Raw genomic sequence first — 57,671 nt, forward strand, 5'->3', positions numbered from 1 at the left:
TTTTCAAGGTGCAAAGATGCCCTGAAGGCCGTTTGGGAAAGCCCAAAAACCGCCCAAAACACCCAAAAACGGATTAGCCCATGAAAAAAGGAGCGGATCCGGGGATTAAAAAGCATACCTATTATATATATAAAGGAGCTAATGGGGAACATACCTAATATATATAAAGAAGGAGCGGATTAAAAAACACACCTATATATAAGGAGAAGGAAATTGGCTTTCTAAAAATACATACCTATTATAGAGTATACCCGCGTGAGGGATCGAAGAGAAAATCCTTTTGGGAGGAACGAAACAAAAGATTGCAACGAAGAGCCCGGCCCCATACATCCAAAATAACTTTTTAGCAAATGACGCGAGAAGGGACACGCACAAAAAAACAAGGATAGCATAAGAATGAGATAAAATCAAAAAACATACTCTATATATATTGTGTGTGTTTTGCGAATGGATTATATTTGCGTTCATAAATTTATAATAATGATTAAGATTACATTACCTGATGGTTCGGTTAAGGAGTTTGCGAAAGGCACTACTCCTATGGATGTTGCGAAAAGTATAAGCGAAGGATTGGCGCGAAACGTGATTTCGGCTTCCTTTAATGGCACAACGATTGAAACCGCGACTGAACTAACCACCGACGGTTCTCTTATATTATATACCTGGAACGACAAAGACGGCAAGAAAGCGTTCTGGCATTCTACTTCGCACGTGATGGCGCAGGCGCTTGAGGAATTATTCCCGGGCATTAAGCTGACACTTGGGCCGGCGATTGACAACGGTTTTTATTATGATGTCGATTTTGGCGACAAGAAAATTACCGAAGCAGAATTCAAAGCTATAGAAGACCGTGTCCTGGAAATCGCGCGCGAAAAACATGAATTCAAGATGCGCCCGGTTTCGAAAGCCGATGCATTGGCCATGTATATTGGAAACGAATACAAAACAGAGCTGATTTCAAACCTGGAAGACGGTACGATCACTTTCTGCGACCATTCGACTTTTACCGATTTGTGCCGTGGCGGACATATCCCGAATACAGGGATTATCAAAGCGATGAAAATCATGAGCGTGGCCGGAGCTTATTGGAGAGGTGATGAAAAGAACAAGCAATTGACGCGTGTATATGGAATTTCGTTCCCTAAACAGAAAGACCTAACGGATTACCTGGAATTGCTGGAAGAGGCAAAAAGACGTGACCATAGAAAACTAGGAAAAGAACTGGACTTGTTCGCTTTTTCACAAAAAGTGGGACAAGGTTTGCCATTATGGCTGCCGAAAGGAGCTGCCTTGCGCGATCGTTTGGAACAATTCCTGAAAAAGGCACAGAAAAAAGCCGGGTACGAACAAGTGGTAACTCCACATATCGGGCAGAAAGAATTATATGTGACATCGGGGCATTATGCCAAATACGGAGCCGATAGCTTCCAGCCGATACACACGCCTGCCGAAGGTGAAGAGTTCCTGCTAAAACCGATGAACTGTCCGCACCATTGCGAAATTTACAATACAAAACCATGGTCCTACAAAGACCTGCCAAAACGTTATGCTGAATTCGGTACCGTTTATCGTTACGAACAAAGTGGCGAGCTTCACGGCTTGACACGCGTTAGAGGGTTTACTCAGGATGACGCCCATATATTCTGTACACCAGACCAGCTGGATTCGGAATTCAAGAAAGTGATTGACCTTGTATTGTATGTATTCGGTTCGTTAGGGTTTGAAAATTTTACAGCCCAGGTTTCGGTAAGGGACCTTGACAATCCTGATAAATATATAGGTAATGTCGAGAATTGGGAAAAAGCGGAAAATGCCATCATCAGTGCCGCCAGGGACAAAGGCCTGAATTATGTGATCGAAAGCGGAGAAGCGGCTTTTTACGGCCCGAAACTGGATTTCATGGTGAAGGATGCCTTGGGCAGAAGCTGGCAGCTTGGGACAATCCAGGTAGATTACAACCTTCCGGAGCGTTTCGACCTGACGTACAAAGGTTCTGACAATGAGTTGCACAGGCCGGTAATGATCCACCGTGCACCGTTTGGTTCGATGGAACGTTTTATTGCCATTTTACTGGAGCATACAGCAGGAAATTTCCCTCTTTGGCTGATGCCTGAACAGGCTATTATCCTTTCTTTGAGTGAGAAATATGAAAATTATGCAAAAAAAGTTTTAGAATTGCTAGAAAATCACGAAATTCGCGCCCTAATTGACAACCGAAACGAAACAATCGGGAAGAAAATCAGGGAAGCCGAAGTTCAGAAAATGCCGTTTATGCTGATCGTAGGGGAAGAAGAAGAGAAAAACGGAACGATTTCCGTAAGGCGTCACGGCCAGGAAGGAAAAGGCAATATCACCGTAACAATTGAGGAATTTGCCAAAATTGTTACCGAAGAAATAAGCAAAACGCTAAAAACATTTGAAGTCTAACTAAAAAATAAGAGCCATAGCAATTAGAAACAACAGAGGTTACCAGCCTCGAGTAGAAAAAAAAGACGAGCACAGAATAAACAATTTTATCCGTGTTCCAGAAGTACGCCTTGTAGGAGATAATGTAGAACCTGGAGTTATCAAAACTTCGGAAGCATTGAAATTAGCTGACCAATTGGAATTGGATTTAGTTGAGATTTCTCCAAACGCTGAACCGCCGGTATGTAAGATAATGGACTATAAAAAGTTTGTTTACATGCAGAAAAAGCGTGAAAAAGAACTTAAAGCGAAATCTACTCAAATTGTAGTAAAAGAGATTCGTTTTGGCCCTCAGACCGATGAGCACGATTACGACTTTAAAAGAAAGAATGCCGAGAAGTTCCTTAAAGAAGGTTCCAAACTGAAAGCGTTCGTATTCTTTAAAGGAAGGTCTATCATCTACAAAGAGCAAGGACAGATCTTATTATTGCGTTTGGCGCAGGATCTTGAAGAATACGGAAAAGTGGAAGCGATGCCGGTTCTGGAAGGAAAAAGAATGATTATGTTTATTTCTCCAAAAAAGAAAGCAAGCAAATAAAGATAAATAAGTAAGTTGAATTAAATAAATTAGGGAAATTATGCCTAAAATGAAAACCAAATCTAGTGCCAAGAAACGTTTTAAAGTGACTGGTTCTGGAAAGATTAAAAGAAAGCACGCTTTCAAAAGTCACATCCTGACTAAAAAATCTAAAAAACGTAAATTAGCGTTGACACATTCAGCATTGGTACACAGTACTGATATGAAAAGTGTAAAAGAACAATTAAGAATTATCTAATAATAATTCTTTAGGTTTAAAACAATTTAATAACCTTGGAGTATGGCCAATAAGTGTCCTTGATTAAATTCGGACCGCCTGCTACAAAAAAAATGTAAAAATTATGCCAAGATCAGTAAATTCAGTTGCTAAGAGAGCAAGAAGAAAAAAGATAATGAAGCAAGCCAAAGGTTTCTTTGGTCGTCGTAAAAACGTTTGGACAGTTGCGAAAAACGCGGTTGAGAAAGCTATGAGCTATGCTTACCGTGACAGAAAAGTAAATAAGAGAAATTTCCGTGCTTTATGGATTCAGCGTATCAACGCCGGAGCCAGATTGGAAGGAATGAGCTATTCTCAGTTTATGGGTAAAATCAAAGCTAACAACATCGAATTGAACCGTAAAGTTCTTGCCGATCTAGCAATGAACCACCCGGAAGCTTTCAAGACAATACTTAAAAAAGTAAAATAACGTTTAACAAACAATTTTAACTTACTTACTATAGGAAATCCCATCTGCTAACGCACGATGGGATTTTTTATATCCAGTCGACAATTAGAAACAGGGCGCTCTTAACGCAAGGACCGGATCACTTTAACAAAATTTTAAAGGATAGTCTTTTTTGTTTCTTTATTTTTATTCAAAATTTTTTAAACCAATGAAAAAAACTATTTTACCCCTTATTGCATTGCTGGGTTTTACCGCAGTCAATGCACAAACAGCTATAACAGAAAAGATGAAAGACTCACAAGGGTACACTTACGAAACCGTTAAGAATGACAAGACCGGAGTTCGTGTTTACACGTTGAAAAACGGCTTGAAAGTATATTTGGCACAAAACCGCGACGAACCGAGAATCCAGACCTATATCCCGGTAAGGACCGGTTCCAATAACGACCCTGCCGACAACACAGGATTGGCGCATTATTTAGAGCACATGGTTTTTAAGGGAACCAGTAAAATCGGAACACAGGACTGGCCAACGGAACAGAAATTAATTGCCCAGATTTCCGACTTGTACGAACAGCACAAAGCCGAAACCGATCCTGAAAAGAAAAAAGCGATTTACAAAAAAATTGACGAAGTTTCCCAAGAGGCTTCCAAATATTCGGTAGCGAACGAATACGACAAACTCATTTCTTCTTTGGGTGCCAAAGGAACAAATGCCCATACTTCGCTAAACGAAACCGTATACAAAAACAACATTCCGGCCAACGAACTGGAAAAATGGATGGTAGTCGAAAAAGAACGTTTTTCAGAATTGGTACTTCGCCTTTTCCATACGGAACTGGAAGCGGTATATGAAGAATTCAACCGTTCTCAGGACAATGACGGCCGTTTGGTAAATTATGAATTGATGAACGCTTTGTTCCCAATCACACCATACGGGCAGCAAACTACCATAGGAAAATCGGAGCATTTGAAAAACCCGTCAATGGTGGCGATCCACAATTATTTCAATACTTATTATGTGCCGAACAATATGGCGGTGGTTTTAGTAGGTGACCTGGATTTTGACAAAACCATAAAAATGGTAGACCAGTATTTTGGCGCTTTCCAATACAAAGAATTGCCAATGAAAAAAATGGTTGTAGAGCAACCGATGACTTCTATCGTGAGAAGAGATGTGAAAAGCCCTACCGCAGAAAGGCTAATGATGGCCTGGAGGACTTCTGGAGTGGGAACAAAAGAAGCTTTATTGGCCGATATTACATCCAATATCTTATCAAATTCAGGTGACGTCGGCTTAATCGATATCGACATCAATCAAAAACAATTGGCTTTGAGTGCCGGTTCTTTTGCCTCAACTTTTAATGATTATGGATACCATGGCCTGACTTTATCTACCAAAGAAGGACAAACACTTGAAGAAGGAGAAGGTTTGCTTTTGGCTGAAATGGCTAAAATCAAAAAAGGGGATTTTGACCAATGGATGATCCAGGCGATTATCAACAATATGAAACTGGACCGAATGAAAACTTTCGAATCTGCAGATGGCCTGGCTACCACTTTATACAATACATTCATTGAAAAAAGAAGCTGGGAACAAGTGCTGTCTGAAATCAACGAACTTTCAAAAATCACTAAAGAAGACGTTGTAAAATTTGCCAATGAGTTCTACAAGGACAATTATGTAATCATCTACAAGAGAAAAGGAGTTAATGACAAATTGGTTCGTGTGTCCAATCCGGGCATCACTCCTATCCAGCTTAACAGGGATGCGCAATCTGAATTTTACAAAACATTCTCAAAATTGACCACTACCGAACTGGCTCCTGTTTTTGTGGATTTCAAAAAAGAGATCCAAACTAAAAAAATCAAAAACACGACTGTAAGTTTCGTAAAAAACAATACGAACGAGATCGCGAACCTGTATTACATTTTCAATATGGGATCAGACCATAACAAGAAATTGTCATTGGCTATCGGAATGCTGGATTATTTGGGAACAGATCAATTGAGTTCTGAAGATGTTAAAAAAGAATTCTATAAAATCGGGATTTCCTATTCGGTTAATGCCGGAAATGATTTAAGTTACATCACCCTTACAGGTTTGGAAAGCAACCTTCCAAAAGGAATCGAATTGCTGGAAAACCTTCTTAAAAACGTAAAACCGGACCAGGATGTGTACAACACGCGTGTTTCCACTATCCTGAACAGCCGCGCCAATGCTAAAAAACGTAAGGAAAATATCGTAACTGCATTATCGAATTATGCGAAATACGGAAAAGAGTCCCGCTTTAGGGATATCCTTTCGGAGAAAGAGTTACGCGACATGAAAGCATCCGAACTGACAGACATCCTAAAAGGGCTTAACCAATACCAGCACCAGGTTTTCTTTTACGGAAACGACCTTAAGCCAATCGAAGCCGCTTTAGGAAAATACCATAACTTAAACGCTGATAAAGCCATTCCGGCACCTAAAAAATATGAGGAACCTGTAACCGAAAACAAAGTGTATTTTGCCAATTACGACATGGTGCAAGCTGAAATGAGCAGGATTGCCAAAGGGGAAAAATACAATTTCAATACCGTTGGAACAGTAAACGTATTCAATTCGTACTTTGGTTCAGGATTGTCTTCTATCGTATTCCAGGAAATCAGGGAATCGAAATCCCTGGCTTACTCTGCGAACGCTACCTACAGAACGGCTCCTGAAAAAGACCTGAGCGATTACATGCAGGTTTCCATCGGAACACAGGCCAACAAGCTTCCGCAAGCAGTAGATGCCCTTTCGGTATTGTTGAATGATATGCCAAAAATCGAAAAACAGTTTAACAATGCTAAAGATTCCTCTCTAAAACAGATTGCATCTTCCAGGATTATCAAAACAAATATCTTTTTCAATCAGTTAAATCTGAAAAAATTAGGTTTCGATTATGACATCCGTAAAGATATTTACAAAAATATCCAGGCGCTTACGCTGAATAATGTAAATGATTTCTTCAATAAAGAAGTGAAAACCAAAAAATACAATACCGCAATTATCGGTAAAAAAGAAAATTTGGATTTTGAAGCTTTGAAAAAATTAGGGACCGTAGAAGAAGTTTCTTTGGAAGAACTTTTCAACTACTAATTTATTTTCGATACCAACCGAAAAGCCATCCATTGATTTGGGTGGCTTTTTTTATGCTTTCGGTTTTTAAAATAGATTCCTATCTTTACTTTATGAATTCAATCCTGATAGCGCATATACGAAAATCCATTGATTTGAATGATTCCGAAGCCGAAATGGTCCTGTCTTATTTCGATCAGCAAACCATCCGCAAAAAAACGCTCTTACTCGAAGAAGGCCATATCTGCAACAAGCAGTATTTCATCCTCAAAGGCTGCCTTCGTTCTTATATTATCAATGCCAAAGGAAACGAGCAAACACTCCAGTTCGGGATAGAAAGCTGGTGGGTAACCGATTATATGAGTTTCCAGAACCAGAACGCTTCCCATTTCTTTATCCAGGCCATCGAAAACTCGGAAGTACTCTCGATTAGCAAAACCGCCCTCGAAGAATTATTGTCCCAGCTCCCTAAACTGGAACGTTATTTCAAACTGACGCTGCAAAAATCGTTCGGGGCCGCGCAAATGCGGATCAAATACCTCTTTACGATGACCGCAGAGGAAAGGTACCATCATTTTAATGATTCTTTCCCTGATTTCGTCCAGCGGGTGCCACAATACATGCTGGCTTCCTACCTGGATTTTTCGCCTGAATTCATGAGTAAAATAAGAGCCGGGAAAATCTAGCCTGATTTTCTTGAAGTAGATTAAGTTTTTTGAAACATATCTTGCTGAAATTTGTATCAAATCTTAAAAAAGAAATGAAAATGGAAACAAGAATCGACATGTCTAAAGTAGCACCTGAAGGATATAAAGCCATCATGGGATTAGAAAAATATATTGCTTCAACTGCTTTGGACCCTATCCACAAAGAATTAATAAAAATCAGGGCTTCCCAAATTAACGGCTGTGCTTTTTGCATTAACATGCACACCAAAGATGCCCGCAAACTAGGTTTATCAGAACAGCGTATCTACCTGCTCAATGCCTGGAGAGACACTAATTTGTATTCTGAAGAAGAAAAAGCAATCTTGGCCCTGACCGAAGAAGTAACCCTGATCAGTCACCATGTTTCGGATGCGACTTATCAAAATGCGGCCAAAGTTTTAGGCGAAGAATACCTGGGAGTCGTGATCATGATGATCATCACCATCAATGCCTGGAACAGGATCGCCATCACCACAGGAATGCAACCGGAATAACCCAAATTTTAAATACATAAAAAATGATCGCAGTAAAAGTATCGTACACCGTACCATCTAGTTTCGTAGCCCGGAATAAAGAGAACATAGCCCAATTCCTAAAAGATTTTCAACAATTGGACACAGCCCTTTTCAGTTATTCTGTGTTTCTTTGCGAAGATGGAAAAACATTTTTGCATATGTCAACCTATAAGAATGAAGAAATCCAAACCCGGGTTTTAAATGTTCCTTCTTTCAAAAAATTCCAGGAAGAACGGGATCAAAGCGGATTGGACGATTCCCACAAAGTGGAAATGCTGCATCCTGTCGGATCTTCTTTTAATGTATAAATAAAAACTGGAAATCAGTCGTAAAGCCATTCTTCGGAATGGTTTTTTTATTTTCCGCCAATTTTGACCACTTTCGCCTTTTCCTTCGCTACGGAAGATCCCCATTCTGCAATCAATTCCAACAGCGGGATGAGGGTTTTGCCAAAATCGGTCAAGGAATATTCTACTTTCAGCGGAGGTTTTGTTGTATGTACTTCACGTTTTACAATCCCGTCTTCTTCCATCTGTTTTAATTGGAGGCTCAGCGTACGTTCGGTAACCATTGGCATTATTTTCCGCAATTCGTTATAGCGTCGCACGCCGTCTTTCAAATGGTACAAAATCACCATTTTCCATTTACCTCCAATATATTCCATGGTAATGCTTGTGGTGCACGGATAGGTTTTTTCTTCTATCTGGTATAACTCGCTTTCAAAATGTAGGCCCATAATCTTCTCCTATCCTTTTGGATAGTTATTGCAAAGATAAATAACTATACTTAATTTTGTAACTATAAATTGTATAGTTTAAATATAAATCAAAAAAATTGCATTATGAGTAAAGCATTTGAATTAAAAGAAGCCGGTTCCATAGATCAGCTCCAGCTAATAGAAGTAGCCAAACTTATACCTTCGGCTAATGAAGTTATAATCGAAGTCAAAGCGATATCGATCAATCCTGTGGATGTCAAAACACGCTTGGGAAAAAGTTTTTACAACGATTTCAAAGAACAATACCACCCGATTATCTTGGGTTGGGATGTTTCAGGAATTGTAGAAAGTGTCGGGGAAAACGTAACGGATTTTAAAATTGGTGATGCCGTATTTGGCATGGTCAATTTCCCTGGCCATGGTAAGGCTTACGCCGAATATGTGGCAGCTCCGGCAAGCCATTTGGCCAGAAAACCGGAACAGGTTTCCCATGAAGAAGCGGCGGCAGCTACACTTGCTGCGCTTACCGCTTACCAAGTTTTAAAAAGGCATGTACATTCCGGAGATTCGGTGCTTATCCACGCGGCGGCCGGTGGTGTCGGGCATTTTGCCGTACAGATAGCCAAAATCCTCGGGGCTCACGTTACCGGGACCACTTCTGGAAAAAATATTGATTTTGTCAAATCTTTAGGCGCTGATATTGTGATCGATTATACAGAACAACCTTTTGAAAACAGTGTAAAAAACCTGGATTTTGCCCTTGATGCACTTTCCGGAGAAACCCTGGAGCGCACCATACAAACTGTACGCAAAGGCGGGACAATCATCACATTGCCCTCAGCCGGATTTAATGAAGCTGTGGTCGAAAAAGGAAAAGAAAACAACATTACCATAGCCTTTGAAATGGTGGAAAGCAATGGAGATGACATGCGCCAAATTGCAGATTGGTTACAATCAGGGAAACTCAAAGCAACTGTCGGGCATACCTTCCCTTTCGAAAAATTATCGCAGGCCCATGCCCAGGTAGAAACAGGCAAAACCCGTGGTAAAGTTATCGTAACGGTTCCATAATTTCCTAAATAAATAGGAATCGCTTGATTCTGACTCGGTAAAGACACAAAGGATAATGTTAATAGACTCTTAAAGTCTTAAAACATTGTCCTTTTTTTATACATTTGACACCATCAAAAAAACCACATTATGAATAAAAGGATATGGGTGGCATTAGGTATTTTCTTTACTCTTTTTGCTTCTGCTCAAAACAAAAAACTTACGCTGGACGAATCGGTCCTGCAACAAAACAGGCAATTTAAGGCGGACAAGCTCGATGGGTTCCAATGGATTCCAAACACCAGCAAATATGTCTATTACACAGACAATTGGAGCAAAATGGTTTCTGCCAGTGCTGCAGATTCGAAAGCGGCAGAATTAGTCACTTTAGCAGAAATGAATTCGGCTTTAGGGACAAAACTGAAAAATTTTGCCGGGATCACCTGGATTGACACCAATACCCTCCTTGCGTCGGAAGGCGGGAAATTCTATACGTATTCGCTGGCCACGAAATCCGGGAAAAACATACAGAATACTTCTGGCAGCGCAGAAAACATCACTTTCGATGCTTCAAAACAAAATGTGGCTTTTACAGAAAAAAACAATCTATTCTTTTTCAATGCCAATAAGGAAAAAATCGCGGTAACATCGGAAACAAACGAAGCTATCGTATCCGGTCAGTTTATTGCCAGAAATGAATTTGGGATCAAAAACGGAATTTTCTGGTCGCCGAAATCACGTTTTCTGGCTTTTTATCAAAAAGACCAAAGTGACGTAGCCGATTATCCTCTACTGGACATCAATGAAACTCCAGGCAAGTTAGTGAACATCAAATACCCAATGATCGGCCAGGCATCCGAAAAACCAAAAGTGGGGATTTACAATCTGGCAACGGGCAAAACCGTTTTCATTTCGCCGAAAGGCAACCAGGACGATTACCTTACAAACCTTTCCTGGACACCAGACGAGAAATATGTCATAATTGCTGAACTGAACCGCGGGCAAAACGACATGTCCCTGAACCTTTACGATGCCGCCACCGGAGCTTTTGTAAGAACCTTATTGAATGAAAAAAATTCAAAATGGGTAGAGCCGGAACATGATGCTTTCTTCCCAAATGCCAAGTCTGACAATTTTATCTGGATCTCTGAAAAAGACGGTTTCAATAATTTGTATTATTATTCTATTGAAGGGAAATTGATCAAACAGCTTACAGCCAATACGTTTCCTGTCCGTGAAATTATCGGGTCAAATGCTGCCGGAACTGAAATTTATTACAAGGCGACAGGTCCAAATGCCACAAATATGCTGGTTTACAAAGTTGATTTGAAAGGCAAGCAGGCTTTGATTACCCAAGACCAGGGAGTCCATACTGTGACTATCAGTACCGATGGAAATTATTTCTTTGACGAATATTCCAATCATGCTACTCCTTCTAAATCTGTGTTGTACGACAAAAGCCTAAAAGCAAAAATCTTGTTGGAAAGCCCAAATAAATATACCGGTTACGAGATGGGAACTGCAGACATAAAGACCATCAAAGCCGCTGACGGCACTACTGATTTGTATACCAGGCTGATCAAACCGAGTACTTTCGACCCTGCCAAAAAATACCCGGTTTTAGTCTATGTTTATGGTGGTCCCCATGCCCAGCTGATTACCAATTCCTTCCTTGATGGTGCCAATCTTTGGATGTACTGGATGGCCGAACAAGGCTATTTGGTCTTTACTGTAGACAACCGTGGTTCGGACAATAGAGGATTTGCTTTTGAAAGCACGGTACACGGACGATTGGGTGTAAACGAAATGGAAGACCAGTTAAAAGGTGTTGAGTATTTAAAATCTTTGCCTTATGTAGATGCCAACCGCCTTGCCGTACACGGATGGAGTTTTGGAGGTTTCATGACAACTTCGCTAATGCTTCGCAAACCGGATGTATTCAAAGTAGGTGTTGCCGGCGGGCCTGTGACCGACTGGAAATTTTATGAAATTATGTATGGTGAACGTTATATGGACACTCCGGCGGAAAACCCAAAAGGATTTGACGAATCCAGCACGTTGAATTATGTAAAAAACCTAAAGGGGAAATTCCTTCTTATTCACGGTACAAGCGATGATGTTGTAGTCATGCAGCAAAATTTTGCCCTGATCAAAAAATTTGTAGAGGCGGAAAAACAGGTTGATTTCTTTCCTTATCCGATGCACAAACACAATGTTCAAGGCAAAGACCGTGTGCATTTGATGCGAAAAGTCCTCGATTATGTAATCGAAAACAACAAATAAATACAAAAGCTGCAGCAGCTTTAAAACAAAAGCCAATCATAACGATTGGCTTTTTTATTTGGCCGAAAATGTCCTTTTATTGACCAATCAGTAATTGTTTAAGTGTTTATCTTTGTAAGGTAATTTATGATTGACAAAAAATGAAACTAAAATTTGCATTCCTGATTTTACCACAAATCCACCTTATGGATTTAGCCGGGCCGGACCAGGCAATCCTGGAAGCCATAGATTTTGGCGCTGATTTCGAAATAGAATACTGCTGCCTGGAAAATGGCGTCATTTCTACCGCAGGGCTGCCCATTGCCGGTTTGAAACATTTTTCGGAAGTACGGCTCAACAAAGGGGACTTCTTGATTATTCCAGGATCGAATGCGAGTTACCTGATTTCCGATACCTTCAAAAAAAACACTGATTTATTTCATTGGATCATCAAGAATTACCATTCGGGAGTACAACTGGTAAGCATTTGCGCCGGCGCTTTTGTATTGGCCGAATGTGGCCTACTGAACAACATTCCGTGTACCACTCATTTCAAAAGGACACAACAATTACAGGAATTATACCCAAAGGCCAAAGTGATAGACAATATTCTTTTCACCCAACAGGGAGGCATTTACACCAGTGCCGGAATTGCTTCGGGCATCGATGTGACCCTACATATTATTGAAGAATTGAAAGGAAGTTATTTTGCGCATCTTGTGGCCCGGGAATTAGTCGTTTACAATAGGCGGAACGGCAATCAGAAGCAGGAAAGCGAATTGCTGGGCTTCAGGAACCACATCCATTCGGGAATCCATAAAGCCCAGGATTGGATTGTTGAAAATATCAACCAAAAAGCAAACCTGAGCGAATTAGCAGAAATCGCCTGCATGAGCGAACGTAATTTCACCCGGATATTCAAAAAAGAAACCGACATTACTGTCAATGACTATATCACGGTAATCCGAAAGGAAAAAATCAAAGAATTCATGAAAAACCCTGACCTGACCCGATTAGACATAGCGTTACAGGTGGGTTTGCAAAGCGAAAGGCAACTCAGCCGTTTAATCCATTCCAATTAAAATCATCTCCAATCATCAATCAAAAATCGAACAATCATGAAAAATCTCAAAAAAACAACTGCTGCTGCTTTTTTCAATAGCGGCACTTACTGCAAACGCTCAAACTTCTAAAACAAAAACAATGGAACTGACATCAATCAAAAAAACAAAAACCTTAGACATCAAACCCTCAAGCACTTCTTCGGAAAATGATTTCGACTTCCTGCAAGGCAAATGGAAAGTACACAACCGGATGCTGAAATCCAGGCTCGCCAATAGTGACGAATGGATCGAATTTGAAGCGGAATTACACATGAAAAAAACTTTAAACGGCTTTGGGAACATCGAAAACTTCTATTCCAACAACAACGGAACGCCTTTTGAAGGAATGGCTATCCGCCTTTTCAATAAAGAAACCAAATTATGGAAAATATACTGGGTAGACAGCAACGGCACAACAATGGACGAAAAACCTGTAACGGGCTCTTATGAAAACGGCCTCGGACGGTTTTATGCGAATGATGTCTTTAACAACCAGGAAATCCTTGTACTGTACCAATGGGATGCCACAAATCCTCAGCAGCCGAAATGGTCGCAGGCTTTTTCAACCGATAACGGAAGGACATGGGAATGGAACTGGAAAATGGAATTAACAAGGATAGAATAATCCGGAATCAATCAAAAAACGAACAATCATGCAAAAATCAGCTATTTCAAAAATGCCGGAATATTTTGACCGGTACATCAATTTAACCGATGACCTTTCTTTCACGGAAGTACTTCAGATAAGCCTGGAAGAACTCGAAAACCTTCCGGTTGCCCAGTGGAAAGCCTTGGGGGAAGAAATATATGCACCCGGCAAATGGACAGCAAAAGACATCCTGCAGCATATGATTGATACCGAACGGGTTTTCAGTTACAGGATGACCGCTTTTTCAAGAGGCGATTCACAAAAAATGCTCGCTTTTGACGAAGATCTTTACGCCAACAATGCCGATGCAAACCGCAGGACTATCGAAGATTTACTGGCCGAACTTATCCTGGTACGCAAAAATTATATTGCCTTGTATGCCTCTTTTTCGCCCGAAATGCTGCTAAAATCCGGCCAAGGCTTTAATGGTTCCGAATATTCGGTGCTGGCGATGGCTTTTATGATCCCCGGTCACCAGCGATGGCATTTCAATATTGTGAAGGAACGCTATTTCCCTTTGCTTGCCGAATTAAAAAACCAGTCATCTTGATTGGTTTTTTTAATTTAAAATATAGACATACCTGTTTTCGTGGTCAAAAGTTCCAGGGCAGACATCCCTAACTCCGAATTTCCTTTTTCATTAAGCCGAGGCGACCAGGTAGCCACTACGAAATTTTTAGGGTAAAGTGCCGCAATCCCTCCTCCGATACCGCTTTTTCCGGGCAATCCCACTTTATAGGTAAATTCGCCGGACTCGTCGTAAAAACCGCAAGTCTGCATCAAGGCATTGAGCCTTTTCACCTGGCTTTTGGTTAGTATTTGCTGTCCGTACCGTGTTTTTCCTTCATTGGCAAAAAAGAAAAAAGAATGCGCCAGTTCCTGACAGGTCATTTCCAAAGAACACTGGTGGAAGTAAAAATCAAGTACCGTCTCGACATCATTGTTGATATTACCAAACGACTTTAAAAAATGGGCCAATGCGGCATTCCTGAAACCGGTTTCCTTTTCGGATTGTGCCACCTTCAGGTTAAAATCGATGGTGTTGCAACCGGAGATCATCCTGATGAAACCCAGGAAATCTTCTTTCGGGTTTGAAAGCTTTGAAACCAGCATGTCGGCAATTACCAAAGCGCCGGCGTTGATAAACGGGTTTCGTGGGATTCCTTTTTCATATTCCAGCTGGACGAGTGAATTAAAAGGGTTTCCCGAAGGTTCGACTCCTACTCTTTCCCAGATTTTTTCATCCAAAAAAGTAAAAGCCATCGCTACGGTCAGTGCTTTTGAAACCGATTGGATAGAAAATTTTTCATTGCTGTCGCCGATCCCGAAATCCTCCCCGTCAATAGTGGTCAGGTGGATTCCAAATTTATCGGGATTTACCGTGGACAATTCAGGGATTGTCGACGCGACATTTCCAATGACAGGGAAAGTTTTCGCTTCCTGGAACACTTCCTGCAAAATAGAATTAAAGTTCATGGGTAAAGTACGGTTTTGCGTTTTACTTTAAAGGAAGGGTGTTATGTTTTCATTTTTTTCTTTCTCGCAGCCGGGAATAAGACATTGTTCAAAATGAGACGGAAACCCGGTGAGTTCGGATGCAGGTCCAACACGGTCGGTTCATCCCCTACCCTATGCTGGAAATCTTCGGGGTCATGGCCACCGTAAAACGTAAAAAAGCCTTTTCCTTTTTGCCCATGAATGTAACGGGCTTCGCCATTTAGCTGGTTTTCCCCTAAAATCAATACATTGGATTTAATCAGGTCACGGTCAAAAGCAGTGCTTTGGCCCATAAAACCTTTAATCAACTGGGTATGGTCCTGGCACAACATGCTTGGGATGACGTCCCATTTTGCCGAAAATTCCATTAAGGTAAAATAATCTTTTTCGAAAGGTACCACTCTTTTTTCGGTCATATCGATATTGGAAAACTCATATTTTTCCGGCCTTCTTTCCAAAATAAAATCCTTGAAAGCAAATGTTTTATTGTAATCGATTTTAGACTGGTAGTTTCCATCACTTTCATCACCATCAAACATGGGTTCGCAAATATCCACTCCTTCTGCCGAAAGCGCGATATCGAAACTGTCCGTAGCCGAACACATGGCGAACATGAAACCGCCACCAATGACAAAATCCCTTATTTTTTTGGCTACTGCCAATTTTTCCTGGGAAACTTTACTATATCCCAGTTTTTGTGCCAGGGCTTCGGCATCTTTTTTCTGGTCAATATACCAGGGCGCGTTCCGGTAGGCTCCGAAAAATTTACCATACTGCCCTGTAAAATCCTCGTGGTGCAAATGCAGCCAATCGTAAAGCAGTAACTGGTCTCCGAGTACTTCTTCATCATAAACGGTCACAAAAGGGATTTCGGCATACGTCAGTACCAAAGTAACGGCATCATCCCAAGGCTGTTTGCCCGGCGGGGAATAAACGGCTACTTTAGGCGCTTTTTCCAATACGACGGTTTCCATATTTTGGGAAGGGCTGGATATTTCTTCCAGTATCTGATTGGCTTCTCCATCGGAAAGCACTTCAAAGCTCACACCCCTGATCTGGCATTCTTTCCTGATTTCCGGCGCATCGGGCAATAAAAAAGAACCGCCGCGGTAGTTCAGCAGCCAGCTTGCCTTGTATTGCTTATCCAGGGCCCAATAGGTTATCCCATAGGCTTTGAGATGGTTTTGCTGTGAAGTCTCATCCATCGGCAGCAAGATAAAAGAGGCTTTTGCTGCAAAAGAAATGAGAAAAAGTAAAATATATACTGATTTTTTGAACATCACTTTATATAATTTTAAATCAAAGATATAAAGGAAGAGCCTTAAAAATGTCTTTATAATCCGTTAAATTGCAAAAAAATATTTCCGCAAGCCCAAAATCATGTTCCTGAAGGAATTCAGGAATAATTATCGATGACTACGATCTCGTTTTGAATGGCATACACAACCAATCCGGCAATGTTCCTGGATTCGGTTTTGAGCAGCAGGTTGTTCCTGTGCCCTTCGACTGTCCTTGGGCTGATAAAAAGCTGATCGGCGATTTCTACCGTATTTTTCTGTTCGCAGATCAATTGCAGGATTTTGGTTTCGCGTGCCGTAAGGTAATTGGTATCAAAATTACTTTTGGTTTTTTTGCCTACCGAAATGTTATCGTGGATGATTTTCATCACATAATCATTGTAATAAAACCCTTTGGAAGCCACCTCATTAATAGTGGTTAGCAGTTCCTGCGGCGTTGTGTTTTTCATCAGGTACGAAACCGCTCCCACATTAATCATATTGGCCACAAAAGTTTTCGTATTGTAGCTTGTTAAGGCAATTATCTTGATATGCGGAAAATCATTGTGCATGATCTTTGTGGTTTCCACTCCATTGAGCGTCGGCATTTTCAGGTCTGTTATGACAATGTCCGGATGCTCATCGGTTTTGTGTAAAAATTCGATAAGCTCGCTTCCGTTGGAGGCTTCAAAAATAATCTTGATATTTTTCTCCCTTTCCAACAAAAAAGAAATCCCTTTCCTGAATAAAACTTCGTCGTCAACTAAAATTAGTTTAATAACATCACTCATAACTTAAAAATTAAAAACTACTTCGACACCTTTGTTTAGCAATGAATTAATAGAAATGGCGCCGTTTAAAAAAGCAATCCGGCTTTCTATATTCTTCATTCCGAGGCCGTTTTTGGAACCTTGGCTGTTTACATCAAAGCCGATTCCGTTATCTGAATATTTACAAATCCTCAACCCGTTTTTTTCTTCAAAAAGAATCGTGATTACCGTAGCCTTGCCATGGCGCAGGGAATTGTTCATCAGTTCCTGCAAAATCCTGAAAACATGCAAAAGCCTGTCGTTTTCCGAATTACTGAAATGGATCCGGTTCTCGTAATTGACCACCACCGATTTACTGCTGCTGAATTCCATGCACAATTCTTCAACACCGGCATGGAGCCCGAAATTATCCAAAGTCGGAGGCAACAGGTCGTGGGCTATCCTGCGCGAATTTTCCAATGCCTTGGCAGTCAGATTGATGATATTGGAAGTAATTTCAACCACTTCTTTTTGTGTCAGTTCCGAAGCCGCCAGCAAATAACTGTTGAGCGATACCACATTCAATTTTGAACTGATATCGTCGTGCAGGTCACGGGCAATGCGTTTGCGTTCGTCTTCCTGCGTGAGGATGGTCGCCTGGAGCAGGTCTTTCTGGTACTGCAGTTCCAGATTCTTTTTTTCCAGGGTGCTTTTCACGATTTTCTTCCTTGAAAAATAAAAAAAAAGGACCAAAACTAAGCTCATCAGCAAAAAACCGATGCACGTATAAATAATAACGCTTATTAATTCGTTTTCAGGAATTGCTCTTTCTGTCATAATGCTTCCTCCGGTTTCTTATGAGAAAAATTCTTCTGCCATTCAATCCAAACAAACAGCTGGTAGACGATGTATAAAAATGCATTCAAAATCCATGTTATCCTGTTCGTTTTCGAAACCAATGTAGCCACTAAATTACCTGCCAGGAACAAAACAGTGCTTCCGAAAAGGTAAATCAGGATCCCCATATTGATATAATAAAACTTCCTTTTCTCGTTCAGCAGGTTATAGAAGTAAAGCGTGGCATATATGATAAGCAGGAAGGACGTGATGAATATTTCAAATAAATTGAATGAATAGAAAGCGTCTTTATTAATGGCATATTGGATTCCCAAAGCCGATAATCCCAAGGCCAAGCCTATTTTGACTATTTTCTTCTGATACTCCTCTGTCAGGATAGTGATGTAAAAAAAACTCAAAATGATAAACTGGATGATAAAATAGAAATGAGACAAAAACAGGTTATTGATACTCAGGCATTTCAACAGCCAGGAAACCATCTGGATAATAAACATGACTCCTGTATATAGGGTAAAAATTCTAAAGGCTTTTCCAAATTTAGAAAAGCCTTTACTAAACAGTATTAGATTAATTACTAAAATTACATATCCAATATCAGCAAAAATCTCTATCATTTACGGCTTCAACGTATATAGAGGACTGTCCACATCGCATGTATTAGGGCATGGTTGCGTAAAGTCATATATGTATTGCTGATTGGAATCATTGATTAGGTCTTTTCCGTCAGCGTCAACGCCTACCAGCATTAATTTATTGACACCGTCATCATCAACCCCGATATAAGCACGTACATCCACCACATATTTTTCCGCCAGGAGCTCGTTGATGTCAACTCGTGGGATTAAATGGGCCTTAACCGTGTTTTCCGGATTCATTCTCCATCTTGCCGCCCATTCCTGAGCTGTTTCCAGAGAGATCACATTTTCTTCGATACTTTTGTTTGATGTAGTTTTCTGATCCATAATTTTTAGGTTTTTAGTTAGTATAAATATAGGCTAAAATTACTATTTTTCTTTATTTTAACAAAAAAAATACTAAAATTTAGCATAGATATAATGTTGCCGATTCAAAATATTGAAAGCATGCGATTTATATTTATGGCCAATAAATTTTCTTTCTTAAAAGCGATTCTTCAGCGTATTTTTTCGAGATTTTCTATTTTATCAGATTAATAGTATAAAAACTAAAAAAATCAACAAAAAACAAGAAACAATCAAGATATTTCTTATTAATAATCAAGCGTTTAGAAATATTTTTAAAAAATCACGTAGAAATACGTGCAGAAAAGTGGGCAATAAAAAGTAATTTAGCGCTTGATTTTTACACTAAAAAAGAGGTTAAAATTATTTTAACAAGTAAAGTTTTTAATTTATATCTTTATAATCATAAGACAACATTACGTATTGTTAAACAACTAAATATAAAAACTATGTCTACAGAACCATTTATTGGAGAGATTAAAATTTTTGGGTTCAATTTTGCCCCAAGAGGGTACATGACCTGCCAAGGGCAAATTTTGTCAATTGCACAAAACACAGCTCTTTTTTCATTATTAGGAACAACGTATGGCGGAAACGGCCAGACTACTTTCGCCCTTCCTGACTTACAAGGACGTCGTCCAATCGGGCAAGGACAAGGGCCAGGTCTTTCTCCTTACCAAATGGGACAAGTATCCGGAACCGAAAACACAACTTTAACTACCAATAATATGCCAATGCATGTTCATGGTCTTACTGCTGCAAGAGTGAATCTACCTGTAAATAACAACGTTGCGGATTCAAATCTTCCTGATGGTGCTTATTTAGCTGGAAATAATACTGCTGCCTTATATGCGGAAGGTCCTCAAGCAGGAAAAGCCCTTGCTCCTGGTACACTTACGGGAACCACAGATGTTGCAGGAGGATCACAACCTTTCAGTCTTCTGAACCCATACCTTTGCATCAATTATTCCATTGCTACTGAAGGTATATTCCCTAGTAGAAACTAATACAATTTATAAAAGGAAATTTTCCAGTTGGAAAATTTCCTTTTCTCATTTACAATATTATGCAAACAATAGGAATCTTATTAGTTCGCTCCACTTATTATAAAACAATAGGTTTTGACCTGTATGAAGGCTTGCGTTCCGGATTGCAGCAATTGGGGCGGAGTGATATCAGGATTGTTACAGAAAATATAGGTTTTGGCGCTGAAAAACAGCAATGTTACCGAAGTGCTGAAAAACTCTTATTAGAAGAAAATGCCGATATTGTAATTGCTTACATAGGGCACCGTACAGCTCAACTGCTTAGGCCGCTTTTCCTGGCTGCCAACAAAATGCTCATTGTACTGGATGCCGGGGCCAACCTCCCGCAGGAATGGTCTGTAAGCCCAAATGTTTTTTACCATTCACTCCACAATGCACTGGGAGCCTGGCTTTCATCAAAACAAGCAGTGAATGACGGATATAAAAAAGGTGGCATGGTAACCAACTATTATGATGGTGGCTATTTGCAAACTTATAGTTTATCCAAAGGATTTGAAGACGCCGGAGGAACCATTTGCTTTAACCACGCTACAGGCCATATAAAAGAAGAATTTTCGATGGCTCCGTTAAAAAAACACCTGGATGATTTCGAAGATGCTGCAGTATTGACGTTATTCAGCGGTGATTATATGCAATGGCACTTCAAAGAAATAAAAGAACATTTAAATCAGGACACACCTATTTACCTTTCTCCTTTCGGGTTTGAAGAAACCATGTTGGAAGAGGCAATCTATCCAAGCAATAATACCAGAGGAGTTGCGGCTTGGGCCAAATCCATTGACAATGAAGAAAATCGCATATTCATAGAAGCGATAGAAGCCACTGGCAAAACACCTAATTTATTCTCTTTACTAAGTTGGGAAAGTGCGCAAATCGCATTAAAAGCATTGTCACTTTTAAAAGAAAACAAAAATAACATCACTAAAACGGCTGAAGCGTTACATACTTTCGAATTTACAAGCCCAAGAGGGAAAATCACATTTCACGCTAAAACAAATACTTCCGTAAGCCCTATGTATAATGCCCGGATCGTTCCTACAGAAAATGGAATGTGCCAGGTAGAGCTGGATGGTATTATTGATAGCACGACAGAAGAATTTGAAGCCTTAGCTGAACTGGAATTGAATACTGTTACCTCTTCATGGTTTAACAGCTATACCTGTATATAATGGAAGAACAGAAAAAAATACTTGTATTGTGTGGCGGGAAATTTGCATTCAAAGCATTGCAATTGCTGGCGTATGAGAAGTTTTTATGTGGTGTTGGAATTGGTAAAGGAGATGATAGGATTATTGATGCATTGGAACAGGAATCGGAAGAAAACGGAATGTCTTTTAGGTCTTTTCCAGATAAAAAGAGTATGTCTTCCATGAAAGAATGGATTGAAGAAATGCAACCTGATTATATCTTTTCCATTTCTTTTCCATTTCTGATTACGGAAGACATTTTAGCATATGGAACAGAGAAATTCATCAACTTCCACCCTGCGCAATTACCCCAATACAGAGGCCCTATGCCTATTTTTGAAGTATTGAGGAACCAGGAGAAAGAAACAGCAGTGAGTGTTCATTTCATGAATTCAAAATTTGATGAAGGGAATATCATTTTCAAGGATATCGTACCTATAGATACCAATGACACGTATGGCAAGCTTACGGTAAAATTAAGCGAAAGAATGGCACACGTGGTATTGAATACTGCAAATATGGTACAATATGCCAACAAGATCCCAAACACTCCACAAGAGAAAGAAAAGGCGTATTATTTTGAAAAGCCTGATTTTTCAGACACCTACATTCACTGGAAAAGAATGAGCGCACAGGAAATAACGGCTTTAATCAATGCTTGCAACCCATGGAATATTGGTGCTGATGCTACCTTTCAGGGTGAACAGGTGAAAATCATTGCAGCTTCGGTACGGGACGAACCACATAACGGGCTGGCTCCCGGTATGATTGTTTCGATCGCTAAAGACCAAAGTTTAAATGTAGCCTCCTCAGATAACAAACAAATTGCAATTGAAATTATAAGCACAGAGGAAGGGATTATGACTTCCAAACAACTGAATACACAAAAATTTTTAATCGGAACCCAATTCAATTAAACTTATCCAGCGATGGATGGTATCTTTAAAATAATAACTTTAACTAATTACTCATGAGAAAAAAAATTACTTTTTTATTAATCATGTCGTGCCTCTTTTTTATAAGGGGCCATGCCCAGACGCAGTTCTGGAGCGACACTTTTGAAGACACCGGAGCTCCTTCGAGTGGTGTGAGGAATGCGCCGACCGCATTCACGACAAGTGTAGACAGAATTTTCAACCGCACAAATACAGCCGGTGTTTCAATTCAGGGAGGGCCAAGTGGCGGAGCTGTTTATACTGGAATGGAAGGAACTAAATTCTGGGCAGGTGAAGATACCGACAACGGACTTACACCGGTAACAGCAGCCAATGTGCTTAAAACCGTAACCTGGACAGTGAATATCTCCGGGAAATCCGGACTATCATTGAAAGGATTATTTGCGGCTGGAAATTTCTTTGGAAATGCTTATGACGACGGTACAGCTTCTTCTTCATTAGTTGATGATTATATGTCAATACAATACAAGATAGATGGAGGAGCTGTTCAAAATCTGTTGAGTTTTTACCCATTGGCTAATTCTAACAGTAATCTCTACCCTGATGCTGATTTTGATGGTAATGGAGATCCTGCAGCAACTGCCTTGACAAGTGCTTTTACTGAATTCACAGGAACAATTGCTGGAACAGGAACTACTTTGACACTATACATGAACATGTCCATGACCAGTGTTGTTGAAGAAGTGGCAATAGATAATCTTAGATTATTTGAAACACCACCTTGTACGCCTCCGGTGGTTTCCGTAAATCCTCTAAACAAGTCTATCTGCGCAGGGGGCAATACAACTTTCGGAATCACTGCAACCGGTGCAACCGGCTATCAGTGGCAGGTAAATACCGGTAGCGGATTTACAGATTTAACCAATACCTTGCCTTATTCTAATGTTACAACCAATACATTAACGATTACAGGCGCAACAGTTGGAATGAGCGGTTATGCATACCGATGCATTGCTTTAAATCCAACGATTGCTTGTTCTACAAACTCGAATCAAGGAACGTTAACCATATCGAATATCAATACTTCTTCAGCTACACAAACCAATGTGTCTTGTAATGGTGGAAGTAACGGTGTAGCTTCAGTAACTCCTACCGGAGGAATCGCTCCTTATACCTATTCCTGGGCTCCTTCAGGAGGAACAGGTGCAACAGCTACAGGTTTAATGGCAGGAAGCTATACTGTAACTGTGACTGATAATATAGGATGTTCAGCTATTCGTAATTATACTATTACACAACCTCCGGTTTTAAATGGGACAACCGTTGTAACCAATGTTGCTTGTTTCAGTGGAAGTAATGGTGCTATCAACCTGACTCCATCTGGTGGAACTCCACCTTATACTTTCAACTGGGGCGGTGGTGTAACTACAGAAGACAGAACAGGATTGGCAGCCGGAACCTACGCGGTAATTATTACCGATGCTAACTCATGTACAAAAAGTGTAACTGGAATTACAATAACACAACCGGCAGCAGCAGTAAGCGGAACTACAGTAGTTACCAATGTTGCTTGTAATGGTGGAAATACAGGGGCAGTCAACCTTACTCCAACAGGAGGAACAGGTCCTTATACTTTCAACTGGGTTGGTGGTGCTACTACAGAAGACAGAACTGGGCTTGTAGCCGGAAGCTACTCGGTAACGATTACCGATGCTAACGGATGTACCGGAACGGTAGCTGGAATTACAGTGACACAACCAACGTCAATAAGCGGGACAACCGTTGTAACCAATATTGCTTGTAACGGTGGAAATACCGGAGCAATCAACCTTACTCCAACTGGAGGTGTAGGACCTTATACGTTCAACTGGGGTGGTGGTATCACTTCTGAAGACAGAACAGGACTTTCAGCCGGAACATACTCGGTAACTATTACTGATAACAATGGATGTACCGGAACGGTAGCTGGAATTACAGTGACACAACCGGCAGCAGCAGTAAGCGGAACTACAGTAGTTACTAACGTTGCTTGTTTCAGTGGAAATACAGGAGCGATCAACCTTACTCCAACAGGAGGTGTAGGACCGTATACTTTCAACTGGGTTGGCGGTGCTACTACAGAAGACAGAACAGGATTGGCAGCCGGAACATACTCGGTAACCATTACCGATGTTAACGGATGTACAGGAACTGTAGCTGGAATTACAGTTACACAACCTGTAGCAGCAGTAAGCGGAACAACCGTTGTAACCAATGTTTCTTGTTTCAGTGGAAATAATGGAGCAATCAACCTTACTCCAACAGGAGGTGTAGGACCTTATACTTTCAACTGGGTTGGCGGTGCTACTACAGAAGACCGAACAGGTCTTGCAGCCGGAAGCTACTCAGTAACGATTACCGATGCTAACGGATGTACAGGAACGGTAGCTGGAATTACAGTGACACAACCTGCAGCCGCAGTAAGCGGAACAACCGTTGTAACCAATGTTGCTTGTTTCGGAGGGAATACAGGAGCAATCAACCTTACTCCAACAGGAGGTGTAGGACCGTATACTTTCAATTGGGGCGGTGGTATAACTACCGAAGACCGAACAGGATTAGCAACCGGAAGCTACTCGGTAACCATTACCGATGCTAATGGATGTACAGGAACTGTAGCTCCAATTATAGTTACACAACCATCATCAGCAGTAGCCGGAATGACAATAGTTACTAATATTGCTTGTTTTGGAGGAAATACAGGAGTAATCAACCTTACTCCAACAGGAGGTACAGCACCTTATACCTATAACTGGGGCGGTGGTATCACTACAGAAGACAGAACAGGCCTTACAGCCGGGTCTTATTCTGTTACCATCACTGATAGCAACGGATGTACAGGAACGATAGCTGTAATTTCAGTTACGCAACCTGCAGCAGCGTTAAGCGGAACTACAGTAGTTACCAATGTTGCTTGTAACGCTGGTAATACAGGAGCAATCAACCTTACTCCAACAGGAGGTACAGCACCATATACTTATAACTGGGGCGGTGGTATTACTACCGAAGACAGAACAGGGCTTGCAGCGGGAAGTTATTCTGTAACGATTACCGATGATAACGGATGTTCAACAACTGTAGGTCCAATCACAGTTACACAACCGGCAGCAGCAGTAAGCGGAACTACAGTAGTTACCAATGTGGCTTGTAACGGAGTGAATACAGGAGCAATCAACCTTACTCCAACAGGAGGTGTAGGACCTTATACTTTCAACTGGGGTGGTGGTATCACTACCGAAGACAGGACAGGATTGGCGGCCGGAACTTACTCGGTAATTATTACTGATGCGAACGGATGTTCAGGAACTGTTTCTGGAATTACAGTTACGGAACCGACAGCAATAAGCGGAACAACCGTTGTAACTAATATCGCTTGTAACGGAGGGAATAACGGAGCAATCAACCTTACTCCAACAGGAGGTGTAGGACCTTATACTTACAACTGGGGTGGTGGTATCACTACCGAAGACAGAACAGGATTGGCAGCCGGAAGCTACTCTGTAATTATTACTGATGCGAACGGATGTACAGGAACTGTAGCTGGAATTTCAGTTACACAACCTGCATCAGCTTTAAGCGCTACAGGAGCATCTCAAACCAATGTATCTTGCAACAGCGGAGCAAATGGTTCTGCTACTGTACTGGCAAGTGGAGGAACGGCTCCTTATACTTATTCATGGGCTCCATCCGGAGGAACAGCAGCTACTGCTTCTGGTTTATCGGCTGGAACATATACAGTAACTGTTACAGATGCTAACGGATGTACTGATAGCAATTCTTTTACACTTACAGAACCAACAGCAATTGCTGCAACAACTTCACAAACCAATGTGTCTTGTAACGGTGGCGCTAACGGAACTGCTACAGTAAACGTTACAGGCGGAACTCCGGGTTATACTTATTCTTGGATTCCTTTCGGTGGAACTGGTGCTTCAGCAACTGGTTTATCCGCAGGAAGCTATACTGTAATAATTACAGATGCTAATAATTGTACTAGTACACAAAACTTTGTAATTACTGAACCAAATGCTTTAGTAGCATCTGGCGCAGCACAAACCAATGTGTCTTGCAACGGTAATGCAAACGGATCTGCTACAGTAAGTGTTACTGGTGGAACTCCAGGATACACATATTCTTGGGCTCCTACTGGAGGAACAGCTGCTACGGCTTCAGGTTTATTGGCTGGAACATATACAGTAACTGTTACAGATGCTAACGGATGTATCGATACTGAAACTTTCACTATTACTGAACCAAATGCTTTAGTGGTAACTCCTGCAGCACAAACCAATATTGCCTGTAACGGTGGTACTACCGGATCTGCTACAGTAAGCGTTTCTGATGGAACTCCTGGATATACCTATTCTTGGGCTCCTTCTGGAGGAACAGCGGCTACGGCTTCTGGTTTAGCGGCCGGAACGTATACGGTAACTGTTACAGATGCGAACGGTTGTACAGGTTCGCAAAGTTTTACAATCACTCAACCTAATGCTTTAGTGGTAACTCCTGCAGCTCAAACCAATGTTGCTTGCAACAGTGGTACTAACGGATCTGCTACAGTAAGTGTTGCCGGCGGGACTCCTGGATATACCTATTCTTGGGCTCCTTCAGGAGGAACAGCTGCTACAGCTACCGGCTTAACAGCTGGAACGTATACGGTAACTGTTACGGATGCTAACGGATGTTCTGATACTGAAATCTTTACTATTACCGAACCAACTGCTTTAGTGGCATCTGGTGCGGCACAAACTAACGTGTCTTGCAACAGTGGTGCGACAGGTTCTGCTACAGTAAGTGTTACCGGTGGAACTCCAGGATATACGTATTCTTGGGCTCCTACTGGAGGAACGGCTGCTACGGCTTCAGGCTTAACAGCTGGAACGTATACAGTAACCGTTACAGATGCTAACGGATGTTCTGATACTGAAATCTTTACTATTACTGAACCAACAGCAATCTCTGTAACACCAAGCCAGACAAATGCGACTTGTAACGGTGATACTAACGGATCTGCTACAGTAAGCGTTTCCGGCGGAACTCCAGGTTATACTTATTCTTGGGCTCCTTCAGGAGGAACAGCTGCTACAGCTTCAGGTTTAGCTGCTGGTACGTATACGGTAACTATTACAGATGCTAACGGATGTTTCACAACTGAAACTATTACCATCACTGAACCATCAGTTCTTGATCCTTCAGTTACTTTGGTTGGAAATACTTTCACGGCCAATCAGGCTGGTGCAACATACCAATGGTTCGAATGTCCTAACACTCCAGTTGTTGGAGCGACAAGCCAGACATTTACACCTGCTACTAGTGGTTCTTACGGAGTTGTAATTACTATGGGTGCTTGTACTGTAACATCAGGATGTACATTAGGAAACGAAGAATTTGAAGCGAATCAAAGCTTCATGCTTTACCCTAATCCAAGTAAGGATATCGTAAATATCAAATCTAGTTTCGATGGTGAATTTGCAGTGATCAACCAATTAGGGCAAACTGTAAGAACATTCAAGGTTATTGCCAATAGTGTGAACACAATAAACTTAGACAGCCTGGCTGAAGGAGTATATTTCATACGCGGTGAGAACCAAACTAAGATTAAAACTCAACGATTGATTATTAAAAAATAATTAAATCTGAAAAGTCTTACAAAGAGGCTGTCTTTTGCGACAGCCTCTTTCTTATTTTTAAAAAATTTCTAATATTTGTATAATCACTAACAAAGAAACACATGGAGAGAAGATTATTTGTAAAGAATACTACCCTTTTAACTTCAGGGATTTTAGCCTTGTCAGGATCAAGCCTGTATGCTTCAAATGAAGAAAAGAAATCGAATATTATTGATTTGTCGCCTGTTTCAACATCAAAAAACACATTGCTCCTTAAAGGGATGATTTTAGATGCTGCTACATTTCAAAAAATCGATGTTCAAAAAATTGATGTTCAGGTAAAACGGAACAGGTTCTTTGCAACAAAACAATCTATTGAGAATGTAAACGGTTCATATGCTATCCTTTCCGGATTTACAAATAACGGTAAGGTTTATGAGAAAATGAACATACGTATAACCGCCAACGGATACAAACCATACGAAGGATGTGTATACCTGACCAAAGACGGTTGCCATGTGCATAGCGAAGAGTGGGCTTATAATCCTGCATTCAAACCTGAATATTGCCCAAAAAACAATACGGAAGGCAATCAGACACTATCGGAATTCAATTTCCACCTGGTGAAATTATAAAAAATCCCAAGGGATTTAAATAGAAAAGGCTCCTTAATCGGAGCCTTTTTTGTTTTTGCAGTATTCTTAAAACGGGACATCGCTGTCGTCGTCAAAATTATTCAGGTTACTTCCAAAAGCTTCATTGGCCGAAGGAAGGTTTTTGGTTATAAAAGGATTGTCGTCCAAATTCATTTTGGAAGGCAAATCGTCATATCCGGCGCTGTAGTCATCTAAATTGTCAAACTTACCAAACTGTCCGATAAATTTCAAACGAACGTTTTCCAAACTACCGTTACGGTGTTTTGCAATAATAAATTCAGCCTGGCCTTGTGTTGGCGAATGCTCATCGTCATCCCACTCGTCAATTTTATAATATTCGGGACGGTAAATAAATGACACAATATCCGCATCCTGCTCAATCGCCCCAGATTCACGGAGGTCGGAAAGCAACGGCCTTTTGCTGGCACCACGGGTCTCTACGGCACGCGATAGCTGGGATAGTGCAATTACCGGCACATCCAGTTCTTTTGCAAGGGCTTTCAAGTTCCTGGAAATCGTCGAAATTTCCTGCTCACGGTTCCCGCCGCCTTTACCGCCGCCACCCGCTGTCATCAATTGGAGGTAATCTACAATAATAATCTTGATGTCATGTTGGGATTTTAGCCTTCTGGCTTTGGCACGCAAATCGAAAATAGAAAGCGAAGGCGTATCATCAATAAACAAAGGGGCCTTTTCCAAGTCCTTAACCTTAACACTCAATTGTTCCCATTCGTGCTTTTCCAGTTTTCCGGTTCGTAATTTTTCGGATGACAAACTTGTTTCGGATGAAATCAAACGCGTTATCAGCTGTACAGAGGACATCTCCAGCGAAAACAGAGCCACCGCATGGTTTGTACTGATCGCGATATTTCGGGCCATAGAAAGTACAAAAGCCGTTTTACCCATACCAGGACGGGCAGCGATAATAATCAAATCGGAAGGTTGCCATCCGGAAGTAATTTTATCCAACATTTCAAAACCGGTAGCGATACCGCTCAATCCTTCTTTTCCGGCAATTTCCTCAATACGTTTTTTAGCCTGGATAACCAAACTTTGCGCCGTTTCGGAGCTACGCTTGATATTCCCTTGGGTTACTTCATATAATTTGGATTCGGCCTTGTCCAGCAAATCGAAAACATCGGTGGTTTCGTCGTACGATTCTTCAATGATTTCGGATGAAATCTTGATCAGGCTTCGCTGGATGTATTTCTGCAGGATAATCCTGGAGTGAAATTCGATATGCGCCGAAGAAGATATTTTTTGCGTCAGCTGGATCAGGTAAAAATCACCACCGGCCAGCTCCAGTTTTGCCATTTTTTTCAACTGGGCAGAAACTGTTAATAAGTCAATCGGCTGCGAATCGTTAAATAAAGTCACGATCGCCTCAAAAATATACTTGTGCCCTTCTTTATAAAAAGCATCCGGCTGCAGGATGTCAATTACTTCATCAACCCCCTTTTTATCAATCATCATCGCACCGAGCACGGCCTCTTCCAAATCGAGTACCTGTGGCGGCAATTTCCCTTTTTCAAGGTTTATAATAGTAGTTTTATCTACTCTTACAGGGTTAACGTTTCTGAGGTTTTCCATATGGCGAAGTTAGTTCTATTTCTAAATAAATTGAAAGAAAAACAATCATTAAAATGTTAATAAGCTCTGTTGACAACTTATATTTTGTGTTGATAACCAAAAAAAAATCCGAAACTGTAATGGTTTCGGATTCTTATAGTTTTTGTAAGAAAATTACTCCTTGAAGTGTCCCATTTTACTGTACTTATCCATTCTCTGCTCTATTAAATCGGCTGTTGATAAATTTTTCAGTTCATCAAAACCTTTTAATACATATTCTTTAACAGATTTGAAAGCAGTAGCCTTATCGTAATGCGCTCCACCCAATGGTTCCGGAATGACTCCATCTACCAAATTTTGCTCGGCCATATCTTTTGAGGTCAGTTTCAATGCTTCTGCAGCTTGTTCTTTGTGTGCCCAGCTTCTCCATAAGATAGAAGAGCAATTCTCAGGCGAGATTACAGAATACCAGGAATTTTCCATCATATACACTCTGTCTCCAACACCAATCCCCAAAGCGCCTCCCGAAGCTCCTTCTCCTACGATAACCGTAATGATAGGCACTTTTAAGCGGATCATTTCAAAGATATTACGGGCGATGGCTTCTCCCTGCCCTCTTTCTTCAGCTTCAAGTCCAGGATATGCTCCCGGGGTATCCACCAAAGTCAAAACAGGAATCCCGAATTTTTCGGCCATTTTCATCAAACGCAGTGCTTTGCGGTATCCTTCAGGATTGGCCATACCGAAATTACGGTACTGGCGCATTTTAGTATTGATCCCTTTTTGCTGGCCAACAATCATAAACGATTGCCCGCCTATTTTGCCCAAGCCGCCAACCATGGCTTTGTCATCTTTAAAATTCCTGTCCCCGAACAATTCCAAAAAAGTATTGTCGGTCAGGTTAGCGATATGCTCCAAAGTATAAGGACGGTTAGGATGACGCGACAACTGGACTCTTTGCCAGGCCGTCAGGTTCTTATAGATATCTTTTTTGGTCGCTTCTAATTTTTGCTGGATCTGCTCGCAGGTTGCCGTTACATCAACGTCTGATTCCTGTCCGATCACCTGGCATTTGTCCAACTGATCTTCAAGTTCTTTAATAGGTAATTCAAAATCTAAATATTCCATAAGATTTTTGTGTTTTAGTACTAAATTGAATCAACAAAGATAAAATTTTCAATTGAGTTTGAAAGTATAATTTGATATAATGTTCTTTTTAAAGCTTTCCGGGATGTAGCCCATTAAATTTCAAATTGTTACGGTTGCTTTATTTCTTCCTGTTCTTCAAAACGCCGTTCAGGATAACTGTCGATAAAATAATCAAAGCACCAATATAAAACTGGGCGCTCATCTTTTCCTTATCGCTGAAAACAACCAACGCCAGGAGGATTCCGTAAATAGGCTCCATATTAATTGTAAGCATGACCGTATATGGGCTTAGGTATTTCATCACGCCAACCGAGGCGATAAAAGCATAGGCCGTACAAACCGAACTCAAAATCAAGAGCCATTTCAGGTCATTGAACGACAAATGGAAAAAAGAAGCGGTAAAACTTTGGGTAAAAACCATAAAAACGCTCAAAAACAGAACTCCTCCCACGATTTCGTAAAAAGAAATAACCGTAGGATCGTATTTGTTGGCAAATTTTCCGTTAATAATCGAAAAAGAAGCCGACAGGAAAGCAGACGAAAGTGCCAGTAAAACCCCTTTCATGGTTCCGGAGAGATTGGAGGAAATGCTTTTCTGGAAAAAATCCTGTTCTGTGGAATTGATGACAAAATACAATCCGGCCAAAACGATCAATCCGAAGAATATCTCATACCAAACCATCTTTTTCTTATAAAAAATCGGCTCGAGTATAGAGGTAAAAAAAGCACCTGTAGACAAGCAGGCCAATGTAATGGAGATATTTGATTCCTTAATGGCCTTAAAGAAAGTGAGCCAATGCATGGCAATGACCAAACCGGCTACCAGGAAAATCATTATGGTACGCGGAGGAAGCCTGAGCGGGATTTTCTTGAAAAACATATACAGGTAAATAAACCCGACCGCAAAAACCATACGGTACCAGACCAGCGGCAAGGCCTCTAAAGTAATCAGGGCTCCTAAAACAGCGGTAAACCCCCAAATAAATACAATTAAATGAAGGTGCAGGTAACTGTTGAGTTTTTTATCGTTTGGCATTTCGAAGCAGGTAAAAGGCCAGGGCCCCATAAATGATATTCGGGGTCCAAACCGCAATTATAGGGTTTATCGAGGATTTTTCAGCCAGAGTACCGAAAATCTTATCCAGGAAAACATAACTGAAGGCCAGCGCGATCCCTATGGCAAGATTGATTCCCATCCCGCCGCGGCGTTTCATAGAAGAAACCGCTACAGCAATTATCGTCAGGATAAAAGCTGAAATCGGGATACTGTATTTTCTGTATTTAACAACAAGGTAACGGTTGATGTTGGATGAGCCTCTTTTCCTTTCCTTTTCAATGAATTTGTTTAATTCGGTAAGGTTCAATGTTTCGGCAATATAAATGACCGGCGTCAGGTCATCCAGCTCGAACTTGAATTTCATCTTTTTGGTATTCTCGGTCTCGATCTTATCGTTCAATTCCCCAATAGTCCTTTTGTTGTAGCCTAATAAAGTATAGGTGCTGTCTTTTGGTTCCCATTGGATGGATGTGGCCGAGATTTTATAGATCAGGCGTTCCCCGTCGAATTTTTCAAAAACGAAATTATACCCGGTTTTAGCAGCCTGGTTAAAATTGCTTACAAAAATAAACTCGGTATCACTGATCTGGCGGTAAACATCTTCGGTTTCCCGCATTTCGTTCCTTCCGTTACCAATCAGATACATATACCGGAAAGTCTTGAACCCTTCACTGGCTTTGGGCACCAGGAAAAAACCCATCAGCAAAGCAAACAACGATACTATCGAAGCACCTATGATATAAGGCCGCAAGAACCTCCTGAAGGAAATCCCGGAACTCAAAATAGCTATGATTTCCGTATTGTTGGCCAGTTTGGATGTAAACCAGATAATGGATAAAAACAGGAAAATAGGAAATAGTAAATTGGCAAAATAGATGATAAAATCCAAATAGTAAGAGGCAACCTTTACAAACGGCACTTTGTTTTCGAGGATCTTATTGATTTTTTCCGAAACGTCAACAATAATCCCTACAGGAATAAACAAAAGCAGCATCACCGAAAAAGTAGAAAGGTACCTTTTGAGGATATATTTATCTATAATGGTCAATTTCTTCATGAAAATCTGAATCTATACTTTAGGATTACAACCTTTGGCTCATCTGTTTTACCATTTTTTCCTTCCATTCACGGAAATCTCCCGCTAAGATATGCTTTCTGGCCTCACGAACCAACCACATATAAAACCCTAAGTTATGAATGGTCGCAATTTGTTTCCCCAAATATTCATTGGCGGCGAACAAATGGCGCAAATAGGCTTTTGTATATTCGGTATCTACATAGGTATGCCCCATTTCATCAATCGGTGAAAAATCGGCTTCCCATTTTTTGTTTTTGATATTGATGGTACCATAGGCCGTAAAAAGCATCCCGTTCCGGGCGTTACGTGTAGGCATGACACAATCGAACATATCGATTCCCAAGGCTATATTTTCCAAGATATTGATCGGCGTTCCTACACCCATAAGGTAACGGGGCTTGTCTTCCGGCAAAATAGCGGTCACCACTTCGGTCATCGCATACATTTCTTCCGCAGGTTCCCCTACCGAAAGCCCTCCGATAGCATTACCCTGCGCTCCGGCATTGGCAATATATTCTGCAGATTGCTCGCGCAGATCTTTATAAGTACTTCCCTGTACAATCGGGAAAAAAGTCTGTTCGTAACCATATTTTACAGGAACTTTCTCCAAATGCGAAATGCATCGGTCCAGCCAGCGGTGCGTCATGTGCATAGAACGTTTGGCATAGCGGTAATCACAAGGGTAAGGCGTACATTCGTCAAAAGCCATGATGATATCGGCACCAATGGTACGCTGGATTTCCATTACACTTTCAGGAGAGAAAAAATGGAACGACCCATCGATATGGGATTTGAACTTCACTCCTTCTTCCTTGATTTTCCTGTTGGACGAAAGCGAATACACCTGGTATCCTCCGGAATCCGTCAGGATATTACGGTCCCAATTCATGAATTTATGCAACCCTCCTGCTTTTTCCAGGATTTCGGTTTGCGGCCGTAAATACAAATGATACGTGTTTCCAAGGATAATATCCGGATTGATATCGTTTTTTAATTCTCTCTGGTGCACTCCTTTTACAGAAGCAACTGTTCCCACAGGCATAAAAATAGGGGTTTCGATCACACCGTGGTCAGTAGTGATACTTCCTGCCCTGGCCTTTGTTTGCGGGTCTTTTAGTAATAAATCAAACTTCATATAAGCGTTTTTCTTCCGAACATTCGGGAGGCAAAGATAAGTTATTTAAAATTTAAGGCACTTCAGAAGCTTAGAAATTTAACACCCAATCAATTGTTAATTTCAGCAAACTATTCCTATATTTATAAGAAAAAAAATATGAGGCTTTTTCTAAAACTTGATATCAACAGTATTTGCAAAACAATTATCCAGGAACAATGCGAAAAATTAGCGCTGGAATATGAAATATTGGGATTTGGGGAAGTGAATATCAAAAGTGCGGTGTCCGATGCGAAGTTACAGGAACTTTCCGAAAAACTCGCCGTATACGGCATCCAGATCATCGAAAACCAAAAAAGCATCCTGATCCAGAAAATAAAGGATACCATTGTTGAAATGGTTTTTTCCGACATTGACACTACCTTAAAGAGTTCGGTGTACCTGGCTGAAAAGCTCAACCACAGTTACGGTTACATCTCGAACCTTTTTTCGGAAGTCACGTATACGTCGATCGAAAATTATATCATCATCCAGAAAATCGAAAGGGTAAAACAGCTTTTGCTCATCAACGAACTGACCCTCACGGAAATCGCCTACAAACTCAATTATTCGAGTGTGGCCCATTTGAGTACGCAATTTAAGAACATAACCGGCCTGACACCTTCCGCTTTTCAGAGGATAATCGGAAAAAGGCGCAATAATATTGAGATTTAAAAGTTATCTTTAACAAACTTTTCAAAAACAATTTTGAAGCCCGACTTTATGCAAACAAACACTATTTATATATTATTGGCGGATGACGACGAAGATGACCGCACTTTTTTCAGGGATGCTTTCGCCGAAATAAAAATCAATGCAAACGTAAATGTCGTACATGACGGGGAAGAACTCATGTCTTACCTGAAAAGGACTGACATTATCCTGCCGCATATACTTTTCCTGGACTTGAACATGCCGCGCAAAAACGGATTGGAATGCCTGGCGGAAATTAAGCAGCTCGAGCATTTGAACGATATGGCCGTTGCCATTTATTCTACTTCTGCCAGCGAAAAAGACATTGAGGAATCCTTTGTCAGGGGAGCCAATATCTATATCAAGAAACCCAACGATTTTGACTCGCTCATCAAAACGCTCAACATTGCCACGACCATCAATTGGCAATACCATACGGACAGCCTGAACAAGGATACTTTTTTATTGCGTATCGAATAGCAAAGACAGAAAAATGAGGATTAAGGATTTTGTTTTCTCCAGCCCTTTTCTTAAAGTTCTATTTGTGAGCCTTATCTTCCTGTTGCTGTTCCTGTCGTCTATTATATACAAAAACACCCTGCAGGTCTCCAATTCTACCAAATGGGTCGTTCATTCCTATAAAGTACACCTGGCACTGGACCGTTTGATGCTTACCTTAAAGGACGCGGAAACAGGCCAGCGCGGTTTCATCATGACCCATGACAAAAATTACCTGAAGCCGTACCTGGGTTCCAAAATAAAGGTCAGAAGCACTTTAGCTCAATTAAAATGGCTTTCTTCCGACAATACCGAACAAGAAAAAAACATAGAAAAACTCGAGGAAATGGTTGAGCTCCGGTTTGGGTACCTGCGGTATTCGATGTACCAGGATTCGCTTGGATCCATGAACAAGCAGAATTTAAAGGAAAGCCTGGACACCGGAAGGAACCTAATGGATACCATTGAGGTACACGCCAATAAAATGATTGCCCTGGAACAGTATTACCTGGAAAAACGCAACGAGAATTACGTGAGCAAGACAACAGTCACGCCATTGCTGATTTTGTTGATTGTGTTATTCTCGTTAGCCATTTTTAGCATGGCCTACTTCAAAATCAATAAGGATTTATCGGTTATGGAGGAAACCAACAGGCAATTGATGATTACCAATGAATCGAACCGCCAGGCGGAAAAAATAGGCGGTTTTTGCACCTGGACCTGGGATTTGAAAACGGGAGAATTGAAATATTCCGACAATTTATACGAGCTTTTGGGTTGCGAACCGCAATCCTTTAAACCCACACGAAAAAGTTTCACCGCTTTTATCCATCCGGAAGACCGCCAGAAAATTACTGAAGAAGCTGCGGCACTCTTAATCGAAAACAAACAATTGATCCAGCATTTCAGGGTTATCAGGAAAGATGGCGCAATCCGTCATTTCAAATCCATTGCCCGGACCATCGACCATAAGGACAAAAGGACGGTTATCGGGATCATGAACGACATTACCGATCAGAATGAGGCGAATTTTGCCATAGAGCAGCGGAATTTCGAACTGGAACAAATTAATGGGGAACTCGAGTCTTTCAATCATGTGACCAGCCACGATTTGCAGGAACCTTTGCGGAAAATACAAACATTCATTTCCAGGATATCCTCAAACGACATGGATTCGATGTCGGAAACCGGCCGGGAATATATTGGCAAAATCCTGTCGGCAGCCACCAAAATGCGCACGCTGATTGATGATTTGCTTTTATTTTCAAGGACCAATAAAGCCGATAAAATATTTGAAAAGGCCGACTTGAACGAATTGTTCCAAAACAGCTTGCAGGAACTCGCACAAGCCATACAGGAGAAGAAAGCCACTGTAACGGCTGATCCGTTGCCTGAGTTGCAGGTTATTCCGTATCAAATCCAGCAATTATTCACCAATCTGATTTCCAATTCTTTAAAATACAGCAGGCCTGATATAAATCCGGCAATTACCATCCGGAGCGAGAAAATTTCCATATCGCAAATGGCGCCTTCAGAAGCCAAGCCTGATAAGATATTTTACCAGATTTCGGTTTCGGACAACGGCATGGGCTTCGATCCGCAGTTTTCGGAATCCATATTTACCTTATTCCAGCGGCTGCATTCCTCTTCTGAATTCCCCGGAACCGGAATAGGACTGGCCATCTGCAAGAAAATTATCGAGAACCACAAAGGCACCATCAAAGCGCAAGGGCGTCTTAATGAAGGAGCCGTTTTTACTTTTTTCCTTCCGGAATAAAACACAAAAAGGAAAGGCATAGGACACCATTTCCTTTTTTGCAACAATCATTGTCAGGGTATTAAAACCTACAAATCGCAATTACCCGGATGGGCAGGGCGGTCATCCTCCGGAATGCCGTCATCGCCGTTATCCTTTGGAATATCCCTCTGGGAATCGTTGGCAGAGGGCTGTCTTTCGGGCTTGTCTTCTTTATTTTCATTTTCCTTTTCTGAATTGTCATTCGATGTCAAATAATTATTGTCTTCCTTTCTTTCAAAATCATCCTCGTGCCTTTTATTCACTGAACTTTCATCTGTATTTCCATAAGGCAGCGGAATAAGATCCTGGTCATTGTCCTGTTCAGGCCCGCTGAAATCCGAACCTTCTTCCCGGCGTCTGTCGGCACGGTTGCCTTCACCGGTATTGGCATACTTCCTGTTTTCCATCGTTTCTTTTTTAGGGATTACTGTTCATTAGCTCCAAATACCCAAGTGGTATCTGGCACTTTAAAGGTAAAAAGGATCGCGGCATCCATTATTATACGATTTCGTTCCATACTTACATAATTGTGGGTTGAGTCAAAATCAGCACAATAAGTAACGGAAAAGCATTTTTCTACAGAAGTCCTGCAAATTTCTAAAAATCCGATAATCGAATACCTTAAAAAATCCAATTATCTGATTATCTTTGCGGAAGTTTAACTTTTACACATAAAATGAAGCCTAACACACAACAATTGAAAGATTTAACGATTCAGGTAAGAAGAGATATTCTTCGAATGGTACATGCCGTAAATTCAGGACATCCGGGAGGTTCTTTGGGTTGCACCGAATTTTTCGTAGCCTTATACCAAAATTTGATGGACCGCAAACCCGGTTTCGATATGGACGGAATAGGTGAAGATATTTTCTTCCTTTCCAACGGGCACATCTCCCCTGTATTTTACAGCGTTTTAGCAAGAAGCGGCTATTTTCCGGTAAAAGAACTGGCTACTTTCCGAAAACTGGACTCCAGGTTACAAGGACACCCTACCACACACGAAGGATTGCCTGGCGTACGAATCGCTTCCGGTTCTCTCGGACAGGGATTATCTGTAAGTATCGGTGCTGCACAAGCCAAAAAACTAAACAACTGCAACCACCTGGTTTACACACTTATGGGTGACGGGGAATTACAGGAAGGACAAAACTGGGAGGCAATCATGTATGCTTCTGCGAAAAAAGTAGACAACCTTATCGCTACTATAGATTTGAATGGTAAGCAAATTGACGGGACTACCGATGAAGTTTTGGCTATGGGAAGCGTTCGTGCCAAATTCGAAGCTTTTGACTGGGATGTGATTGACATCAAGGAAGGAAACGATATCGAGGCTATTATTGCCGGAATGACCGAAGCCAAATCAAGAACCGGAAAAGGGAAACCTGTTTGTGTTTTATTGCACACGGAAATGGGTAATGGCGTAGATTACATGATGTATTCACACGCTTGGCACGGTAAGGCACCTAACGATGACCAGTTAGCGGCGGCCTTGAGCCAAAACTATTCTCCGGACGAGCAGGATTACTAAAATCAAAGATGAATAAACGCATCGCAATCTTTTAAATTCAATAATGAAAAAATATACAAACACAGGAAGTAAAGATACCCGTTCAGGTTTTGGAGCGGGAATGACAGAATTAGGCCAGAAAAATGAAAACGTAGTAGCGCTTTGCGCAGACCTTATCGGTTCATTGAAATTTGACGAATTCAAAAAAAACCACCCGGAACGTTTTTTCCAGATCGGAATTGCTGAAGCCAATATGATCGGGATCGCGGCCGGATTGACTATTGGCGGGAAAATCCCTTTTACAGGGACATTTGCAAATTTCTCCACCGGAAGGGTGTATGACCAAATCCGTCAATCAGTGGCATATTCAGACAAAAATGTAAAAATATGTGCATCCCACGCCGGACTTACTTTAGGGGAAGACGGAGCAACACACCAAATCCTGGAAGATATAGGTTTGATGAAAATGTTACCGGGAATGACCGTGATCAACACCTGCGATTACAACCAGACCAAAGCGGCAACATTGGCACTGGCCGATCACCATGGCCCGGCCTATCTCCGTTTCGGACGTCCGGTAGTGCCTAACTTCACTCCTGCCGACGAACCGTTCGTGATTGGAAAAGCCATCCTATTAAACGAAGGGACTGATGTAACCATTGTCGCTACAGGGCATTTGGTTTGGGAAGCATTGATCGCTGCCGAAGCATTGGAAGCCAAAGGTATTTCTGCGGAAGTAATCAACATCCATACCATCAAGCCGCTTGATGATGAAGCTATTTTAAAATCAGTAGCCAAAACTGGCTGTATCGTTACTGCCGAAGAACACAACATCCTTGGAGGACTAGGGGAAAGCGTAGCCAGGGTATTGGCACTGCACAACCCAAAACCACAGGAATTCGTGGCGGTTAATGACAGCTTCGGTGAATCCGGGACTCCTGAACAGCTTATGGAAAAATACAAACTCAACCACCAGGCTATCGAGCAGGCTGTTGAAAGAGTTATCAAAAGAAAATAGCCTTTTTTCTCACTACATAAAGGTCAATAAAAAAACCCGTTCCATATTGAACGGGTTTTTTAATATCTTTTCTAACGCCTTAGTGGCAATTCTTATCCAAATGTTTCCTAGTCCTGGTTGGAGTTAGGTAATCTCCCGAGCAATTAGGAATCCCTTGAGTCTCATCAACCAATGTTGCAGGATTGTCTACCGCTGCGCCATTAAAAGGATAATAATAGGTAAATATTGTTCCAGGAGGATTTGGGTCTGTAATTTGGTGTTTGATCTCAAATTTCGTCGAATACCCGTCGCCGTCATCATCCGTATCCAGATAGTTCGGTTTCCCGTCACCATCGGTGTCATCATCCGTCAGGTCTCCGTTACCGTTAATATCCTCGTATCTTGAATCTATCCTGTCGAAATCATTGTCAACAAAATTTACTTTATTCAATTTGAAGTTGAAAATAAGCGGCGAATAGGCCGGAATAGAACCTTTAGTTACATTATAATAACCAAAAGCAGAAGGCAGGAACATTACACCCGCCCCAAAATCCGAATACGTAATAGAACCGTCCGAATTGGTAGTATGGCTCCCGGCTTTAAAAAGAGGCATAATTTCCTTCCATCCGGTAACCACGCTTGTCAACGGGAACCAAAGAGGCTCCTGGGCATTGTCAAAACTGGTATTATCAAGCAATCTTCCTTTGTAAGAAGTAAAAACCGAATCCACATTCGCAGGGGCATCCGTAAGGCCTTCCCTTAAAGGGATATAATAAATCTTATAATCAACACCGTCCCGTGTGACCATTTTAGTTTTCCCAACAGGGCTTGCACCGGTATAGTAATCTTCCTTTATAGAAGTCAGGTTGGCAGTATTTGGAGTAGGTATTTTTGTAAAATTCACATCATCATTCGCAAGCACATCCATATGATACTGATTCATAAAAGTTTCTATTTTTGATAAATCTATAGGATATTGCTGTGCAAAAGGAGCCGGCGGGTCAATCGTAACTGTGTCATCATCTTTTTTACAGGAAATAAAGAAACTGAAAAACAAAATTGCCGTTACCTTAAGAATTCTAATCATGATTATAGTATTTTTGAACGCGCAAGATACAATTTTGATTTATTTTTGTCCAAACTTTAACTTTGTTTTTTATTTTTTATGCGAATCGATAAGTTCTTATGGTGCGTCCGGTATTACAAAACCAGAAATATGGTAACCGAAGCCTGTAAAAAAAACCATATTACCGTAAATGGCCAGGTAGCCAAGGCTTCCAAGGAAGTTTTTGCGGGAGACAAAATCACTTTCCGAAGAGACCAGATTACCTATATGATATCGGTACTGGATATTCCGGACAACCGTGTTGGGGCAAAACTGGTCGATGTGTACCGCAAAGACGAAACCCCACAGGAATCATTTGCACACCTGGAGCTGCTCAAACTCTCCAAAGAGCATTACCGCAAAACCGGAACCGGGAGGCCTACCAAAAAAGACCGGCGTGACCTGGAAGATTTCGGAACAGACATCCATGAAGATGAAACTGAATAGCCATTATTGGGAAAACCGGTATCTTACCAATGATGCCGCCTGGGATGCCGGAAGCATCACAACTCCTATTAAAGACTATATCGACCAGCTTGAAGGCAAAAACCTTAGCATCCTAATCCCCGGATGTGGCAATGGTTATGAATTTGAGTATTTGATGGAAAAAGGCTTCCCTAACAGTTATGTCCTGGATTATGCCGAAAGCCCGCTGCGCAACCTTAAGGCCCGGAACCCCGGCTGTACTGATGACCGGTTTATACAATCCGATTTCTTTGTGCATGAGGGAACATACGACCTGATCCTGGAACAGACTTTTTTCTGTGCCCTGGATCCTGGATTACGAGCAGCATACGCAAGGAAAATGCACACGCTTCTTGCTCCCGGAGGAAAACTTGCCGGATTGCTCTTTCAATTCCCCTTAACGGAAAAAGGGCCTCCGTTTGGTGGTTCCGAAGCAGAATACCGCAGCCTGTTTTCGGAATACTTCGAAATAAAAACATTGGAACCCGCATATAATTCGATAAAACCCCGCCAGGGAAACGAACTCTTTTTTATCTTTACGAAAAAATAAAACCATGAGCCACAATACCATTTTAAACCATCAGGAAATAGCCTTCAAGATAAAGCGTATCGCCTATCAGATTTATGAAACCTTTATTGATGAGAATGAAATCGTGATTGCCGGCATCCATGGGAACGGAAGCATTTTCGCCCGTAAGATCGCTGCTGTGCTGCAATCCATTTCGCCGCTGGAAGTAATTTTCTGCGATGTGATGATTGATAAAAAAAATCCGCAGGCAGCCATTACGACTTCCATTGACAAAAGCAAGTACGAAGGCAAAGGGATGGTTTTGGTAGATGACGTACTCAATTCCGGTACGATTTTAATTTATGGCGTAAGGCATTTCCTTGACGTTCCATTAACCAAATTCAAAACGGCGGTACTGGTTGACCGAAACCATAAAAAATACCCTATCAAAGCTGATTTTAAAGGTATTTCCCTATCTACCTCCTTGCGGGAACACGTGCAGGTTGTTTTTGATGAAAACGGGGATTACGCGTATTTAGAGTAAATCGCTTCGACTTCTTCCGCAATTGCTGACGGTGTCTTGCCGTCTACCACCACGACATGTTTGCATTGGTTGTAATAAAAACTCCTGTCGAAAAGATGTTTGGCAATGTATTCCGCCAATTCTTCCTCGGACAAATCCTTGAGTAGCGGCCTCCCCGATTTGTTGTCGCTTAAGCGCTCCGTCAAGGTAGCTATAGTTGCTTTGAGGTACACCGAAACCACTCCTTCCGATTGCAGCAACAGATGGTTGTTGGCATAACAAGGTGTCCCTCCGCCCAAACTTAAGACAAAAGATGCTTCAGCATGTATCATTTCGGTGAATATTTCATGCTCTTTTTTTCTAAAAAACACTTCCCCATGTTCCGAAAAAATCTGATTGATACTTTTTGAAAGCCTGTTTTCGATAAGATGGTCCAAATCATAAAACGGAATTTTGGCGTTTTTGGATACCAATTTGCCTATTTCTGTTTTTCCGGACCCCATATAACCCACTAAAATAATTTTATTCATTTATCTAAACCCTTATAAATTAACCCATTGACGACAATTGCAAAAAAAAGGTAAATTTATCATTAATTTGCTTTGCAATGTTAATAATAAGGTATTATATTTGCACCCGCAATAAGGAAATGATTTAGACTTGGTAGCTCAGTTGGTAGAGCACATCACTTTTAATGATGGGGTCCTGGGTTCGAGCCCCAGCCAGGTCACAAAAACAAGATTACGATTTATTTCCTGAAAGCACGACTTGGTAGCTCAGTTGGTAGAGCACATCACTTTTAATGATGGGGTCCTGGGTTCGAGCCCCAGCCAGGTCACAAGAAAAAGTCGAACAGTAATGTTTGGCTTTTTTCATTTACGGCCACGTGGAGAAACGGTAGACTTGCCATCTTGAGGGGGTGGTGCTCGTAAGGGCGTGTGGGTTCAAATCCCACCGTGGTCACGAATAAATACAAATGGGTAAAAAACAATCAAGTTCACTTGAAATTGTTTTTTACCCATTTGTGTTTTCAAAGCGGAGCTTTGTTGGGAAAGACGGAGTCAATCCCACCGTGGTCACAACATTTACATAAAAACCCGCTAATTCAGCGGGTTTTTTGTTGTTTATACTTTATTACACAACATCTTAAATCTTTTCAGATAGGGCAGATTTGCAACTGGTTCAGTTTTCTCACACGGAAATTACTGTATTGAAATTTTATTTATCTTTAGGACTAATAATTAAACAACTGTCACGAAAACCAAGTAGCAGAATACTGTCAGGAATTCATTCCAAGCTTACGCAAAAGAAATCACTATGAAAAAAATAATTCTATTCTTATCAATCATTTTTTTCAGTTGCAAAAATGAGATAGTTTCCTACCCACCTGAAAACCTTGAAATTCTATTCCATGATCAAGGGCGTAATTATCCCATGCGTTTAGGATGTGGTTGGGTTAAAAATCCTGATTCAATCAATAAGGATTACAAATATTTAAGAGTTTACGATAAAGCTTCTGTTGATAAATTTTTAAAGCTTTACAGAAAGTATAAAATTGATACAACCAATTTTGGAGCAGATGTTCGCATCCATATTTTAGTACATCAAGGAATAATGACCGATACTCTTTGTTTAGGAGAACATTTTGGGGTGATTAAAAACGGACAATCTATGAAAGATTCGAAAGAGCTGCTCAACTTTATAAAATTGAGAGTTGAATATGATAAGAAATAAAGCTATAACAACCATTTGACACAATAACGGATTTGCCTATCCAGAAAACAATCAATCCGTTGGCTCTACTACTAAATTGATTAATTCAATACATAAAAAACTTCATAACTATTTATGAAACAATATCCCTTCCTAATTCTCCTAATCGTTTTGTTATCCATACACTCTTATGGACAAAACGATACCACACCCGGGCATTCCATCGGTAAAGTATCGGTAGCTGGCGATTTAATCGTGGTCGAGCTGGACAGCGCAGCACTCGGGCAACCGAAGCTGTTTGATCTCGCTGGCCGCACGTTGCGGTTTAGCCCGGCCAAATCCGGTTACCGTGTGACGAATCAGGTTTTACACTGGGAGACCAATTACGGTGAGGCACTCACAGGCACTAACGTCAATCTCCAACGGTTCCAGTTTCCGTTTTCAGGAAAAAGATGGCATTCCTTTTCCGTAGGAATGGCAGGATCCATTCGATTCGGTCCACCAAAGAATGTTAGTGATGTTGATGCGTACGGCCGCCCTGACGGTGGAATTGCTGCCGCCATAGGACGGTTTGACCAACTCGCTGACGTAGCCTCCAAACTGGGTGAATACGCACCAGCCATCTGCGTATTCCTGAAGCCCAGGATGTCCGGCCCGCAATATGTGCGTGAGCTGGCTGACCGCGTTGTCATAACCTGGGAGCTTACCGAACCGTTCGGAAGCTTTTTGGATTATTCCTGGCTCCCAACGTCCAATCTGTTCCAGGCGGTCCTGCATCGCGACGGCTCCATCGAAATGTCGTACAAAACCATGGCAGCGAAAGACGGCATCGTAGGGATTTACCCAATCTTACCGGCGGCCAAAAGTGCTCCATCCCTTGACCTGTCCAGCCTGAGCCCGAAGAGCGGTGCTTTCGCCGCATTATATGAGTCGTTCCATTACCAGCGGCCGCCCCGACCGGAGGATCTTTCCTGCACGGTCATTCAGGCGTTGGGTGACAAATTTGATTTCCTTGCCTACTATTCGGATTTCCGCTTCGACAGCCAGGAGGCCAGCAGCCCAAGCGATGGGCCTATAGGAGGCAACGTAACCGGGATCGGGGATAGCAAACACGATCAAACGAAACCGGTGTTGGAAAGCCGCTGCACGAACGGACGATTCCAGCTCGGCCTGTTTCAGCCCATCTTTGCCGGTGCGAACCAAATGCAAGAATACCCGCCCGACAATGCGCCAAGCGAAAACCCAAAAAATATCGCATTCTATACCCGTCAGCTCCAGCAGGCGGCACCCGGCGGGAAACCACGGCCGTACAATTATGCCATCGGGCACCTCGGCCACGAAATCAGTCACCGCTGGTCTGCGTATGTTACCGCCCGCGTAAATGGCCAGACCATCCCGCTCGGAACCTAGCCTCATTGGAATCCCGGATTGGAAACACACGTGGCGCATCCCTATTCGCTACCTCTGGAGGCTTCCACCCAAGGAGGAAGTGTATGGCAAGACAATCTTGACGGTACGTTCACCCAATTGCGCGATGGTTTATTCGTACCCGCCTCGGGGTACTCCTATCTCGATCTTTATTTGATGGGATTGATCGCCGCCGCTGAAGTGCCTGACTTCTACATTGTGAGGCCGCTTACACGGATTGGTACGGATGCCAACGGACACCCGGTCTTCAAAGGTGAACGAATAAAGATTACAATTCAGGATATTATCGCCGCGGAGGGCCCGCGCTTACCTGACGTTACTCATTCCCAACGGCATTTCAACACCGGGATCGTGGTGGTCGTGGAGCACGGGCAAAAGCCAAGTGCGGAACTCATCAGCCGGGCAAATGGCATCCGGAAGCAATGGATTGAGTATTGGGAGATTACGACGGGAGGCCGTTCGTCGATGACAGTTGATGTGAAGTGATGAAGTGGGGTTTACAATCTTTTTCATAACTTCGTTTTAATAAACAAGCCGACCGTATTGAGTCCCAAAGTCGGCAACTGATACGTAATTAAGGAATATTATGGATCAGTAATTAGCCAAAATATAAAAGAAAATAACTTTTAAATATCACAATATGAAAAAGATTATACTCTTATCAATTCTTACACTAACTACAACAGATGTTTTTGCACAAGATCCATCAAAAAAAGATAGTTCAAATTATAATATAGAAAGAAAACAAAGGGACACATCCGATGTTTATGAACTTTTTCCGACGCAAAATATCTGGACATTCATTAAATTGAATACTCGGAATGGAAAAATGTGGCAAGTTCAATTCAGCGTAAAAGATATCGGAATTGTAATTGACTTAAATTCAATTGCTCTTGTGTCAAATGGAATGGAAGTAAATGGTAGATTCACATTATATCCAACCGAAAATATTTGGACTTTCATATTACTTGACCAAATTAGCGGAGATACATGGCAAGTTCAATGGTCAAATGAAGATGGCAACAGAGGGATTATCAACATAAAATAAATGAGTTGTTTAACCTGATAGGGTGGATTTGCACTCGAGGCTTTAGCCGAACAGACGAAGTAATCTGTGCACAATCCAATTATAAAATATCTGATAACCTCTTTATCTGTTAAAAAACTAACTACAAATTTTTACAATTGCAGCTTCTTATTCTCTTTGTGGACACGGATTACACCCGAGGCTTTAGCCGAACAGACGAAGTAAATCCGCGCTATTGTGTTAATTCTAATCCCTCTTCCCAGAATTTTTTCAATGATTTTAAATTTTTCATATGATAATTAATTTAAAGTTTCTTTTTCTTATAAAACTCAGGAAAAAGGATGCGATCTTTCCATTGTTCATATCTAAACGCATTTAGGCCTATTTCCTTCCTCAATTTATTCATGTTTTCGGGATATTTCACCTGTTTTTGCTGTATCATGCCATAAACCGATTTATTTTTTTCTAAATAAGTTCTATCCACTATAATGGCATATTCCTCAGGAGATAATTTACCATGGATCATTAATTTGTATAAATCCTTTAAGTACCGCTTTTTGAAGTTATATTCCTGATGCATCATTAATATCATAAATTGAACCGGCTTATCCCCAAATGTTCCCATTTTTCCAATTACCTGATAATTGGGATAGCCATATTTTTTAAAAATGTCAACTATCATTTTTTTATGCCTACTGTCTACCGTTTTCATTTTATTTGTGTCGAGCGGATATCTTCGGACTTCTTGATCATCAATTGACATTTTTAAAATTGTTTTTCGTAGGACCGAGTCGAATTGTGAAAGATAAGCCTGTCTTAATTGTTGTTTTTCTTCTTTAGTAAAAGGATTGTTTGCATATACTATTTCATAAATACTATCATTTTTAGGATGATTAAATCCAATGCCACCAAATTTTAAATAGCCTTTCTTTATTTTTTCTTTAAAATTATCCATATGTCCAGTCAAAGCTGAACAGGTAATATAAGTGGAATATTCATTCACATTTTCCAATTGCAAAGGCTCATATATCTTGAACAGACTATCTAAAATAGTATAACTCCTTTCGTAATTTTCAGTTAGGAATAAGCTGTCTGCTTCGTATACCTTTTGATAATAAGGAATATAATTAACCTTTGCAGCAATTGAGTTATTGTTATCAAGTTTAGATGTTTTACATGAAGTAAGAGAAATAATAAAAAGAAATACTATTAATAATGGAAAGCTGTTTCTCTTTGGAGTGTTGATGTTTGTTTTCAAGGTAATCTTAATTTTTCGCATCACAAACTTAGTACTATTTTATTTACAAAACGAGTTAACTCTTTTTTATATTGTATAGATTTAATTTGTTTTTTTATAGAGTTGCAGTTTTCAAAAGAACAAATTTTTTGTCAGAAAAAATCAAGTATTTATACGTAAAATTAAAAGGCAATTTCAACTTACATTGCAATGATTTTTAAGAGTGTTGCAATGTAAGTTGCAACTAAATTAGAAACTAGTTGCACTGTATTATTGATTACTCTAAAACAATAATAAAACAATGTGATTTGAGTATAGGAAGATAATAAACACAGGTTGCATCTGGTTTGCAACCAAAATGCAACTCAGCAACAACTTGATTATTAAAATTAATTTAGATTGATATCCTATAAAATAAACATTAGCAGAATTCTCAAGCTAATCGTTCATTTCTATTATAAACCAATTTGATTGTTGACTAGGAATCAAAATGATTTAAAAAAAATTATTACTTTAAAAGAAATCGAAATAGATTTTCTTAATATGATAAGGAGTACAAAAGAAAAGATCTATAACAAGTAAGGGACATAAGGAGTTTAAGCCTTTTTTTTTCGAAAAGTTAAAAAACAGTTGCATATTTTTATAAGTTACCGACAACCATATAGAACATCGATCTTAAAATCAAAATAGAATTATATGTTAAATCTGCAGAATATACAGGACGCTAAAAAAAGACTTCTTCGATATGACACCGCGACTTTCGGAAATACTGGTGATAGTTTTAGACTTTTTTTGAATAAAATCAAAGTAAATGATTTTAGACATATAACAAATTTAGAGATCTCATTTGATCATTCTGTTACTATAATATCCGGAACAAATAAAATCGGAAAAACTAGCTTATTACTTCTTATTGCATGTAGTCATGAAAATTTTTTTAAATACGATTCTACAAAACCAGACACCGTATTTAGGCAACATATTTGGCGGGATGTAATTAACTTTACAGCTCATGAATCAGCTGCAAGAAACTATTCATACGAACTATTTTGGAGAATAGCTGGAAATCATAGAACTGGAGAAGGTAAGCGAGCAGCAGGAACTGGTTCATGGACAGGTTTAGCTAAATCTAGCATTGCAGTTCCACGAATTAACGCAAAAATCCAAGATAGACATGTCAGAATTATTGATTTAGAAAGATTAGTTCCTGCACGAAATTTTTCAAATAGTTTGATGAGAAAAATAACTGGAGCTCCTGTTCGATTACATGAAGATATTGAACAAGCCTTTAATTATATTTTTGAACTTGCTGTTCCTGTGGAAATTCACAGTATTGGTTCACATATATATAAAACAGCGTATTTGATAACCACTCCAAATGCTGGAGGAAATGAATCTTATTCAAGTTATAATGCTGCCTCAGGAGAAGAATCTCTATTAAATATATTAGTTGACATTTTTGAAGCTCCAATAGATTCTCTTATAATGATTGACGAGTTAGAAGCTGGCATCCATCCTAATATACAAAGACGATTAGCCGATGTTATTCAATACATTTCATGGCATCATAGAAAACAATTTTTGATCACAACACATTCGCCTTCTTTACTCGCTGCATTTCCACAAAAATCAAGAAAATTTATTGAAAAAAAACATAATGGAAATTACAACGTAATTTCATCCATTTCAGTGAATGCAGCATTCTCTAAAATGGATTCACAGGCATATCCTTTAGTTCACTTGTATTGTGAAGATACTGAAGCAAAATTTATAATACAAAGTATATTAACAAAAATAAATACTACAAGAAAACACTTTGATAGATTAGTAAATGTTATAATTTCAGGCCCAATAAATCAGGTTCGAAACGACTATGAAACACATGAGAGAATTTATCCTCAAATGAAAATCAAAACCGGTTACTGTTGCGTATTTGATGGTGATTATAAAAATGACCCACAATATTCATTTTATCATGAACATCCAACTAAGCATTCTTTTTTTCTTTATCCTTATATTGCTCCCGAAAAATTTTTAGTAAAAGCATATTTAGATGCTAATCCAAATGTCTCATTGCAAACAGCTCTTAATTATTCAGATCATCACTCATTGTTTCATGAAATGGTAAATTTAGGTCTGGCTCCAGACGAAAGTCAAGCTAGAAATTTATGTTGGCAATCTTTTATTTTAACTCCAGAATATCGAAAACTGGAATCCGATTTAATCCGATTTTTACTAAAAACTATTTCTCATTTTTCATTACAAAGCGATTAAATGGTAGCCTGTAACAGCGGTTTTGTGAAATGGCGGGATTGGTGTATATTTGGAAGAACCAGCGCTTGCACTTCTCTCCTATTTTTCAACTTTTTTCTTTCAAACTTTTCGGTATATTTGTAATCATCAGTAACAAAAAATCCGTCACTTCACAAAGCGGAAAGAAATATCCTCCATAAATAGTACATATATAATCGTTATCTGCAATGCCTAAAAACCCTACGATGAAAAATATATTTTTTTTATTGCCAATTCTATTTTCGCTTATTTCATGTAAGGAACAAAATCAGAAGCATATCATTACAAAAACAAAAATTGATAGCTTAAAGACTACTATTGACGTCGAAAGATTTATTACTTCTATTGACACTAGTATTAAAAACTTTAAAATTCAAAAAATAAGTGACTTTAAAGATCGATATTCAAAATCAGACTTCTGCAAATCAAAAGCTGATTCTTTAAAAATAGACAAAAGTTTCTATACGGCCGACTTTGATAATAATGGCTACACTGATTTATTGACAATAATGGATTATTATGATTTTACTGTCCTTGTAATTTATGGCAATGCAAACCATAATTTTAAAATCAAACCCCTAACCAGGCGTGCATTCCAAGATTGTGTTTTTCCAAAAATCATAGAGATTGACGGAATTGCAGCAATAGATCTTTATCATGAGAATCATGATTGGGGAAATAAATCTAAAAATCAGTTGGTGAAAAACACTTTAGTGTATCAATATGGTGATTTTGTAGAATATAATCCTGAGATTACAAAACACGTAATTAAAAAAATAGAATTTAAAACCACTGGTTGCTTTGGAACATGTCCGGTTTTCAATTTAGTGATTGATCAAAACCGGGCTGCAAAATTTGATGCTCAAATGTATAATCGTCAAAAGGAAAATGTTAAGGAAATAAAAGGTGAATTTTCAACTGAAATTAAAGAAAAAGAATTCAACGAAATTGTAGATTTATTGAACTATATTGATTTTCCAAATCTTAAAAATGAATATTCAGTTCCTTGGACAGATGACCAAAGCTGTACTTTAAAAATCACTTATGACAATGGTTCAACAAAAACCATATATGATTACGGCATGATTGGAACGTATGGATTGGATAGAATTTATGGAATGTTGTATTCATTAAGGTTTAACCAAAGTTGGAAGTAATACCAAATAACCGATAGCGCGGATTTAATTAATTGCGAAAACAGATAATTTTTCACAACCAAAAAAACCCTCCCAACAAAAACAATCTGTGGCAAAATTTCTTCAAAAAAATATTTTGCCACAACTTCTGTGGCAATTTTTTCAAATCAAAATATTTTGCCACAAAAGTTGTGGCAATTTTTATCAATCGATTTTTTTTGCCACAACTTTTGTTGCAAATTATTTAAAATTATTTTTTTGCAACAAAAAAACCCGATAGCATCCTCTTAAAGAAAGGTGCCAAATCGTTCGAAATGACAGGTATAGCCATTAGGTTTTTTTACGAGGTAATCCTGGTGGTACTCTTCAGCGGGCCAAAACTTCCGGAATGGCTCGAGGGTAGTAACCACTCTGCCTGCCCAGCGTTTTGAATCCTCTACTATTTTTATTATTTCCATGGCATCGCGGCTTTCCTGCTCGTTTTGGATAAACAACGCCGAGCGGTAACTGCTTCCCATGTCATTTCCTTGTTGGTCCAGGGTTGTCGGGTCATGTACCCTGAAAAAATAATCTAACAATTCTTTATATGATGTTGCATTGGCATCATAAAGTATCTCAATACCTTCTGCATGTCCCGGATGGTTTTCATAAGTAGGGCTTTCATTTTGCCCTCCTAGGTATCCAACGGTGGTATCTTTTACTCCTGGGCGTACACGAAAAAGATCTTCCATACCCCAGAAACAACCACCCGCCAGGTATGCTTTTTTTAAATTTTCCATATTCTTTTTGATTTATGTAATAGTAACTGCATTTATAATTTTGTCCTCGAAACGAATTAATTTTCGAAATCCTTTAACGGCCTTCACAATCATGATAGCTTTTTCTTGAACATTTGAGCAGCTTTTGTATAACCTCCGTCTGCACCATCTACAAAATGGATATGGTCATCCTCAATATTCCGGACATAACAGGACATAACAGATGCCGTGCTGATATGGATGCCGTAAATGATTTTATTTTCAGCTTCCATTTCATCCAATAATTTTACAAGCTTAAGCCTTTGGCCCGCAGTTCCGGATATGACTGTATTTATCTTGCCGTCCAGAATCAAGGTATCGGACATTTCCACAAGGCTGTTTAAGTATCTTTTGCCATTTTTGGTATTAAAATAAAAACGGATATAGCCACAGGTAATCCATGCTTTAATAAGCGCAACGAGTTTTATTCCTCCCTCACGAATCCTCATTTCCGTACCCAATCGCTTGAAAGTCGTATGGAATCTAAGTTTAGCAACCGATATTGCCCTCCTGGCCTCCGCATCTCCATAAACCTCATCTATTTTTTGAAGGATGGCACTATAAACTGCCGCCTGTTCTGGGCTTTGTTTTGCGTTTACAAGCAAGGTAACGATCTCTTCCCCTTTTTTAGGTGCCTCAATAGTGTCCCAGCGGCATAACATCCCTTTTAAGTTAGGCTGTTGGTTGCTTTCTCCTGCGGAAGGCTGCCTAAAACCAGCAGACTTAACAACACGTTCAGCATAGGCCAGCCCATTGCCCAGGATTACAGGTAATGTCAATCGGGTTGAACCGCTAAATTTAGCGACGGTAATCTGATGCCCCTCTTTATAGATGTCTTCCACCGGAACAGTCCCGATGCGCAGGTTCAAATTAAAATTTCCCAAAATATTGGCACTATATACATCCAGTGCCTCTATTGATTTATGGACTACGCATGAGGGCACTATGAAAGTTGCGCCATCGCCTCCAAAGAAAAACGGGACATGGATATTTAATTCAAAAGCAATATTCAGTACTACAACAATGCTGCCTGTGGCAATAAAATTAATGTCATGGTGGCGTCCGTTGAGCACAGCCTCGGTAGAGTTGGTAATATCCGTTATAATGACATGCCAGTCTTTAGGGATATTCCTAAAAGCATCCTGATGTAACAATAAGGCACTAAGCGTGGTTTTAGTACTCTCCAAATTGGAATAAAATTGATCGTCACCAGTTGTCATCCGGGAAAATTTAAATTAGAAGTTGTAAAAGACAGATAAAAACACCCATAGTTCCAGCAAGGGAATGGCTATTTGTAAATTTACTAAACTTTTGTCCGATTAAAGCATTTTTCGTTGCATTTTCAGATAAGAGGCAAGAAGCACGAACTTACCCGATAGCGGGATTCTTGTTTCTTTTTTCTTTTTTCTTTTTTCTTTTTTACGAACAATGAAATTACAGCTCGTTATCCTTTAAATCTTTGGCCAAACTGGCGATTTTCAATTTTTTATTCCGGAGTAAGTAGGCAACATCCGATGCGTTATCAATCATCAGCTGGCGGTTGTAATAATTAATGTGTTCCAAAACCCCGAAAGCATTGGCTAAAATTCCCCAGAAAATCAAATTGCCCGGTACAACCTGCCAGTCGTTCCCGTATATCTGGATGCCGAAGATGATTGGGATCAGGGCTATGAGTACCAGGTTCAGTTTTTTGGAATTCCTAAAGACAGCCAAATTCTTTTCCTGATCGAAATCTTTGTCAAGGAGCCGGTACAGCTTCAATTTCCAGTAATGCTGCCCTTGCATCAATATGACGATACACAGCAAAAGCCCGTACAACAGGAAAAATACATCTGCAAAGGGGTTTTTATACGCGGCATAGGCCAGCATGAGCGGGAAGGTCACAAACGCGTGGAGCCGTTCCATCGGGTAATAGCCTTTGAGCCTTTTGATCAGTTTTTGTTTGGTCATCGGATGTTTTTGGGTTGAACCTGGCGCGCTCTTTTTTAAGGAAAGAGCTCTTCCCAAATATATCAATTTAAGAGAAGGTGTACAACTGCAAATTTTTTCTTCCGGCAATTTTTCGCATAAAAAAACCCTTCCGGAATCCGAAAGGGCATTTTCACTTTATAACTAACGCTTGTTTTTTTATTTGAGTAAATCCTGTAATGGTTTGAGCTGTTCCATATTGACATCGGCTTTTTGAAGCACGCTCATCATTTCCATGATATAGGTCGGGTTCATGTCTTTCCCGATGACACGTACCACCGCAAAACCGTTTTCCTCTTTGTTACCGAAGATCACGAATTCCTCGATGTGTTCGTCTTCGCCTACAAAACTGATCTGGGCGCCGCCTTTCCCAGAACCGAATTTCATCAGCTGCTGGTACTTTTTATCTTTTAAGATAGCCGTTACCTTCTCTTTCTCGGTTTGGAATTCCGCCTTGTTCTTATCGTTTACCTTAAAGCCCAGGATGTTGATCTTTTGGAAAGAGGCCAGTGCTTCTTTTTGGGAAACCGTCAGCTTGTCTTCTTTGATGTTCAGCATTTTAGGTGTTAGGTCGAGTGCGATAAAATCTTTGTTTTCGGTATTTTCGACAAAATATTTCTGTAAGCTCGGTTTTTGGTCACAGCTTGTAAACAATACCGCCGCTATTGCAATGTATAGGAAACGTTTCATGGTTACTTGGATACTTTTTTAAGTTCGTTGCCGCCAGGAAGTTTCATTTTTTCGGTCAGGGCCGAGATTTCATCCAAATCGAAATTCCCCGTCAAGGAAAGCAATACGGTTTCGTTTGCCTTTCCAGTACCTTCGATAAACATCAGCAGTTCCTTAACCTGGCTGCTTGAAGCGCCGGATTTCACGTATATCTTAACGTTTTTGCCTCCGTCATTGATTCGCATTAACTCTTCTAACGGATTTGATTTCAAGTAACTAAGCACTGTAGCTTTCATTTCGGAAGCCGGTTTGGAATTGTTAGTGGTAAACACCCTTAGGTTGTCGAGTTTCTTAAGCAGGTTCATGTAGGTTTGCGTGTCCTTATCGGTAGCATCCATTTTTACCTTGCTCATCAATTCGAACATTTTCTTGTTTACAATTACCGTGGTAACGTTCGGATCGCCGTCAAACTTGTCAAATGTGGTTTGGGCCTGGCTGAAAAACGGCAATAAGATAAATACAGTTAAAATGATTATTCGTTTCATGATTGTTGATTTTTTAAGATTAAATTTAATTTGTCCGGCTTCCTTTTCTTTTTAAAGAAGCCCGGTACCGCTTTGCGTCTTATCTTTTAAAGACTTTATCCTTGGCGGTATCGTATTCCTGGATATACTGTACACTTTCCATGCCAATGTTTACGTTCGATGATAACAATGCCAAAGCTTTTTGGGTTTCCCGTAAGGCTTTTTCAGGATCGTCATAAGTCCCAAGTTCTTCCTGGGTCACGGCCTGATTGGTATTGTTTACAAAAAAAGCAATCATTCCCAGCAGGAACACAGCTGATGCGGCAATAGACAACCACTGGACTTTTCGTTTTGTAGTGTGTTGTGGAATCTCCTGCACGAATTCCTGTTTCCCTGCTTCGGTAAAGTAACCAAACATTGCCCTGTACTGCTCTAAATGTGGCGCCACATCCGGAGATGAAAAGTAGCTGCGCAACTCCTTTTCTTCGGCAATCGAGGTTTCTCCCTGAAAGTATTTTTCAATTAGTATATCCATTTTATCCAATTCCATAATTATGGGTATTTGTCATTTTTTCTCTTATCGTTTTCCTGGCCCTGGAAAGAGCCACTCGTATTGCGGTTTCGTTCATGTCCAGTATTTCGGCAATTTCCGCAAATTCATATTGTTCGATATCCCGCATCTGGATGATCAGTTTTTGCTGTTCGGGCAAATCGTTGATCCATCTTTCGACCCAATGCCAGGAATCATTGTCTTCCACTTTTTGCTGCAGCCCGGCGTCTTTTTCAGCATAATTGTTGTGGACGATCTGCAAATTCGAAGCCCTTTTCGATTTTAGCTGGTCCAGGCAATAATTTTTGGTTATCGTCATGGCATAGGCTTCAAGGCTCCCGAATTTTTCCAGCACATCGTTTTTATTCCAAAGCTTTACCAACACTTCCTGAGTGGCGTCTTCCGCTTCCTCAGTACTTACCAGCAACCTTTTGGCCAACCTGAATACTTTGTCCTTAAATGGTTTTATAGTGTTTACAAATTCTATTTGGTTCATTGTAATGGTTGGTTATATAGTCAAGACGAATGACTTTTTCTTTTGTTACAAAGAAGCTGAAATTTACATAAAAAATAATAAAAAAGCTGCCTTAAGAAATTCCTAAGGCAGCTTCATGCTTATGAAAAGCTATTTATTTAACGATTATCCTTTTGGTTATTTTCTCTTCGCCAATGGTTACTTCAAACAAATAAGTTCCTTTAGTCAAATCAGAAACCCTTATTTCTTTATGTTCTCCGGCAGGCAGGTTTTTTACGATCCTTCCGGAAAGGTCATATACTACCACGGCAGTTTCTTTCTCGGTATTCAAGAACACGACATCTGTCGCCGGGTTTGGATATATGGAGAACAAAGCCATGTTTTCTTTTTCGTCGTTCATTTTCCTGAAACCGGCAGCCTGGTGGATCACGCCAACAGCATCCAAATCGAAACCGCCCGAATTAAAAGGCGTTGTAAAAGGATCGTTGATTTTATTGCCATAGCTGTCATAGGTAGCATAGGTTGCGTTTATCGACCCGACCACATCAATCACTTTTACATGGGTAATGCTGTTTTTATTCAGCAAAGCATTGTTGGGCACATCGTCCAGGTTAAAAGGTGTCCCGTAATTTATTTTGTATTTTCCGGCCAGGTTGTTGATATACCTGCAATCTACGGCACCAAAGCCTCCAATTTGTGTTGTTGTCTGGGTTTGGCTGTGGGAAGGGAACCTGAAGAAATTGACCCCGTCCGAACTTACCTCAACAAAAGCCAGTTCTAAAAACGTATCGGAAAAACTGTTTTCAAAAACCGCAAAATCATAACCTGTCTCGTTTGTGATAGGTAATGCAAAGGTAACCGTTGCGCTTCCTCCGTCTCCTAAACTCACCACATCCAGGGTGCTGCCGCTAGGGGCTCCTGTAGCCAAACTCGGTGTCCCGAAAGAAGCCAACGCACTGGAAGCGTTCGAGATATCCTGTTTTCCTCTTACTACTGTAGCTTCGGTTGCCCAGGCCACGATGGAAGGATCGCTTGCCGCAATGGCTGTAGATCCTGTTTGCCCTGCCGGCGGCGGGTACGATTGTGCGTTTAAAACGGCTGAAATTCCCAAAAGGGATACTAGTACTGCTTTTTTCATTTGTAATGTATTTAGTTGGTTTATATTTAGTTGTTATTCAATGA

General features: G+C 40.5%; 57 protein-coding genes and 3 tRNA genes (1 of these 60 running past the window's edge). 35 read left to right on the plus strand and 25 right to left on the minus strand.

The window, feature by feature from the left end; translation table 11 throughout:
- Window positions 1–480: 480 nt before the first annotated feature.
- From thrS to E4635_RS14425, 8 genes are all read left to right on the plus strand, one after another.
- On the plus strand, window positions 481–2,427 hold the full coding sequence (thrS, locus tag E4635_RS14390; protein WP_135527405.1) for a threonine--tRNA ligase: 1,947 nt from the start codon (window positions 481–483) through the stop codon (window positions 2,425–2,427).
- A 22-nt stretch (window positions 2,428–2,449) separates the two neighbouring features.
- A complete protein-coding gene (gene infC / locus E4635_RS14395; protein WP_135527406.1) occupies window positions 2,450–3,004 on the plus strand; it encodes a translation initiation factor IF-3 in 555 nt (184 codons plus the stop codon).
- Between the two features lie 40 nt (window positions 3,005–3,044).
- The gene (gene rpmI / locus E4635_RS14400) at window positions 3,045–3,242 is read left to right on the plus strand and encodes a 50S ribosomal protein L35 (RefSeq protein WP_081709383.1); all 198 of its coding nucleotides are present in this window, start codon (window positions 3,045–3,047) and stop codon (window positions 3,240–3,242) included.
- A 103-nt stretch (window positions 3,243–3,345) separates the two neighbouring features.
- Entirely contained in the window at window positions 3,346–3,690 is a 345-nt protein-coding gene (rplT, locus tag E4635_RS14405; protein WP_135527407.1) for a 50S ribosomal protein L20, read from the plus strand.
- Between the two features lie 187 nt (window positions 3,691–3,877).
- Window positions 3,878–6,796: a M16 family metallopeptidase gene (locus tag E4635_RS14410; RefSeq protein WP_135527408.1), complete on the plus strand. Its 2,919-nt coding sequence runs from the start codon at window positions 3,878–3,880 to the stop codon at window positions 6,794–6,796.
- Window positions 6,797–6,888: 92 nt separating this feature from the next.
- Window positions 6,889–7,461: a Crp/Fnr family transcriptional regulator gene (locus tag E4635_RS14415; protein WP_135527409.1), complete on the plus strand. Its 573-nt coding sequence runs from the start codon at window positions 6,889–6,891 to the stop codon at window positions 7,459–7,461.
- Window positions 7,462–7,541: 80 nt separating this feature from the next.
- Complete coding sequence (locus tag E4635_RS14420) at window positions 7,542–7,976, plus strand: carboxymuconolactone decarboxylase family protein (RefSeq protein ID WP_135527410.1); 435 nt, start codon at window positions 7,542–7,544, stop codon at window positions 7,974–7,976.
- Between the two features lie 23 nt (window positions 7,977–7,999).
- Window positions 8,000–8,305 carry a hypothetical protein gene (locus tag E4635_RS14425; RefSeq protein ID WP_135527411.1) on the plus strand — a complete coding sequence of 102 codons (306 nt, stop codon included), beginning with the start codon at window positions 8,000–8,002 and terminating at the stop codon, window positions 8,303–8,305.
- Window positions 8,306–8,352: 47 nt separating this feature from the next.
- Here the strand turns inward: E4635_RS14425 and E4635_RS14430 are convergent, their stop codons facing one another.
- On the minus strand, window positions 8,353–8,733 hold the full coding sequence (locus E4635_RS14430; protein WP_135527412.1) for a winged helix-turn-helix transcriptional regulator: 381 nt from the start codon (window positions 8,731–8,733) through the stop codon (window positions 8,353–8,355).
- A 105-nt stretch (window positions 8,734–8,838) separates the two neighbouring features.
- Here E4635_RS14430 and E4635_RS14435 point away from each other — a divergent pair, with 105 nt between their 5' ends.
- From E4635_RS14435 to E4635_RS14455, 5 genes are all read left to right on the plus strand, one after another.
- On the plus strand, window positions 8,839–9,786 hold the full coding sequence (locus tag E4635_RS14435) for an NADP-dependent oxidoreductase (protein ID WP_135527413.1): 948 nt from the start codon (window positions 8,839–8,841) through the stop codon (window positions 9,784–9,786).
- A 129-nt stretch (window positions 9,787–9,915) separates the two neighbouring features.
- Complete coding sequence (locus E4635_RS14440) at window positions 9,916–12,048, plus strand: S9 family peptidase (protein ID WP_135527414.1); 2,133 nt, start codon at window positions 9,916–9,918, stop codon at window positions 12,046–12,048.
- 140 nt (window positions 12,049–12,188) lie between these two features.
- Window positions 12,189–13,109 (plus strand): GlxA family transcriptional regulator, encoded by a 921-nt coding sequence (locus E4635_RS15865; protein WP_135527415.1) that lies wholly within the window; start codon window positions 12,189–12,191, stop codon window positions 13,107–13,109.
- A gap of 121 nt (window positions 13,110–13,230) precedes the next feature.
- Window positions 13,231–13,755: a hypothetical protein gene (locus E4635_RS14450; protein ID WP_135527416.1), complete on the plus strand. Its 525-nt coding sequence runs from the start codon at window positions 13,231–13,233 to the stop codon at window positions 13,753–13,755.
- A gap of 28 nt (window positions 13,756–13,783) precedes the next feature.
- Window positions 13,784–14,329, plus strand: coding sequence for a DinB family protein (locus tag E4635_RS14455; RefSeq protein ID WP_135527417.1), 546 nt, complete (start codon window positions 13,784–13,786; stop codon window positions 14,327–14,329).
- A gap of 14 nt (window positions 14,330–14,343) precedes the next feature.
- On the opposite strand, the gene E4635_RS14460 is transcribed toward E4635_RS14455, so the two are convergent.
- The 6 genes from E4635_RS14460 to E4635_RS14485 form a co-directional block, all read right to left on the minus strand.
- Window positions 14,344–15,255, minus strand: coding sequence for a glutaminase (locus E4635_RS14460; RefSeq protein WP_135527418.1), 912 nt, complete (start codon window positions 15,253–15,255; stop codon window positions 14,344–14,346).
- A gap of 41 nt (window positions 15,256–15,296) precedes the next feature.
- Window positions 15,297–16,556 (minus strand): asparagine synthetase B, encoded by a 1,260-nt coding sequence (locus tag E4635_RS14465; protein WP_169630286.1) that lies wholly within the window; start codon window positions 16,554–16,556, stop codon window positions 15,297–15,299.
- Between the two features lie 116 nt (window positions 16,557–16,672).
- Window positions 16,673–17,344 carry a response regulator transcription factor gene (locus E4635_RS14470; RefSeq protein ID WP_135527420.1) on the minus strand — a complete coding sequence of 224 codons (672 nt, stop codon included), beginning with the start codon at window positions 17,342–17,344 and terminating at the stop codon, window positions 16,673–16,675.
- A 3-nt stretch (window positions 17,345–17,347) separates the two neighbouring features.
- The gene (locus tag E4635_RS14475) at window positions 17,348–18,139 is read right to left on the minus strand and encodes a sensor histidine kinase (RefSeq protein WP_135527421.1); all 792 of its coding nucleotides are present in this window, start codon (window positions 18,137–18,139) and stop codon (window positions 17,348–17,350) included.
- Window positions 18,136–18,654, minus strand: coding sequence for a hypothetical protein (locus E4635_RS14480; RefSeq protein WP_246020814.1), 519 nt, complete (start codon window positions 18,652–18,654; stop codon window positions 18,136–18,138). The genes E4635_RS14475 and E4635_RS14480 overlap by 4 nt, the downstream gene beginning before the upstream one ends.
- Window positions 18,655–18,774: 120 nt before the next feature.
- The gene (locus E4635_RS14485) at window positions 18,775–19,122 is read right to left on the minus strand and encodes a hypothetical protein (RefSeq protein WP_135527423.1); all 348 of its coding nucleotides are present in this window, start codon (window positions 19,120–19,122) and stop codon (window positions 18,775–18,777) included.
- A 467-nt stretch (window positions 19,123–19,589) separates the two neighbouring features.
- Between E4635_RS14485 and E4635_RS14490 the strand changes: the two genes are divergently transcribed.
- The 5 genes from E4635_RS14490 (at window position 19,590) to E4635_RS14510 (ending at window position 28,552) form a co-directional block, all read left to right on the plus strand.
- Window positions 19,590–20,147 (plus strand): phage tail protein, encoded by a 558-nt coding sequence (locus E4635_RS14490; protein ID WP_135527424.1) that lies wholly within the window; start codon window positions 19,590–19,592, stop codon window positions 20,145–20,147.
- Window positions 20,148–20,206: 59 nt separating this feature from the next.
- Window positions 20,207–21,355, plus strand: coding sequence for an ABC transporter substrate-binding protein (locus tag E4635_RS14495; RefSeq protein ID WP_135527425.1), 1,149 nt, complete (start codon window positions 20,207–20,209; stop codon window positions 21,353–21,355).
- Window positions 21,355–22,290 carry a methionyl-tRNA formyltransferase gene (locus tag E4635_RS14500; RefSeq protein ID WP_135527426.1) on the plus strand — a complete coding sequence of 312 codons (936 nt, stop codon included), beginning with the start codon at window positions 21,355–21,357 and terminating at the stop codon, window positions 22,288–22,290. The genes E4635_RS14495 and E4635_RS14500 overlap by 1 nt, the downstream gene beginning before the upstream one ends.
- Window positions 22,291–22,343: 53 nt before the next feature.
- Window positions 22,344–27,938 (plus strand): T9SS type A sorting domain-containing protein, encoded by a 5,595-nt coding sequence (locus E4635_RS14505; RefSeq protein ID WP_135527427.1) that lies wholly within the window; start codon window positions 22,344–22,346, stop codon window positions 27,936–27,938.
- A 101-nt stretch (window positions 27,939–28,039) separates the two neighbouring features.
- Window positions 28,040–28,552: a hypothetical protein gene (locus E4635_RS14510; protein WP_135527428.1), complete on the plus strand. Its 513-nt coding sequence runs from the start codon at window positions 28,040–28,042 to the stop codon at window positions 28,550–28,552.
- A gap of 66 nt (window positions 28,553–28,618) precedes the next feature.
- Here E4635_RS14510 and dnaB read toward each other — a convergent pair whose 3' ends face one another.
- From dnaB to tgt, 5 genes are all read right to left on the minus strand, one after another.
- On the minus strand, window positions 28,619–30,163 hold the full coding sequence (dnaB, locus tag E4635_RS14515; protein WP_135527429.1) for a replicative DNA helicase: 1,545 nt from the start codon (window positions 30,161–30,163) through the stop codon (window positions 28,619–28,621).
- 153 nt (window positions 30,164–30,316) lie between these two features.
- Window positions 30,317–31,270: an acetyl-CoA carboxylase carboxyltransferase subunit alpha gene (locus tag E4635_RS14520; RefSeq protein WP_135527430.1), complete on the minus strand. Its 954-nt coding sequence runs from the start codon at window positions 31,268–31,270 to the stop codon at window positions 30,317–30,319.
- 139 nt (window positions 31,271–31,409) lie between these two features.
- Window positions 31,410–32,327 (minus strand): DMT family transporter, encoded by a 918-nt coding sequence (locus E4635_RS14525; RefSeq protein WP_135527431.1) that lies wholly within the window; start codon window positions 32,325–32,327, stop codon window positions 31,410–31,412.
- On the minus strand, window positions 32,314–33,405 hold the full coding sequence (locus E4635_RS14530; protein ID WP_135527432.1) for an LptF/LptG family permease: 1,092 nt from the start codon (window positions 33,403–33,405) through the stop codon (window positions 32,314–32,316). The genes E4635_RS14525 and E4635_RS14530 overlap by 14 nt, the downstream gene beginning before the upstream one ends.
- Window positions 33,406–33,430: 25 nt before the next feature.
- Window positions 33,431–34,561, minus strand: coding sequence for a tRNA guanosine(34) transglycosylase Tgt (gene tgt, locus E4635_RS14535; RefSeq protein WP_135527433.1), 1,131 nt, complete (start codon window positions 34,559–34,561; stop codon window positions 33,431–33,433).
- A 138-nt stretch (window positions 34,562–34,699) separates the two neighbouring features.
- On the opposite strand from tgt, the gene E4635_RS14540 reads away from it, so the two are divergent.
- From E4635_RS14540 to E4635_RS14550, 3 genes are all read left to right on the plus strand, one after another.
- Entirely contained in the window at window positions 34,700–35,254 is a 555-nt protein-coding gene (locus E4635_RS14540; RefSeq protein WP_135527434.1) for a helix-turn-helix domain-containing protein, read from the plus strand.
- A gap of 48 nt (window positions 35,255–35,302) precedes the next feature.
- Entirely contained in the window at window positions 35,303–35,752 is a 450-nt protein-coding gene (locus E4635_RS14545) for a response regulator (RefSeq protein ID WP_135527435.1), read from the plus strand.
- A gap of 64 nt (window positions 35,753–35,816) precedes the next feature.
- Window positions 35,817–37,547, plus strand: a complete 1,731-nt coding sequence (locus tag E4635_RS14550) for a sensor histidine kinase (RefSeq protein ID WP_169630278.1) — start codon at window positions 35,817–35,819, stop codon at window positions 37,545–37,547.
- Window positions 37,548–37,615: 68 nt separating this feature from the next.
- Here E4635_RS14550 and E4635_RS14555 read toward each other — a convergent pair whose 3' ends face one another.
- A complete protein-coding gene (locus E4635_RS14555) occupies window positions 37,616–37,975 on the minus strand; it encodes a hypothetical protein (RefSeq protein ID WP_135527437.1) in 360 nt (119 codons plus the stop codon).
- A 269-nt stretch (window positions 37,976–38,244) separates the two neighbouring features.
- On the opposite strand from E4635_RS14555, the gene E4635_RS14560 reads away from it, so the two are divergent.
- Both E4635_RS14560 and E4635_RS14565 read left to right on the plus strand, forming a co-directional pair.
- Window positions 38,245–39,096: a transketolase gene (locus E4635_RS14560; RefSeq protein ID WP_135527438.1), complete on the plus strand. Its 852-nt coding sequence runs from the start codon at window positions 38,245–38,247 to the stop codon at window positions 39,094–39,096.
- 43 nt (window positions 39,097–39,139) lie between these two features.
- Window positions 39,140–40,093, plus strand: coding sequence for a transketolase family protein (locus E4635_RS14565; RefSeq protein ID WP_135527439.1), 954 nt, complete (start codon window positions 39,140–39,142; stop codon window positions 40,091–40,093).
- 79 nt (window positions 40,094–40,172) lie between these two features.
- On the opposite strand, the gene E4635_RS14570 is transcribed toward E4635_RS14565, so the two are convergent.
- Window positions 40,173–41,159, minus strand: a complete 987-nt coding sequence (locus tag E4635_RS14570; RefSeq protein ID WP_135527440.1) for an FKBP-type peptidyl-prolyl cis-trans isomerase — start codon at window positions 41,157–41,159, stop codon at window positions 40,173–40,175.
- Window positions 41,160–41,237: 78 nt separating this feature from the next.
- On the opposite strand from E4635_RS14570, the gene E4635_RS14575 reads away from it, so the two are divergent.
- From E4635_RS14575 to E4635_RS14585, 3 genes are read left to right on the plus strand one after another with little or no spacing between them, the layout of a single operon-like run.
- On the plus strand, window positions 41,238–41,624 hold the full coding sequence (locus E4635_RS14575) for an RNA-binding S4 domain-containing protein (protein WP_135527441.1): 387 nt from the start codon (window positions 41,238–41,240) through the stop codon (window positions 41,622–41,624).
- A complete protein-coding gene (locus tag E4635_RS14580; protein WP_394345979.1) occupies window positions 41,575–42,192 on the plus strand; it encodes a methyltransferase domain-containing protein in 618 nt (205 codons plus the stop codon). The genes E4635_RS14575 and E4635_RS14580 overlap by 50 nt, the downstream gene beginning before the upstream one ends.
- A gap of 4 nt (window positions 42,193–42,196) precedes the next feature.
- Window positions 42,197–42,694 carry a phosphoribosyltransferase domain-containing protein gene (locus E4635_RS14585; RefSeq protein WP_135527442.1) on the plus strand — a complete coding sequence of 166 codons (498 nt, stop codon included), beginning with the start codon at window positions 42,197–42,199 and terminating at the stop codon, window positions 42,692–42,694.
- Here the strand turns inward: E4635_RS14585 and E4635_RS14590 are convergent.
- Window positions 42,676–43,203 carry a shikimate kinase gene (locus E4635_RS14590; RefSeq protein ID WP_135527443.1) on the minus strand — a complete coding sequence of 176 codons (528 nt, stop codon included), beginning with the start codon at window positions 43,201–43,203 and terminating at the stop codon, window positions 42,676–42,678. The genes E4635_RS14585 and E4635_RS14590 overlap by 19 nt on opposite strands.
- Before the next feature lie 127 nt (window positions 43,204–43,330).
- On the opposite strand from E4635_RS14590, the gene E4635_RS14595 reads away from it, so the two are divergent.
- From E4635_RS14595 to E4635_RS14625, 7 genes are all read left to right on the plus strand, one after another.
- Window positions 43,331–43,403 (plus strand) — tRNA-Lys (locus E4635_RS14595).
- A 35-nt stretch (window positions 43,404–43,438) separates the two neighbouring features.
- Window positions 43,439–43,511 (plus strand) — tRNA-Lys (locus tag E4635_RS14600).
- Between the two features lie 42 nt (window positions 43,512–43,553).
- A tRNA-Leu gene (locus E4635_RS14605) sits at window positions 43,554–43,636 on the plus strand.
- Between the two features lie 354 nt (window positions 43,637–43,990).
- Window positions 43,991–44,407: a hypothetical protein gene (locus E4635_RS14610; protein ID WP_135527444.1), complete on the plus strand. Its 417-nt coding sequence runs from the start codon at window positions 43,991–43,993 to the stop codon at window positions 44,405–44,407.
- A 114-nt stretch (window positions 44,408–44,521) separates the two neighbouring features.
- Window positions 44,522–45,796, plus strand: a complete 1,275-nt coding sequence (locus E4635_RS14615) for a hypothetical protein (protein WP_135527445.1) — start codon at window positions 44,522–44,524, stop codon at window positions 45,794–45,796.
- Between the two features lie 18 nt (window positions 45,797–45,814).
- Window positions 45,815–46,300 carry a hypothetical protein gene (locus E4635_RS14620; RefSeq protein ID WP_135527446.1) on the plus strand — a complete coding sequence of 162 codons (486 nt, stop codon included), beginning with the start codon at window positions 45,815–45,817 and terminating at the stop codon, window positions 46,298–46,300.
- A 154-nt stretch (window positions 46,301–46,454) separates the two neighbouring features.
- Window positions 46,455–46,862, plus strand: a complete 408-nt coding sequence (locus tag E4635_RS14625) for a hypothetical protein (RefSeq protein WP_135527447.1) — start codon at window positions 46,455–46,457, stop codon at window positions 46,860–46,862.
- 283 nt (window positions 46,863–47,145) lie between these two features.
- Here the strand turns inward: E4635_RS14625 and E4635_RS14630 are convergent, their stop codons facing one another.
- Window positions 47,146–48,099, minus strand: a complete 954-nt coding sequence (locus E4635_RS14630; RefSeq protein WP_135527448.1) for a hypothetical protein — start codon at window positions 48,097–48,099, stop codon at window positions 47,146–47,148.
- A gap of 675 nt (window positions 48,100–48,774) precedes the next feature.
- On the opposite strand from E4635_RS14630, the gene E4635_RS14635 reads away from it, so the two are divergent.
- Window positions 48,775–50,352, plus strand: coding sequence for an ATP-dependent nuclease (locus E4635_RS14635; RefSeq protein WP_135527449.1), 1,578 nt, complete (start codon window positions 48,775–48,777; stop codon window positions 50,350–50,352).
- 224 nt (window positions 50,353–50,576) lie between these two features.
- Window positions 50,577–51,527 (plus strand): DUF6438 domain-containing protein, encoded by a 951-nt coding sequence (locus tag E4635_RS14640; RefSeq protein ID WP_135527450.1) that lies wholly within the window; start codon window positions 50,577–50,579, stop codon window positions 51,525–51,527.
- 266 nt (window positions 51,528–51,793) lie between these two features.
- On the opposite strand, the gene msrA is transcribed toward E4635_RS14640, so the two are convergent.
- The 9 genes from msrA to E4635_RS14685 all read right to left on the minus strand — a co-directional run.
- Window positions 51,794–52,285, minus strand: a complete 492-nt coding sequence (gene msrA, locus E4635_RS14645) for a peptide-methionine (S)-S-oxide reductase MsrA (RefSeq protein WP_135527451.1) — start codon at window positions 52,283–52,285, stop codon at window positions 51,794–51,796.
- Between the two features lie 89 nt (window positions 52,286–52,374).
- A complete protein-coding gene (locus E4635_RS14650; protein WP_135527452.1) occupies window positions 52,375–53,523 on the minus strand; it encodes a DUF3095 family protein in 1,149 nt (382 codons plus the stop codon).
- A gap of 214 nt (window positions 53,524–53,737) precedes the next feature.
- Window positions 53,738–54,253 (minus strand): hypothetical protein, encoded by a 516-nt coding sequence (locus E4635_RS14655; protein ID WP_135527453.1) that lies wholly within the window; start codon window positions 54,251–54,253, stop codon window positions 53,738–53,740.
- A gap of 177 nt (window positions 54,254–54,430) precedes the next feature.
- Complete coding sequence (locus tag E4635_RS14660) at window positions 54,431–54,961, minus strand: DUF4252 domain-containing protein (protein ID WP_135527454.1); 531 nt, start codon at window positions 54,959–54,961, stop codon at window positions 54,431–54,433.
- A 2-nt stretch (window positions 54,962–54,963) separates the two neighbouring features.
- Window positions 54,964–55,485 (minus strand): DUF4252 domain-containing protein, encoded by a 522-nt coding sequence (locus E4635_RS14665; protein ID WP_135527455.1) that lies wholly within the window; start codon window positions 55,483–55,485, stop codon window positions 54,964–54,966.
- A 79-nt stretch (window positions 55,486–55,564) separates the two neighbouring features.
- Window positions 55,565–56,014, minus strand: a complete 450-nt coding sequence (locus E4635_RS14670) for a hypothetical protein (protein ID WP_135527456.1) — start codon at window positions 56,012–56,014, stop codon at window positions 55,565–55,567.
- The gene (locus E4635_RS14675; RefSeq protein ID WP_135527457.1) at window positions 56,001–56,510 is read right to left on the minus strand and encodes an RNA polymerase sigma factor; all 510 of its coding nucleotides are present in this window, start codon (window positions 56,508–56,510) and stop codon (window positions 56,001–56,003) included. The genes E4635_RS14670 and E4635_RS14675 overlap by 14 nt, the downstream gene beginning before the upstream one ends.
- A 133-nt stretch (window positions 56,511–56,643) precedes the next feature.
- Window positions 56,644–57,627 (minus strand): T9SS type A sorting domain-containing protein, encoded by a 984-nt coding sequence (locus E4635_RS14680; RefSeq protein WP_135527458.1) that lies wholly within the window; start codon window positions 57,625–57,627, stop codon window positions 56,644–56,646.
- 33 nt (window positions 57,628–57,660) lie between these two features.
- Window positions 57,661–57,671, minus strand: the 3' portion of a protein-coding gene (locus E4635_RS14685) for a T9SS type A sorting domain-containing protein (RefSeq protein ID WP_135527459.1). It continues 952 nt past the right edge of the window; 11 of the gene's 963 nt are visible here — the last part of the coding sequence; its start codon lies beyond the right edge, outside the window — the gene reads right to left on this strand; its stop codon occupies window positions 57,661–57,663.

This window comes from Flavobacterium humi, assembly GCF_004745595.1.
GTDB classification, from domain to species: domain Bacteria; phylum Bacteroidota; class Bacteroidia; order Flavobacteriales; family Flavobacteriaceae; genus Flavobacterium; species Flavobacterium humi.

What these genes read in the sequence shown, in the direction of transcription:
- thrS (WP_135527405.1), top strand. Translation starts at nt 481, where the DNA reads ATGATTAAGATTACATTACCTGATGGTTCGGTTAAGGAGTTTGCGAAA.
- rpmI (WP_081709383.1), top strand. Translation starts at nt 3,045, where the DNA reads ATGCCTAAAATGAAAACCAAATCTAGTGCCAAGAAACGTTTTAAAGTG.
- rplT (WP_135527407.1), top strand. Translation starts at nt 3,346, where the DNA reads ATGCCAAGATCAGTAAATTCAGTTGCTAAGAGAGCAAGAAGAAAAAAG.
- E4635_RS14410 (WP_135527408.1), top strand. Translation starts at nt 3,878, where the DNA reads ATGAAAAAAACTATTTTACCCCTTATTGCATTGCTGGGTTTTACCGCA.
- E4635_RS14415 (WP_135527409.1), top strand. Translation starts at nt 6,889, where the DNA reads ATGAATTCAATCCTGATAGCGCATATACGAAAATCCATTGATTTGAAT.
- E4635_RS14420 (WP_135527410.1), top strand. Translation starts at nt 7,542, where the DNA reads ATGGAAACAAGAATCGACATGTCTAAAGTAGCACCTGAAGGATATAAA.
- E4635_RS14425 (WP_135527411.1), top strand. Translation starts at nt 8,000, where the DNA reads ATGATCGCAGTAAAAGTATCGTACACCGTACCATCTAGTTTCGTAGCC.
- E4635_RS14430 (WP_135527412.1), bottom strand. Translation starts at nt 8,733, where the DNA reads ATGGGCCTACATTTTGAAAGCGAGTTATACCAGATAGAAGAAAAAACC.
- E4635_RS14435 (WP_135527413.1), top strand. Translation starts at nt 8,839, where the DNA reads ATGAGTAAAGCATTTGAATTAAAAGAAGCCGGTTCCATAGATCAGCTC.
- E4635_RS14440 (WP_135527414.1), top strand. Translation starts at nt 9,916, where the DNA reads ATGAATAAAAGGATATGGGTGGCATTAGGTATTTTCTTTACTCTTTTT.
- E4635_RS15865 (WP_135527415.1), top strand. Translation starts at nt 12,189, where the DNA reads ATGAAACTAAAATTTGCATTCCTGATTTTACCACAAATCCACCTTATG.
- E4635_RS14450 (WP_135527416.1), top strand. Translation starts at nt 13,231, where the DNA reads ATGGAACTGACATCAATCAAAAAAACAAAAACCTTAGACATCAAACCC.
- E4635_RS14455 (WP_135527417.1), top strand. Translation starts at nt 13,784, where the DNA reads ATGCAAAAATCAGCTATTTCAAAAATGCCGGAATATTTTGACCGGTAC.
- E4635_RS14460 (WP_135527418.1), bottom strand. Translation starts at nt 15,255, where the DNA reads ATGAACTTTAATTCTATTTTGCAGGAAGTGTTCCAGGAAGCGAAAACT.
- E4635_RS14465 (WP_169630286.1), bottom strand. Translation starts at nt 16,556, where the DNA reads ATGTTCAAAAAATCAGTATATATTTTACTTTTTCTCATTTCTTTTGCA.
- E4635_RS14470 (WP_135527420.1), bottom strand. Translation starts at nt 17,344, where the DNA reads ATGAGTGATGTTATTAAACTAATTTTAGTTGACGACGAAGTTTTATTC.
- E4635_RS14475 (WP_135527421.1), bottom strand. Translation starts at nt 18,139, where the DNA reads ATGACAGAAAGAGCAATTCCTGAAAACGAATTAATAAGCGTTATTATT.
- E4635_RS14480 (WP_246020814.1), bottom strand. Translation starts at nt 18,654, where the DNA reads ATGTTTATTATCCAGATGGTTTCCTGGCTGTTGAAATGCCTGAGTATC.
- E4635_RS14485 (WP_135527423.1), bottom strand. Translation starts at nt 19,122, where the DNA reads ATGGATCAGAAAACTACATCAAACAAAAGTATCGAAGAAAATGTGATC.
- E4635_RS14490 (WP_135527424.1), top strand. Translation starts at nt 19,590, where the DNA reads ATGTCTACAGAACCATTTATTGGAGAGATTAAAATTTTTGGGTTCAAT.
- E4635_RS14495 (WP_135527425.1), top strand. Translation starts at nt 20,207, where the DNA reads ATGCAAACAATAGGAATCTTATTAGTTCGCTCCACTTATTATAAAACA.
- E4635_RS14500 (WP_135527426.1), top strand. Translation starts at nt 21,355, where the DNA reads ATGGAAGAACAGAAAAAAATACTTGTATTGTGTGGCGGGAAATTTGCA.
- E4635_RS14505 (WP_135527427.1), top strand. Translation starts at nt 22,344, where the DNA reads ATGAGAAAAAAAATTACTTTTTTATTAATCATGTCGTGCCTCTTTTTT.
- E4635_RS14510 (WP_135527428.1), top strand. Translation starts at nt 28,040, where the DNA reads ATGGAGAGAAGATTATTTGTAAAGAATACTACCCTTTTAACTTCAGGG.
- dnaB (WP_135527429.1), bottom strand. Translation starts at nt 30,163, where the DNA reads ATGGAAAACCTCAGAAACGTTAACCCTGTAAGAGTAGATAAAACTACT.
- E4635_RS14520 (WP_135527430.1), bottom strand. Translation starts at nt 31,270, where the DNA reads ATGGAATATTTAGATTTTGAATTACCTATTAAAGAACTTGAAGATCAG.
- E4635_RS14525 (WP_135527431.1), bottom strand. Translation starts at nt 32,327, where the DNA reads ATGCCAAACGATAAAAAACTCAACAGTTACCTGCACCTTCATTTAATT.
- E4635_RS14530 (WP_135527432.1), bottom strand. Translation starts at nt 33,405, where the DNA reads ATGAAGAAATTGACCATTATAGATAAATATATCCTCAAAAGGTACCTT.
- tgt (WP_135527433.1), bottom strand. Translation starts at nt 34,561, where the DNA reads ATGAAGTTTGATTTATTACTAAAAGACCCGCAAACAAAGGCCAGGGCA.
- E4635_RS14540 (WP_135527434.1), top strand. Translation starts at nt 34,700, where the DNA reads ATGAGGCTTTTTCTAAAACTTGATATCAACAGTATTTGCAAAACAATT.
- E4635_RS14545 (WP_135527435.1), top strand. Translation starts at nt 35,303, where the DNA reads ATGCAAACAAACACTATTTATATATTATTGGCGGATGACGACGAAGAT.
- E4635_RS14555 (WP_135527437.1), bottom strand. Translation starts at nt 37,975, where the DNA reads ATGGAAAACAGGAAGTATGCCAATACCGGTGAAGGCAACCGTGCCGAC.
- E4635_RS14560 (WP_135527438.1), top strand. Translation starts at nt 38,245, where the DNA reads ATGAAGCCTAACACACAACAATTGAAAGATTTAACGATTCAGGTAAGA.
- E4635_RS14565 (WP_135527439.1), top strand. Translation starts at nt 39,140, where the DNA reads ATGAAAAAATATACAAACACAGGAAGTAAAGATACCCGTTCAGGTTTT.
- E4635_RS14570 (WP_135527440.1), bottom strand. Translation starts at nt 41,159, where the DNA reads ATGATTAGAATTCTTAAGGTAACGGCAATTTTGTTTTTCAGTTTCTTT.
- E4635_RS14575 (WP_135527441.1), top strand. Translation starts at nt 41,238, where the DNA reads ATGCGAATCGATAAGTTCTTATGGTGCGTCCGGTATTACAAAACCAGA.
- E4635_RS14585 (WP_135527442.1), top strand. Translation starts at nt 42,197, where the DNA reads ATGAGCCACAATACCATTTTAAACCATCAGGAAATAGCCTTCAAGATA.
- E4635_RS14590 (WP_135527443.1), bottom strand. Translation starts at nt 43,203, where the DNA reads ATGAATAAAATTATTTTAGTGGGTTATATGGGGTCCGGAAAAACAGAA.
- E4635_RS14610 (WP_135527444.1), top strand. Translation starts at nt 43,991, where the DNA reads ATGAAAAAAATAATTCTATTCTTATCAATCATTTTTTTCAGTTGCAAA.
- E4635_RS14615 (WP_135527445.1), top strand. Translation starts at nt 44,522, where the DNA reads ATGAAACAATATCCCTTCCTAATTCTCCTAATCGTTTTGTTATCCATA.
- E4635_RS14625 (WP_135527447.1), top strand. Translation starts at nt 46,455, where the DNA reads ATGAAAAAGATTATACTCTTATCAATTCTTACACTAACTACAACAGAT.
- E4635_RS14635 (WP_135527449.1), top strand. Translation starts at nt 48,775, where the DNA reads ATGTTAAATCTGCAGAATATACAGGACGCTAAAAAAAGACTTCTTCGA.
- E4635_RS14640 (WP_135527450.1), top strand. Translation starts at nt 50,577, where the DNA reads ATGAAAAATATATTTTTTTTATTGCCAATTCTATTTTCGCTTATTTCA.
- msrA (WP_135527451.1), bottom strand. Translation starts at nt 52,285, where the DNA reads ATGGAAAATTTAAAAAAAGCATACCTGGCGGGTGGTTGTTTCTGGGGT.
- E4635_RS14650 (WP_135527452.1), bottom strand. Translation starts at nt 53,523, where the DNA reads ATGACAACTGGTGACGATCAATTTTATTCCAATTTGGAGAGTACTAAA.
- E4635_RS14655 (WP_135527453.1), bottom strand. Translation starts at nt 54,253, where the DNA reads ATGACCAAACAAAAACTGATCAAAAGGCTCAAAGGCTATTACCCGATG.
- E4635_RS14660 (WP_135527454.1), bottom strand. Translation starts at nt 54,961, where the DNA reads ATGAAACGTTTCCTATACATTGCAATAGCGGCGGTATTGTTTACAAGC.
- E4635_RS14665 (WP_135527455.1), bottom strand. Translation starts at nt 55,485, where the DNA reads ATGAAACGAATAATCATTTTAACTGTATTTATCTTATTGCCGTTTTTC.
- E4635_RS14670 (WP_135527456.1), bottom strand. Translation starts at nt 56,014, where the DNA reads ATGGAATTGGATAAAATGGATATACTAATTGAAAAATACTTTCAGGGA.
- E4635_RS14675 (WP_135527457.1), bottom strand. Translation starts at nt 56,510, where the DNA reads ATGAACCAAATAGAATTTGTAAACACTATAAAACCATTTAAGGACAAA.
- E4635_RS14680 (WP_135527458.1), bottom strand. Translation starts at nt 57,627, where the DNA reads ATGAAAAAAGCAGTACTAGTATCCCTTTTGGGAATTTCAGCCGTTTTA.